40 protein-coding genes, 1 tRNA gene and 1 pseudogene (1 of these 42 cut by a window edge) are annotated in these 44,952 nt (G+C 37.1%); 25 read left to right on the top strand and 17 right to left on the bottom strand.

Annotation, left to right across the window (positions count from 1 at the left end):
- The 3 genes and pseudogenes from ASG21_RS20150 to ASG21_RS02715 form a co-directional block, all read left to right on the top strand.
- Positions 1–519 (top strand): annotated as a pseudogene (locus tag ASG21_RS20150) (hypothetical protein); the annotation flags it as partial.
- Between the two features lie 244 nt (positions 520–763).
- Positions 764–1,177 (top strand): hypothetical protein, encoded by a 414-nt coding sequence (locus ASG21_RS02720; protein ID WP_056075523.1) that lies wholly within the window; start codon positions 764–766, stop codon positions 1,175–1,177.
- 61 nt (positions 1,178–1,238) lie between these two features.
- A complete protein-coding gene (locus tag ASG21_RS02715; RefSeq protein ID WP_056075520.1) occupies positions 1,239–1,520 on the top strand; it encodes a hypothetical protein in 282 nt (93 codons plus the stop codon).
- Between the two features lie 252 nt (positions 1,521–1,772).
- Here the strand turns inward: ASG21_RS02715 and ASG21_RS02710 are convergent, their stop codons facing one another.
- Both ASG21_RS02710 and ASG21_RS02705 read right to left on the bottom strand, forming a co-directional pair.
- Entirely contained in the window at positions 1,773–3,008 is a 1,236-nt protein-coding gene (locus tag ASG21_RS02710) for a phage integrase SAM-like domain-containing protein (protein ID WP_056075516.1), read from the bottom strand.
- A gap of 258 nt (positions 3,009–3,266) precedes the next feature.
- Positions 3,267–3,905, bottom strand: a complete 639-nt coding sequence (locus ASG21_RS02705; RefSeq protein ID WP_056075513.1) for an MBL fold metallo-hydrolase — start codon at positions 3,903–3,905, stop codon at positions 3,267–3,269.
- A gap of 61 nt (positions 3,906–3,966) precedes the next feature.
- Between ASG21_RS02705 and ASG21_RS02700 the strand changes: the two genes are divergently transcribed.
- Positions 3,967–5,178 (top strand): type IX secretion system plug protein domain-containing protein, encoded by a 1,212-nt coding sequence (locus ASG21_RS02700; RefSeq protein ID WP_056075510.1) that lies wholly within the window; start codon positions 3,967–3,969, stop codon positions 5,176–5,178.
- A gap of 118 nt (positions 5,179–5,296) precedes the next feature.
- Here ASG21_RS02700 and ASG21_RS02695 read toward each other — a convergent pair whose 3' ends face one another.
- The 4 genes from ASG21_RS02695 to ASG21_RS02680 form a co-directional block, all read right to left on the bottom strand.
- Positions 5,297–5,557: a hypothetical protein gene (locus tag ASG21_RS02695; protein ID WP_056075506.1), complete on the bottom strand. Its 261-nt coding sequence runs from the start codon at positions 5,555–5,557 to the stop codon at positions 5,297–5,299.
- Positions 5,558–5,560: 3 nt separating this feature from the next.
- Positions 5,561–5,788 (bottom strand): hypothetical protein, encoded by a 228-nt coding sequence (locus ASG21_RS02690; protein WP_056075503.1) that lies wholly within the window; start codon positions 5,786–5,788, stop codon positions 5,561–5,563.
- 178 nt (positions 5,789–5,966) lie between these two features.
- The gene (gene hemH, locus ASG21_RS02685) at positions 5,967–6,995 is read right to left on the bottom strand and encodes a ferrochelatase (protein ID WP_128414201.1); all 1,029 of its coding nucleotides are present in this window, start codon (positions 6,993–6,995) and stop codon (positions 5,967–5,969) included.
- 68 nt (positions 6,996–7,063) lie between these two features.
- Positions 7,064–7,942, bottom strand: a complete 879-nt coding sequence (locus ASG21_RS02680; RefSeq protein WP_056075498.1) for a NifU family protein — start codon at positions 7,940–7,942, stop codon at positions 7,064–7,066.
- Between the two features lie 151 nt (positions 7,943–8,093).
- On the opposite strand from ASG21_RS02680, the gene ASG21_RS02675 reads away from it, so the two are divergent.
- Positions 8,094–8,612, top strand: a complete 519-nt coding sequence (locus tag ASG21_RS02675) for a gamma carbonic anhydrase family protein (protein ID WP_056075495.1) — start codon at positions 8,094–8,096, stop codon at positions 8,610–8,612.
- A gap of 369 nt (positions 8,613–8,981) precedes the next feature.
- Here ASG21_RS02675 and ASG21_RS02670 read toward each other — a convergent pair whose 3' ends face one another.
- Positions 8,982–9,422 carry a hypothetical protein gene (locus tag ASG21_RS02670; protein WP_056075492.1) on the bottom strand — a complete coding sequence of 147 codons (441 nt, stop codon included), beginning with the start codon at positions 9,420–9,422 and terminating at the stop codon, positions 8,982–8,984.
- Positions 9,423–9,487: 65 nt separating this feature from the next.
- On the opposite strand from ASG21_RS02670, the gene ASG21_RS02665 reads away from it, so the two are divergent.
- Positions 9,488–11,608, top strand: a complete 2,121-nt coding sequence (locus tag ASG21_RS02665) for a helix-turn-helix domain-containing protein (protein WP_056075489.1) — start codon at positions 9,488–9,490, stop codon at positions 11,606–11,608.
- Positions 11,609–11,756: 148 nt separating this feature from the next.
- Here the strand turns inward: ASG21_RS02665 and ASG21_RS02660 are convergent, their stop codons facing one another.
- The 3 genes from ASG21_RS02660 to ASG21_RS02650 form a co-directional block, all read right to left on the bottom strand.
- A complete protein-coding gene (locus ASG21_RS02660) occupies positions 11,757–12,674 on the bottom strand; it encodes a helix-turn-helix domain-containing protein (protein WP_056075486.1) in 918 nt (305 codons plus the stop codon).
- 63 nt (positions 12,675–12,737) lie between these two features.
- Positions 12,738–13,496 (bottom strand): SDR family NAD(P)-dependent oxidoreductase, encoded by a 759-nt coding sequence (locus ASG21_RS02655; protein ID WP_056075483.1) that lies wholly within the window; start codon positions 13,494–13,496, stop codon positions 12,738–12,740.
- A gap of 289 nt (positions 13,497–13,785) precedes the next feature.
- Positions 13,786–14,340, bottom strand: coding sequence for a thioredoxin family protein (locus ASG21_RS02650; RefSeq protein ID WP_056075480.1), 555 nt, complete (start codon positions 14,338–14,340; stop codon positions 13,786–13,788).
- 252 nt (positions 14,341–14,592) lie between these two features.
- Here ASG21_RS02650 and ASG21_RS02645 point away from each other — a divergent pair, with 252 nt between their 5' ends.
- The 4 genes from ASG21_RS02645 (at position 14,593) to ASG21_RS02630 (ending at position 21,646) form a co-directional block, all read left to right on the top strand.
- A complete protein-coding gene (locus ASG21_RS02645; protein ID WP_056075478.1) occupies positions 14,593–15,189 on the top strand; it encodes a TetR/AcrR family transcriptional regulator in 597 nt (198 codons plus the stop codon).
- Between the two features lie 345 nt (positions 15,190–15,534).
- Complete coding sequence (locus ASG21_RS02640; protein WP_056075475.1) at positions 15,535–16,695, top strand: efflux RND transporter periplasmic adaptor subunit; 1,161 nt, start codon at positions 15,535–15,537, stop codon at positions 16,693–16,695.
- Positions 16,696–16,813: 118 nt separating this feature from the next.
- Positions 16,814–19,996 (top strand): efflux RND transporter permease subunit, encoded by a 3,183-nt coding sequence (locus tag ASG21_RS02635; protein ID WP_056075472.1) that lies wholly within the window; start codon positions 16,814–16,816, stop codon positions 19,994–19,996.
- 237 nt (positions 19,997–20,233) lie between these two features.
- Complete coding sequence (locus ASG21_RS02630; RefSeq protein WP_056075470.1) at positions 20,234–21,646, top strand: efflux transporter outer membrane subunit; 1,413 nt, start codon at positions 20,234–20,236, stop codon at positions 21,644–21,646.
- Between the two features lie 215 nt (positions 21,647–21,861).
- Here the strand turns inward: ASG21_RS02630 and miaA are convergent, their stop codons facing one another.
- Positions 21,862–22,794: a tRNA (adenosine(37)-N6)-dimethylallyltransferase MiaA gene (gene miaA / locus ASG21_RS02625; RefSeq protein ID WP_056075467.1), complete on the bottom strand. Its 933-nt coding sequence runs from the start codon at positions 22,792–22,794 to the stop codon at positions 21,862–21,864.
- A gap of 153 nt (positions 22,795–22,947) precedes the next feature.
- Here miaA and ASG21_RS02620 point away from each other — a divergent pair, with 153 nt between their 5' ends.
- The 12 genes from ASG21_RS02620 (at position 22,948) to ASG21_RS02565 (ending at position 31,349) form a co-directional block, all read left to right on the top strand.
- Positions 22,948–23,793: a DUF1732 domain-containing protein gene (locus ASG21_RS02620; RefSeq protein ID WP_241773440.1), complete on the top strand. Its 846-nt coding sequence runs from the start codon at positions 22,948–22,950 to the stop codon at positions 23,791–23,793.
- 82 nt (positions 23,794–23,875) lie between these two features.
- Positions 23,876–24,439 carry a guanylate kinase gene (gene gmk / locus ASG21_RS02615; protein ID WP_056075461.1) on the top strand — a complete coding sequence of 188 codons (564 nt, stop codon included), beginning with the start codon at positions 23,876–23,878 and terminating at the stop codon, positions 24,437–24,439.
- A 112-nt stretch (positions 24,440–24,551) separates the two neighbouring features.
- Entirely contained in the window at positions 24,552–25,571 is a 1,020-nt protein-coding gene (gene nadA / locus ASG21_RS02610) for a quinolinate synthase NadA (RefSeq protein ID WP_056075458.1), read from the top strand.
- 51 nt (positions 25,572–25,622) lie between these two features.
- Positions 25,623–26,279, top strand: coding sequence for a hypothetical protein (locus ASG21_RS02605; RefSeq protein WP_056075455.1), 657 nt, complete (start codon positions 25,623–25,625; stop codon positions 26,277–26,279).
- Complete coding sequence (folB, locus tag ASG21_RS02600) at positions 26,276–26,659, top strand: dihydroneopterin aldolase (RefSeq protein WP_056075453.1); 384 nt, start codon at positions 26,276–26,278, stop codon at positions 26,657–26,659. Before ASG21_RS02605 ends, folB begins: the two co-directional genes overlap by 4 nt.
- Positions 26,660–26,674: 15 nt before the next feature.
- A complete protein-coding gene (locus ASG21_RS02595) occupies positions 26,675–28,030 on the top strand; it encodes a DUF4403 family protein (RefSeq protein ID WP_056075450.1) in 1,356 nt (451 codons plus the stop codon).
- 9 nt (positions 28,031–28,039) lie between these two features.
- Positions 28,040–28,537, top strand: coding sequence for an RDD family protein (locus ASG21_RS02590; protein ID WP_056075446.1), 498 nt, complete (start codon positions 28,040–28,042; stop codon positions 28,535–28,537).
- Positions 28,538–28,594: 57 nt separating this feature from the next.
- Positions 28,595–28,665 (top strand) — tRNA-Cys (locus tag ASG21_RS02585).
- A gap of 138 nt (positions 28,666–28,803) precedes the next feature.
- Positions 28,804–29,385: a YdeI/OmpD-associated family protein gene (locus ASG21_RS02580; RefSeq protein ID WP_056075444.1), complete on the top strand. Its 582-nt coding sequence runs from the start codon at positions 28,804–28,806 to the stop codon at positions 29,383–29,385.
- Positions 29,386–29,494: 109 nt separating this feature from the next.
- Complete coding sequence (locus ASG21_RS02575) at positions 29,495–30,004, top strand: nicotinamide-nucleotide amidohydrolase family protein (protein WP_056075441.1); 510 nt, start codon at positions 29,495–29,497, stop codon at positions 30,002–30,004.
- 36 nt (positions 30,005–30,040) lie between these two features.
- Positions 30,041–30,295, top strand: a complete 255-nt coding sequence (locus ASG21_RS02570; protein ID WP_056075438.1) for a SemiSWEET transporter — start codon at positions 30,041–30,043, stop codon at positions 30,293–30,295.
- A 67-nt stretch (positions 30,296–30,362) separates the two neighbouring features.
- On the top strand, positions 30,363–31,349 hold the full coding sequence (locus ASG21_RS02565) for an SDR family oxidoreductase (protein WP_056075435.1): 987 nt from the start codon (positions 30,363–30,365) through the stop codon (positions 31,347–31,349).
- 191 nt (positions 31,350–31,540) lie between these two features.
- Here ASG21_RS02565 and ASG21_RS02560 read toward each other — a convergent pair whose 3' ends face one another.
- Positions 31,541–33,280, bottom strand: a complete 1,740-nt coding sequence (locus tag ASG21_RS02560; protein WP_056075432.1) for a RagB/SusD family nutrient uptake outer membrane protein — start codon at positions 33,278–33,280, stop codon at positions 31,541–31,543.
- Positions 33,281–33,301: 21 nt separating this feature from the next.
- Entirely contained in the window at positions 33,302–36,067 is a 2,766-nt protein-coding gene (locus tag ASG21_RS02555) for a SusC/RagA family TonB-linked outer membrane protein (RefSeq protein ID WP_056075429.1), read from the bottom strand.
- A 281-nt stretch (positions 36,068–36,348) separates the two neighbouring features.
- Between ASG21_RS02555 and ASG21_RS02550 the strand changes: the two genes are divergently transcribed.
- The 3 genes from ASG21_RS02550 to ASG21_RS02540 all read left to right on the top strand — a co-directional run bounded on the left by ASG21_RS02550 (position 36,349) and on the right by ASG21_RS02540 (position 41,451).
- Positions 36,349–37,476, top strand: a complete 1,128-nt coding sequence (locus ASG21_RS02550; RefSeq protein WP_056075426.1) for an alkaline phosphatase — start codon at positions 36,349–36,351, stop codon at positions 37,474–37,476.
- Between the two features lie 283 nt (positions 37,477–37,759).
- Complete coding sequence (locus tag ASG21_RS02545; RefSeq protein ID WP_056075423.1) at positions 37,760–39,541, top strand: alkaline phosphatase; 1,782 nt, start codon at positions 37,760–37,762, stop codon at positions 39,539–39,541.
- Between the two features lie 101 nt (positions 39,542–39,642).
- Complete coding sequence (locus ASG21_RS02540) at positions 39,643–41,451, top strand: metallophosphoesterase (protein WP_241773439.1); 1,809 nt, start codon at positions 39,643–39,645, stop codon at positions 41,449–41,451.
- A 42-nt stretch (positions 41,452–41,493) separates the two neighbouring features.
- Here the strand turns inward: ASG21_RS02540 and ASG21_RS02535 are convergent, their stop codons facing one another.
- The 4 genes from ASG21_RS02535 to ASG21_RS02520 all read right to left on the bottom strand — a co-directional run.
- Positions 41,494–41,811: a hypothetical protein gene (locus tag ASG21_RS02535; RefSeq protein WP_128414200.1), complete on the bottom strand. Its 318-nt coding sequence runs from the start codon at positions 41,809–41,811 to the stop codon at positions 41,494–41,496.
- 265 nt (positions 41,812–42,076) lie between these two features.
- Entirely contained in the window at positions 42,077–42,502 is a 426-nt protein-coding gene (locus ASG21_RS02530; protein WP_056075417.1) for a hypothetical protein, read from the bottom strand.
- A 6-nt stretch (positions 42,503–42,508) separates the two neighbouring features.
- On the bottom strand, positions 42,509–43,222 hold the full coding sequence (locus ASG21_RS02525; protein WP_056075414.1) for a tetratricopeptide repeat protein: 714 nt from the start codon (positions 43,220–43,222) through the stop codon (positions 42,509–42,511).
- Between the two features lie 68 nt (positions 43,223–43,290).
- Positions 43,291–44,952: the 3' end of a DUF3320 domain-containing protein gene (locus ASG21_RS02520; protein ID WP_056075412.1), read on the bottom strand. Its footprint extends 4,032 nt past the window's final position; only the last 1,662 of its 5,694 coding nucleotides appear in the window; its start codon lies off the right edge, out of view; its stop codon occupies positions 43,291–43,293.

The raw sequence follows: 44,952 nt of genomic DNA, 5'->3' as shown, positions 1-44,952 counted from the left end.
GACAAGCTGATTAAAGAACCTATTACAATTGATATGTTCGGAGATCCAAATGCTAAAATCAGAAGTGAAGAGATGGCACAGACATTATTAAGTTTTCAGCAAAACCTTTTTAAATATTCAACTGGAGGAACTGTTCCACAAAACCTGATTGATACCGTTGAGAATTCTACTCAGACTGCTTATTATCAATTACCTCAGTCTTTAGTGGATAAATCATCTTCAATTAGAGACTTACGCTCTAAAATCAGAACAGCATTGAAAACTGAGAAAAATGCTAATCTGATTGAATTTTATGTAGGTTGGGAATATCAACTTCAAATTGTAGAAAACTCAGGTCTAAACTATCAATCTGCACGATTTGGATGGGGTTGCATTAGTTCTATTTTGGGAGGTGTTGCTGTCGGAGCTGGTATTGGAGCTGGTGTCGGAACCGTTATACCTGCTATTGGTACAACTGCAGGTGCTGTTGCCGGAGGTATAATCGGAGGAACTATTGCTGGAATTAAAAACTGTAAATAATCAAAAGGAATGCATTCTATAATTTTTTTACAACTGTATATAAACGAATTTTTTCATTAACCATATAAAACTAATTATCATGAAATTATTATTTATTCTGTTAGCAGCACAAACCTCTGCTGTTGTCTTTACTGATAACTATCAGGAAATTTGGAACCTCAAAACTATTCTAAGCTTAAGCGGCCTCGTCGGATTCTCTGGAACCTTAATTAGCCTAATGCTTAACTATAAAAACTAGATAAGTATGAAAACTAAAAATATCGCTGTTGCGTTTCTACTCGCAGGTTCATCAATGACTTCTGCACAAGGTTTATCAAGCTTAGATAAAGGTTTAGTGATTGGAAACTTGTTAATCCAAGGATACCAGGCTATTAAAGGAAGCTCGACTAAAAAAGCTCCTGATCCTAATTCTAAAACAGTAGACAGCTTCTGTTTTAAAAATAAAATGGAGGAAAAGATTTTCATAAAACTCTCTGCTAAAGTTGAAGATGAGTCGATTGCTAAAGATTTAGTGATACAAAAGGATGGTAAAGAATGTACTTATAATCTTCCTAAAGCTGTATATCAGTATGAAATCCAGCTATCAAGCAAGGATGTCTATAAAAAAGGTGAATATAATGTAATGGAGGAAACTCTGATGACTATCAACCATGACTAAATAAATGTTTCTCCACTTTCCTGTGGAGAAATATTTTATTAATTTTAACAAAACTTTGACTATGAGAGAATTTACAGAAAAAGATCATATTGAGCTGGCTCAGAAGATAGAAGAATTTAAAGCCCAGAATTTTCAAACAATTAAACAGCCTCATATCACCATAGGTTATCAGGGAGATATTGAATCTACTAACTATGCAAATCAAATAGCAAACAGGCTTACTGAAAATGGAAATAATATCGAAAGCATTATACTTTTTAGTTCGGGAAATGCTGATGATCATTATTCAATATCAGCGGCTCCAGATAACTCTATATTAGTTGAGATATTTGCGGAAAAATAAGTGTCAGACCTAACAAATTGTTAGGTCTTTTATTGTCAGAATCATCTATTTTGAACATATTACCATTATTATGCTAAAGATTAATTATGTGAATAAATTATTTTAAAAATTTTTAGTTATCCTTACTCCAAAATTGGATACAAGCTTCATAAGCAGTTTGTATCGTAAATTTTGTGTAAATTATAATTAATTAAAGTGGTGAAGGTATGATTGCAGTTCAATATTTTTTTCTCAAACATTTTTTATTATTTTTTAAATAAGATTGTCCCAGGCTGATAGTGCTTTTTGTTTGTGAATTTCTGAAATGTTTACATATTTTCTGAAATTCTTTTCATCTTTATGGTTAGATATAGATCGTACAACTCTTTCGGGAATTCCTAAAATTAAACTATTAGTGATGAATGTTTTACGTCCGCAGTGTGAGCTGATAAGTTCATGCTTTTTAAATGTTTGGCTGATTCTTTTTGCTCCAATGAATCTTGTCAGTTCAATTTCCTGTGTAAGTCCAATCTTTTCACAGCAAATCTGTATTTTTTCATTTAGCTTTTGCGAAGTCAGCCGGGGGATAGGGTAGTAAATAGTATTTCTGTATTTTTCAATAAGTTCTTTTGCATGTTTAATTAAATAGACGTGATGATTAACTGTTTTTGTTTTCTTTACTGTGAAATTTAGATAATCATCTTCAATATTTGCATGCTGCAGAGAATAAACATCGCTATGGCGCTGTCCGGTAAATGCCAGCAGACACCACATGTCTCGTGCTCTATCTAGCGCAAGATTATCAAATTTATGATGGTATAATTTCATTAATTCTTCTGAAGTAAGATAAATTACCTCAACATCCTCTTCTTTACTTTTCAATTTTTTGAAATTTAATGAGCTGTGATAGCCTCTTTCATATGCCCAATTTAAAAATGCTTTCAGACTTTTAACAATCTTAGCATAATAATTATTTAAAGTTTTTCGAGTATTAAAACAATAGTCCATAAAACTTTCTTCAAATCTGAAATCACAAGTATCTAGCCTCAAGGTATAATTAGCATGAAGCTCAAAAGCAGTTAAGAAATTTTTCACCGAATTATACTTAGTTATAGTAGAGCTGGTTTTTGTTAACTTAGATACTTTAACAAATTCATCGTAGGCATCAAAAAAGCTAATGGTGACCTTAACGTCGCCCTCGTCGAATTTTTCGTTAAAAATTGATGCTTGAAATGGAATTCCGTTGTATTCAAAATAGGTGAATATTTTCTCAACTTTCTGAATGATGTCGGCAATATTTTTATTTGATTTCTGATATTCTTTGTAATTGGTATTAAACTTTGAATTAGGGTTGTTGATTTTATTATTTTCACTATCCCAGTCTTCAAGTTTTGTTTTTGCTTCAACACTTTTCCTGATTCTAGTTTTGGCATTCATCACTACCAGACGGATCGGAACCATTCCATCTTTATTAATTTTTTCTTTTCTGAGTTCGAAATAATACTTCATCTTAATATGCTTTAATTGGGGGGGGCAAAATAGGGGGCAGAAATCAAATTAAAACATATTAAAGTACATTAAAGTGAATTAATATATATAGTAATAATTTGATTATCAGTTGATAAAAGTATATTAAATCTTATTAAAATCCAAATTTTGCCCAGGTGGGACCACAATAAAACCCTTGAATATTAGTATATTCAAGGGTCTTTAATTTTATAACAAAAAGCTGTCGGACTATCTTCGGGTATTAAAATTTTAAAAAAATCATTTTAAAAACGGATTATACTGTTTCTCAAATCCAATCGTAGTAGGATTTCCGTGACCAGAAAAAACCTGCGTTTCTTTGTCCAGAATTAAGAGTTTGGTTTTGATTCCTTCAATTAACTGTTCGTAATTTCCCTTGTATAGATCAGTTCTACCAATACTTCCTTCAAACAAAACATCCCCTGAAATCATAAATTTTTGTGTTTCATTATGATAAACAACACTGCCTGGCGAATGTCCCGGAACGTGATAGATTTTAAATTTTTCTCCGTCAAAATCCAATTCGTCTCCTTCGTTGATGTATTCTAAATCAACATTAATGTGATCTAGCTCAAACCCGAATCTCATTCCGCTGATTTGGAACATATCTAAAACTTCTTTGTCGTCCTGATGCATGGTTACCGGAGCTTTATAGGTGTCAAATGCCCACTGCAGATCTAAAATATGATCAATATGAGCATGGGTCAGAATTATTTTTTCAATTGTCAGTTCATTCTGATTGATGAAATCTTTAATAGCCTGGGTTTCCTGCTCATTCATATTTCCCGGATCGATGAGCCAGGCATTTTTGTTTTTATTGTAAAGTATGTAGGTGTTTTCACTCGCAAAGTTGCATACGAAGGCCTGTATTTGAAACATATTCTGAATATTTTTTTATCAAAAATACGATATTCTGCAGAGATTCGTTATCTTCGTCATAATGAAAACGTTGCAGATATTTTTATTCAGTTTAGGTTCTCTGGCTTTCGGACAGAACATTCAAAGTATTCAGTTGTTTAATCCTCAGACCAATGACGAAACACCGGTTATCAATATGGATCAGCAGTTGGTTTTAACTTTTGATGACCTGACCAACTCCAGCACTATTTTCCGATACACGCTGAAACATTATGACAGAAACTGGCAGGATGATAATTTATTCTTTACCGAAATTGCCACAGGAACGATGAATGCTTTGCTCGATCAATTCGAGTATTCTTTCAATACACTTCAGCCTTATACCCATTATAAACTTACATTTCCAAACGATAAAATCAGGCCTAAAATTTCCGGTAATTTTGAAATTATCGTGTACAAAGATTCTGCAGATAAGCCTTTATTTAAAAGGAGATTCAGTATTTCTGAAAATGGTGTAAACCTGGCTTTAAATATCACCAGAGTTTCTGATGCGAGAAAACCCAATATCAACCAGAGAGTAGAAGTGCAGGCAACTTCCAAGGGTGGAGATATTTCCTCCAATGTCAATTCGATGACTATGAATGTTGTTCAGAACAACAATCCGCATATGGTGGTATACAATCAGAAACCGAGTTCAACGATGGGAAATCAGCTTTTGTTTCAGCAGATGAATCTAACTTTTCCGGGGAATAATGAATTCTATTATTTTGACAATAAAAATATCAGAATGCCGGCAGATATGGTGCGTGCCACGGAAATTATCGACAATGTGAATCAGTCTTATCTACATCCGGTGTGGGCATATCCATTGGATTATCAGTATCAGCCGGACGTGAACGGTGCGTGGTATTTCAGGAGAAATGACATGGGGATTGAGCGGAATGCTGAGCGTGAAGCGGACTACGCAGTTGTTCATTTTTCTCTGGATTCTGAACCTATGGACAAAGAACTTTATATTTTAGGAGGTTTTAATAATTTTAAACCTTCAAAAGAAAATATGATGACTTACGATACCGAAAAGAAAAAATACATTGCTAAAATTTTCCTGAAACAGGGATTCTATAATTATATTCTTGCAACGAAAGAGGCAGATGGAAGCATGAATTTTGGTGAAATCAACGGGAATTTCTGGCAGACCGAAAATCTTTATCAGGCATTTCTTTACTACAGACCCTTTGGAAGAAACTATGACGGACTTATTGGTTACGGAGAATTCAGAACACCGGTAAAATGAAAAAACCAAAACCCTACAGTTCGAGTGTAAGGTTTTGGCGATCAACTGTCTTATGAAGACTCACAGAAAAATAAAATATAATATGTCAAATAAACAAAGTTTCTTTTTTTTAGGGTCTTTACTCTTTAAAGACCGCTGTTATCAGTAGGCTGTCATTATCTTCAATAATGTAATGAATATTGACCGGAAGGCTGTCGGTTTTAAAAACCTGCATCTCCATGTTTTTAATATCAATATGCTCTGAATTTTCTACAATCTGCTGTACAGAATCTTTCAGTACATCCAGAAAAAATTTATCATTATTTTCCTTTTCAGCATTAAACACACGCATCAGCATCCGGATGTCATTTTTTGCGATTGATGACAGAAGTATTTTCATGGCTTAAGCGCAAATCTGCTCCAGTTCGGCAACATTATCAAAGAAATCAAGTTTGGTAGCAGGATTTTCAGAATGAAACTGAATTCTGTACGAAACTTCGTCCATCTGAAACTGCGGAATATCTGCCAGCACCTGTGTTTCTACCTTGTCAAGAATTTTTGAAAGAGCTTCCAGAAGATCCGGACTCAAAACCTCGATTTTCTTTTTTAAAATTTCAATAGTAGCCTCCATCATTTCTAATTTTTAAAGTGTCATTTTGTCTTTGATGAGGTAAAGGTATGAAAAATATCCAATAAACAAAACAATACCCCTAATTTTTTATGGGTATTGTTAAAATATTTTAATTTTTATATTGATTCAGTGTTTAATTTATGGGGGGGGGAATGATTTTTTTTCGATTATTTTGGGGTTATACCTTGTAAAATTCATTTAATCTCTCTTCACAAAGTGTTTTTACAACATTTACCCATCGGTCTTCATCATTAAGGCACGGAATGTAATGGAAATTCTCACCACCACCATGTTCAAACTGATGTTTACCTTCTACAGAAATCTCTTCCAGAGTTTCAAGACAATCCGCAACAAAGGCCGGACAGACGATAGCTAAATTTTTCACACCCTTTTTTCCTACCGTTTCAAGCGTTTCATCAGTATAGGGCTCCATCCATTTATCTTTCCCCAGGCGGGATTGGAAAGTTACCATCACCTTGTCTTTTGGTAGTCCCAATTTTTTGATCACCGAATTGGTTACATCAAAACACTGATGACGGTAGCAAAACTGATGACTCGGGTTGCTTTCACGCGAGCAGCAGTCGTTGAGATTACAGGTATTGGTGGGATCTGTCTTATATATATGTCTCTCCGGAACTCCGTGATAGGAGAACTGCAGCGCATCAAAATTTTCAGGAAGTTTTTCTTTAATGCTCTCTGCAAGACAGTCGATGTAAATATCTCTGTTGTAAAATGGCTGAATATAATTGATTCTCACCTGCGGAAAAGATTTTTTTCTCACTTCCTCAGCTTTCTCGATAACCGTTTCTGTTGTACTCATCGCATATTGCGGATACAGTGGAAAAAGCACAATATCCGTTACACCCTGATCTACGAGTTTCTGAATTCCTGCTTCAATACTAGGTTGGGCATATCTCATCCCGATCTCTACCGGAACATCCACTAATTTCTGAAGTTTTTTCTGAAGCTGCTGTGTGATGACGATCAAAGGCGAACCTTGGTCTGTCCAGACTGTTTTGTAAGCCTCGGCAGATTTTGCAGGTCTAGTATTGAGAATAATTCCTTTTACCAGAAGTGCACGGAAAAACCAGCGGTAGTCGATCACGCGTTCATCCATTAAAAATTCATCAAGATATTCTTTTACATCCGGAACAGATGTTGACCTTGGCGAACCGAGGTTGACTAATAAAATTCCCTTCATAATTATGAGTAATGGGTAATAAGTAACGAGTAATTTACATTTTGCTTATTACTCATTGCTCATTACTTATCTGTTTATCCGTTTACGGCTTCTACTCTTTCTACCAGTTCAGGTACGAATTGTTTTAAAATATTTTCGATTCCTCCTTTTAAAGTTGCAGTGGAACTTGGACAGCCCGAGCACGCACCCTGTAACAACATTCTGGCTGTTTTTGTAGATCCGTCGTATTCCATTAAAGAAATTTTCCCACCATCATTTTCTACTGCCGGGGCAACATATTCATTTAAAATATCAGAAATCTTCTGCTCGTCATCGGTGTAATCTCTGTTGATAATTTTCTCAACAGGATTTTCATGCTTCTGTGCTTCAATTGTTGAAATTTCACCACCACTCTGAAGGTATTCTGCAATATAGCCGCGAACCGCCATCATCACCTGATGCCATTCAACGGAATTATCTCTTGTCACCGCTACGAAATTGTCAGAAATGAAAACTTCATTTGCAAAATCAAATTCAGTGAAAATTGCCTGAGCCAAAGGTACGCCCTGAGCCTGATCCCTGGATTTTACTTCCACGAAACCATCCATCAAAAGCTGGCTTGAAACAAATTTCATCACGTTAGGATTAGGCGTCATTTCAGCGTAGATCTGATACATTTCCTTTTTCTTCTGCAGGTAAATTCTCGGGTTGGCCAACAATTCATCTTCTATTACATTTTTCAGGCTTTCAGCTACGTGTTCCCATTCTACGGTATCCTGTTTTGCAACTGCTATAAAATTGGCTGTAATAAAAATTCTTTCCACAAAAGGATAATTGAAAAGTTCCTGCGCCAAAGGAATTTCTGAAACATCAGAATCTCTGTCCAGCTCCAGAGAACCCGGAATTAAGTTGTAGTCGGCTACAAATTTCATCACTTTCGGGTTTTCGGTTGGTTCTATAAGTATGGTATGCATTTTTTAATTAAATTTGAATGTACAAAAATACGGATTTTAGAATGGAGACAAGGATAACCGGAGTTAGATTTTTGCTATCACTGTAATTTACCACTGTAGTTTTTAAATCTAATTTTCAAATTAACTCATTTTCAAATTTTCACATTAAATTATGGCTTTAATAAAAGAACTTTTAGGTAAAACACCGCAAATCGGGGCGAATACTTTTTTAGCAGAAACCGCAACCATCATCGGAGATGTTACCATGGGAACAGATTGCAGCATCTGGTACAATGCAGTGATTCGTGGGGATGTACATTATATTAAAATGGGCAACAAAGTCAACATTCAGGATAATGTAATGCTGCACTGCACTTACGAGAAGCATCCTCTAAATATCGGCAACAACGTATCCATCGGTCACAATGCAATTGTTCATGGCTGCACCATCCAGGACAACGTTCTTATAGGAATGGGTTCGATTGTAATGGATAATTGTCTGGTAGAAGAAAACTCAATTGTGGGAGCAGGATCTGTGGTAACGCAGGGAACTCACATTAAATCCGGAGAAGTGTGGGGCGGCGTTCCGGCAAGAAAATTAAAGGACATTAATTCCCAGCTTCTGGAAGGTGAAGTAAACAGAATAGCAGATAATTATGTGAAATATTCTTCGTGGTATAAGGAGGAGTGATGAGTTGAAGGGTTGGAGAGTCTGAGGATTGTAGGGCTTCAGAGTCTGAGGGCTTCATTTATTTCTGATAATTTGACTTAAAAACAAAAACGACTTTTGAAAACATTTTCAAAGTCGTTTTTTTTGTAAAAATTCAGTTAGTGAACCACTTCGTGGTAATTGTGAATATTGTTTGTTATTTTCCGTAGGTTTCACCCACGGCTATGGATATTAAACCACTTCGAGGTTTTTGAGTATTGAAAAGTTGTATTTGATGAAAACTAATTTAAAATTCAAACTTATTCTTTACACTTATCTTTTCTTTTTGTTTTTTCCTGGTCTCTTTAAATAAACCTGGGTTCTTTTTACTTTTTCCTTGTTTCTTTTCCCCTAAGGATACACAAGCATTGCTTTCCCACCTTCGCATCTGATGGAAACCGGTTCTGCCGGAAGCATACAGTCTGAGGTAAGGTTATACTTTTTGTTGTGATCAATCATTCTGTTTTTGAAATTTTCAATTTTTGCAAGAATAGATTCCTCATTTTTTTTCGGATAAGCGATATACGAATACGGTCCTCCGCAAGCTTTTGCGCCAATTGGAGAGAATGCCCACTTTTTAGGATCTGTACATTTTTCTTTGGCAATTTCTGCGTCTATCGCTGATTTTAAAATATCAAGCTGTGCCTGATCATATTTTCTGCTATCGGCATCAGCAGGTCTTTCGGCGATATCTTTTGGCAGTGTTTCCGGATCCGGAGCGGCAGTTTTGCATGCTGTGATCATCAGAGAAAATATGCAGACAGAAATTATTTTTACTAAACTCATTTTCATTATATCATTTTTTTAAACGAAATCAAAGTGTATGCCTTCGCAACATTTTTGTAATTTTGAACACGATGAAAGATCATTTTTTTGAATTAATTGAGCATACCAACCGAAGTGTATTTTTAACCGGTAAAGCAGGAACCGGAAAGACCACCTTCCTGAACGATTTTGTAAAACGCACCCGCAAAAAACACATCGTTGTGGCACCCACAGGCATCGCCGCTATCAACGCCGGCGGAGTTACCGTGCATTCTATGTTCGGACTTCCGCTCAGAACTTTTCTGCCGACCACCGACAGAATCGATACCAATCTTGCCAATAATATTTTTGATCTTCAACAACATTTCAAATATAGAAAAGATAAATTAAAACTCCTGCGTGAAGTAGAAGTAATCATTATTGATGAGGTTTCAATGCTCAGAGCCGATGTTCTGGATATGATGGACCATTCACTGCGTTTTATAAGAAGAAATGTGCAGCCTTTCGGAGGTGTACAAATGCTTTTCATCGGAGATTTATACCAGCTTCCACCTGTGGTGAGAGATGAATATGTCTTAAAAATGTTTTACAGTTCACCGTTTTTCTTCGACAGTTTAGCCATCAAACAGATTCCGTTACTTACAATTGAACTGACAAAGGTTTACAGACAGACCGACGAAGATTTTCTTGAAATTTTAAATGCGATCCGCGACGGCGATGTTGCCAGTATTAATTTTGAAGAGCTCAACAAAAGATACGATCCGCTTTTTGATTCCGGAGATCAGCCTTATGTTTACCTGTGTTCGCACAACAAAATGGCCGATGACATCAATCAGGAAAAACTCCAGGAATTAAAACACGACGGCACAACCTATGAAGCCAAACTTTTTGGTGAATTTAAAGAAAATCAGTTTCCGAATGAGCAGTTTTTAGATTTAAAAATTGGCGCTCAGGTCATGTTTATCCGAAACGATATTTCTGGTGAGAAAAAATATTACAACGGAAAATTAGGTGAAATTTCTTCTCTGGATGAAAAGGAAATCAAGGTTGTTTTAGAAGGTTCTGAACGTGAAATTACTGTAAAAAGAGAAGTCTGGGAACAGAAAAAATATTTTCTCGACAGCGAAAAAAATATCAAGGAAGAAGTTTTGGGAAGTTTTGAGCAGTTTCCGATCAAGCTGGCGTGGGCGGTTACCATTCATAAAAGTCAGGGTTTAACTTTTGATAAAGTAATTATTGATGCAGGAAAAAGTTTTACGGCAGGACAGGTGTATGTTGCACTTTCACGTTGCCGTACTTTGGAGGGAATTGTTTTAAAATCAAAAATTACTCCTGAAGTTATTTTTAAAGATAACCGGATTTTAAAATTCCAGGGAGATACGCACGCAAATGATCAGGTGGAAACCATAATTAACAGGGAAAAATACGATTACAGCATCAGAAAAGTGCTCAGAACACTCGACTGCCATTGGTTTCTGAAAGAAGTGGAAGACTGGAACAACCGCTCGATTGTTACCAAAAGTATTGATCATTTAAAAGCAAAAAAACTGTATCAGGAACTGAAACACGATACCCTGAATCTCGTCAGAATTTTTGATAAACTCGACCGTATTTTAAATCAGAAAATCAACAGCTTCATCGCCGGAGAAGAAGAATGGGCTGAAATTGAAAGTAAAACCAAAGGCGCCGTCAATTTCTTTTTTACAGAAACAAGGAATAAAATTTTTGATCCGATGAAGGATTTTTATTCTGAAATTAAAGGAGCGAAAGGCCTGAAACAATACAATGACGACCTAAGGAACTGGCTTGAAGATACTGAAGAGTACCTCAATAGTTTAAGGGAAATTCATCTTTTGGAAACTAAACTTTTAGATGAAAAAAATAACAAAGAAGTGACAATGCAGATTGCGAAAGTTCCTTCTCAGGTTTTAACTTTCCAATTATTTGAACAGGGAAAAACCATCTCCCAGATTGCCATGGAGAGAGGTTTGGTAAAGGAAACCGTCATCGGACATCTCGCCAAATATGCAGAACAGGGTCTGTTAGATATCTCCAGAGTCATCACTTCAGACAAAATCAAAATTTTTGAAGACGAGTTTTATAAAAAACCTCACGAAACCCTCAATGAGTGGAAGAATGCGCTGCCGTCGGATTTTGAATTTAATGAAATCAGAATTTTAATCAATCATTTTAATTTTAAAAAAGGAGTCTGAACAAACATTAAATGAAATACGACTTTTTTTTATATTATTGGATAATTCAAATAAAAAAATGAGCAGTTGATTTAGGGTAACTGCTCATTGAGTATAAAAAAGTAATACTCAAGGAAACCGATTTTTAAAATATATCGTTACAACAAAATCAATTGAAAGACTGTCTGAATTCCAGTGGACTCTTTAAAGTTTTGTTTTTAAATAATTTACTGAAGGATTGAGAATGCTCGAATCCCAGTTCGTAAGCGATTTCACTCACAGAGAGATCGGTAGAAGACAGTTTTTCCTTTGCCCTTTCAATCAGTTTGTAATGAATATATTGTTTCGCATTTTTCCCGATCAGGGCACGGAGAAGATCACTTAAATAACCTGCAGAAATATTGAGTTTTTCTGAAATATACTGTACGGTTGGTACACCCAGTTCGAGTGCTCTGCTGTTTTCAAAATATTCTTCAAGAATTTCTTCTGTTTTTTCGAGGACATCATTATTGACGGTCTTTCTGGTGATAAACTGTCGCTTATAAAAACGGTTCGCATACTGCAGAAGCAATTCAATCTGTGCAAGAATAACATCCTGACTGAATTCATCAATTCTGTCATTGAGTTCATTACTTATAAATTTGAAAACCGAGATCACCGTTTCTTTTTCAGTTTCAGACAAATGCAGAGCTTCATTTACCGAGTAAGAGAAATAGGCATACTGCTTTATTTTTTTTGCCATAGGCGAACCCAGCAGATAATCAGGGTGAATCAGGAAGACATAATACTCAGCATTACCGCTGTATTCGGTACTTCCCACAAGTTGATTGGGTGCGAGAAACATCATGCTGCCTTCATCAAAATCATAGTAATCCTGTCCGTAGCGCATTCTTCCTTTATTTTTCATGACAAGGGTAATCTTGTAAAAGTTCAGCACATCATACACCGGAAATTGTGACACATCGAAACAGCTTTCTTTTTCGATATGCGTAAGGCTGATGAGCGGATGCTTTGGTTTCGGAATACCACAGGCATCGTGAATTTCGTTGATCGACTGAAACCGGATGAGATTCTTCTCTTTTTTCATAATTTAAATTTAGCAAAAAAACCTGCAAAACCATGAGGCAATGCAGGTCATAGATTTATACTATTACCAAGGGAATACTTCCTGTCCTGGACCGGTGAATAATCCTGAGATGCCGTCTTTTTCCAGAGCCACACGCACAGGTTCTTTTGAGCCTTCTTCCACAGTATCTGTTCCCTCAAAATTGTTGAGTGCCGTTGCAGTAAAGCCCGGACTCACTGCACTGATTTTGATATTGGTATTTTCAAGTTCAAGTGCAAAAGCTACCGTAATCGCGTTCATTGCTGCTTTTGAAGCCCCGTACACTACGTCGTAAGCTGATCTGTAAGGATTTTCAGGATTCATATTTAAAGTGAGCGAACCCAAACCGCTGGAAACATTCACGATTCTTGCATTGTCAGCATTTTTTAATAATGGCAGGAACGCCTGAGTAACTGATACTACACCGAAAACATTGGTATCCCAAACGGTTCGCATTTCTTCCATCGGTGCTATGCTCGGTTTGTTAGCAGCCAACACTTCCTGCATTGTACGGCCCGGTTTTCCGGCGTGTGAAATTCCCGCGTTGTTCACCAGAAGATCCAGTTTGCCATGCTCTTCAAGAATCTTTGTCGCGGCGTCATCGATGGTTTGTTGCTTTGTAACATCGAGTTCTATGGCCACGGCATTTTCGCCTAAACTTTCAGCAGCGGACTTTGCTCTGTCAATATTTCTTGATGCAATGTAAACAAGATAATGATCTTCAACCAATGCTTTGGCAATTTGAAATCCAACCCCTGTATTGGCACCGGTAACGAGTGCAATTAATTTTTGATCTGAGTGCATATTTTTAAATTTTTAATTATTGAATGATGCAAAGGTCATTATTCGTACAGTTTACCATGTATCCTAAGCAGGAAATTATGTAGCCAAATTGAGGACGGAAATTTTTTTTAATTAAAATGAAAGCTTGAAGTTGTTTCAATTTAAATTTAAAAATGATGTACATGCAAAATATTCCCTAAAACCAGTCCAGTATCGAAGATTTAAAATGATTCACAGGTCATTATAATTTTATTTAATTCCATGAAAAAAGCCGTCGTGTGGACGGCTCTCTATTTTTAAAAGAAAATTTTTACTTCCATTTAATATTACATCCCATACTTGGTCTTTGAATTTCTTCCTGAGGCTCGCCTGAAAGAAGATTTTCGAAAGCAATAATTAAATCTTCGCCTGTAATATCTTTATTGTTTCCAGGTCTCGAGTCGTCCATTTGACCTCTGTAAATTAAATCTAATTTATCATCAAAGAAAAAGAAATCCGGTGTGCAGGCTGCATTGTATGCTTTTGCAACGGCCTGACTTTCGTCAAAAAGATATGGAAAATCAAATTTTCTGTCGATCTGAAATTCAATCATATTTTCGGGAGAATCAGCAGGATATTTTTCTACGTTGTTTGAATTGATGGCTATAAATTCGATCCCTTTATCATTATAATCTTCATAGAGTTCATTCAGCTTATCGATGATGTGAAGCACGAAAGGGCAGTGGTTACACATAAAAATGACCAAAGTTCCTTTTTCACCTTTCAAATCTTCAAGATTTTCTGTTTCGTTGAGTTTGGAAGGATTTGGGAGCTCGAAATAAGGTGCTTTTGTACCTAATGCCAACATATTTGAAGGAGTATCCATTTCTTTATATTTTCAAGCAAAGATAGAGAATTCTTTCAGTTATTGTTAAAAGATAATCTAATTGAGTCAGACTATTTAAACTATCTGTTTTTACAATAATAAAAAAATAACGTCTTCCAATGTCCAATCCACAAGCATTTTACGAATTTAATATATTGTAAAAGTTTCGGTAAAAGTTAAATTAAACAAAATAGTTTGGTTGGTATAGTTAAATGTTTGTAGTTTTGCTAACACTGTTAGTAAAATAAAATCATGGGTTTACATGAACGTCGTCAAAGAGAAAAGGAATCTATCCGTGCAAATATTTTGCAGGCTGCTTTCACTTTGGCTAAAACTGACGGTTGGGCTTCACTTTCGATCCGTAAAATTGCGGATGCTATTGAGTACAGTGCGCCAGTTGTGTATGATCACTTTGAAAACAAAGAAGCTATTCTTTATGAAATTTCTATCAACGGTTTTCATTGCCTGCAAATAGAACTATTAAAAGCGAAGGAAAAGCATGAAACTCCGGAAGATCAGTTGACGGCAATCGTTGACGCGTACTGGAATTTTGCATTTAAAAATAAAGAATATTATCAATTGATGTTTGGTTTGGGAATGCAGTGCAGCGGGAAAGGGATGATGAAAGAAGAATTTTCATCGTTTCAGGACATGTTGTATGACTGTACTTTTGAGATCATTCAAAAGAAAGGTTCAAATCCTGATAATGCGTGTCACTCATCGCACGCTTTGTTTTCCGCAGTACACGGATTGATCTCAATTATGATGATGAGAAATGATGATATTCCTTCTACAATGAATAAAACAACTTTAGACGAAACCGTTTCGGCTTTTATTAAATCTTTATAAAATTTTTTTGAACCATAGGTTAACACTGTTAGGAAAATTAACGAGAGATTTTAAATAATTTAAATTAAAATAAACTAAAACTTTAAAAAAATGAAATACGATTTTTTTACATTATTTCTAGCCATTTTCTTCCCTTATCATTAACAGCGTTAATAAAAATAACAATGTTAATATTCTCAATCTAAAAATTAAAATTAAATACGTAATCATGAACGCAACAAAATAATCCCACCATAAATTCTGTTATTTTTTTACTCTGTACTTAACACTGTTAGAAATAATAACACTATTTGATACAAAAACTACATACTTAATCTTACACATCATTAAAAAATAAAACTTACAATGAAAACAACTGCAAAAGCAAAATTGATTGTACTTATATCAAGTATCATTCTTTTACAGAGTTGCACCAAAGCAGCAGAAGGCAACAATGCTGCTCCACCCGCTCCGGCATTGCCGGTATTTACCGTAACATCAGCTCCAGCCACAATTTATCAGGAATTCCCGACCGCCTTGGAAGGAAAAAACAATGTTGAAATCAGATCACAGGTTGACGGATATTTAGATAAAATCTACGTAGAAGAAGGTGCTTACGTAAGAGCCGGACAGCCTTTATTTAAAATAGATTCAAGAGCTTACGGTGAGCAGATGAATATGGCCAATGCCAATCTACAGGTTGCCAATGCCAACATTCAAAAAGCGAAAGTGGAAGTAGACAGACTTCAGCCGTTAGTTGCTGCAAAAGTAGTTTCTGATGTACAGCTGAGAACTGCAAAAGCCAATTACGCAGCAGCCGTTGCTGCTGGATCACAGGCAAAAGCCTCAGTTGGTGGCGCCAGAATCAACGTTGGATTTACCACAGTTACAGCACCTGTCAGCGGTTACATCGGGAGAATTCCTCACAAAAAAGGAAGCTTAATTTCACGAACAGATGCTGATCCGTTGACCATGTTATCAGACATCAGTGAAATCTACGCATACTTTTCGTTAAGTGAATTGGATTTCATAGGTTTCCAGAAGAAATATGCCGGAGCAACGTTAAGCGAAAAACTGAAAAATATGCCTATGGTAGATTTGGTCATCGCCGACAACAGCACCTATCCCGAAAAAGGAAAAATGAGTATTGTGGATGGACAGTTTGACAAAACCACAGGAGCCATCAGCGTTCGCGCAGTTTTCCCAAATCCGAACGGAACCTTGAGAACAGGAAATACAGGAAGAGTCCGGATGCCACAGTTATTTGCCAATACGCTTGTGATTCCGCAGGAAGCTACTTTTGAAATACAGGATAAAATCTACGTTTACGTTGTTGGAAAAGATAAAAAAGTAACCGGAAAACCAATCACCATCTCAGGAAAAACAGACAGCTACTATTTTATTTCTGAAGGACTGGTTGCAGGCGACCAAATTGTGTTCACAGGAATCGGTGCGTTGAAAGATGGTGTGACCATTCACCCGAAAGCGATTTCTTCTGATAGTTTACTTAAAGCAAAACCATTGTAAAACAGCTTTTTGCTTCTGGCTTTCAATTCAATATTTAATAATATTATTTCTGAAGCAGTATTTTTTTAGCCAGTGGCCAAAAGCTAATCGCTATTAGCAACCTAAAATTAAACTTCTTATGTTAAAAAAATTCATAGATAGACCGGTACTTTCTACGGTTATCTCCATTATACTATTGCTTTTGGGAGCGATGTCGGTTTTTAACCTGCCGATAACGCTGTTTCCCGATATTGCACCGCCGAGCGTTCAGGTGACGGCATTTTATCCGGGAGCGAATGCAGAAGTTGTAGCCCGCTCCGTGGCTGTTCCCATTGAGGAAGCGGTGAACGGTGTTGAGAACATGACGTACATGACCTCAAATTCTAGTAACGACGGATCCATGACTTTGAGTGTGTTTTTCAAACAGGGTTCAGATCCCGATAACGCAGCGGTGAATGTTCAGAACCGTGTTTCCAAAGCGATGAGTCAGCTTCCACAAGAGGTTGTACAGGCGGGAATTTCCACGCAGAAAGTTCAGAACAGTATGATTATGTTTATGGGATTATCAAGTGACGATCCTAAACAATATGACGAACTTTTCTTACAGAATTATCTGAAAATCAACGTAATTCCGCAGATACAACGTATTCCGGGAGTTGCTCAGGCTCAGGTTTTCGGAACGAGAGATTATTCCATGAGACTTTGGCTGAAGCCAGACCGTTTGGCAGCCAACAATCTTTCTCCACAGGAAGTTTTGGCAGCAGTAAAAGATCATAACTTAGAAGCTGCTCCTGGTCGTTTGGGACAGGGAAGCAAGGAAACTTACGAATATATCTTAAAGTATAAAGGTAAATTAAACAAAAATGCAGACTATGAAAACATCGCCATCAAGTCGAATAGTGACGGTTCGTTTTTAAGATTAAAAGATGTTGCGAGAGTAGAATTTGGTTCTTACACGTACACGGCAGCCAACAGAATGGACGGTAAACCTGTCGCAGGTTTTGCCATTTTACAGACAGCAGGTTCCAACGCAAATGAAATTTTAACTGCAATTGAAAAGCAGATTGAAGAAATGAAAACTACCTTACCTAAAGGAGTTGAGCCTATCATCATGTACAATTCAAAAGACTTTTTGGATGCATCAATTCATCAGGTTGTGGAAACCCTGTTCATCGCATTTATACTTGTTTTTATTGTAGTGTATATTTTCCTTCAGGATTTCAGATCTACTTTAATTCCTGCGATCGCTGTTCCGGTGGCGATTGTAGGTACATTTTTCTTCCTGCAGATGTTTGGTTTCAGTATCAATATGTTGACTTTGTTTGCATTGGTTTTAGCCATCGGGATTGTAGTGGATGATGCAATTGTCGTCGTGGAAGCCGTCCATTCAAAAATGGAACAGACAGGAATGCCGGTCGAACAGGCAACCACAAACTCAATGAGTGAAATTTCGGGAGCGATTATTTCGATTACGCTGGTAATGTGTGCGGTGTTTATTCCGGTTGGTTTTATGCAGGGTCCGGCGGGAGTTTTTTACAGACAGTTTGCCTTTACTTTGGTAATCGCGATTCTGATTTCAGCGGTTAATGCATTGACATTGAGTCCGGCGTTATGTGCTTTATTATTAAATGATCCTCAGGGAGAACACGGTGAACATGGTCAGAAAAAAGGTTTTGGAGCGAAGTTTTTCAACGCTTTCAACAAAAGCTTTAATAACATGACCAGAAAATACATTTACAGCCTTAAATTTTTAATTAAAAATAAATGGGTTGCCGTTACAGGTCTGGCTTTGATCACAGCGGCAAGTGTTTTCTTAATCAATAAAGCTCCGACAGGATTTATTCCAACAGAAGATCAGGGATTTGTTCTGTATGCCGTAAATACGCCTCCCGGAAGTTCACTGGACAGAACCCACAGAGCGACTGAACAGATTGATAAAATCATCAATGGTGAGAAATCCAAAAACCACCTTTGGGTAGCCGACGGAATGAACTTTATCAGTAATTCTAATGCTTCTCCTTATGCTGCAGGTTTTATTAAGCTTAAAGATTTTGAAGACCGTGGCGAAGTGAAAGATCCCGATCAGATAGCAGCAGCCTTGACAGGAAAAGTAGCTCAGGTAAAAGATGCCAACGCATTCTTTTTCAACTTCCCGACAGTACAGGGTTTTGGTAACGTTTCAGGGTTTGAATTTATGCTACAGGATAAAACGAACGGTTCTTTTGAACAGCTGGGAACCACCACTCAGACTTTTATCGGAGAATTAATGAAACGTCCGGAAATTGCTTTTGCGTTCACGACGTACGCAGCAGGAAATCCTCAGTACACGATTGATGTGGATACCGATAAAGCCAATCAATTAGGCGTTTCCGTAACAGAATTGATGCAGACGATGCAGATTTATTATGGAAGCAGCTTCGTTTCAGATTTCAACAGATTCGGGAAATACTATAGAGTAATGGCTCAGGCAGATATTGCTTACCGTAACGATGCAGATTCAATGGAAGGAATTTATGTTAAAAATAAAACCGGAGAAATGGTTCCTGTAAAGACTTTGGTGACTTTAAAAAGAACTTTCGGGCCGGAAACGGTGTCAAGAAACAACTTATTCAACGCCGTGACGATTAACGGAACTCCGAAACCTGGTTACAGTACCGGTGACGCGATCAAAGCAGTAGAAGAAGTTGCCCAAAAATCACTTCCTCGTGGATACGGTTATGAATGGACAGGAATTACCCGTGAAGAAATCAAAACCGGCGGACAGACTGCTTTTGTATTTATGCTAAGTATCTTGTTTGTGTATTTCTTGCTGGCTGCTCAGTATGAAAGTTATATCCTTCCTTTTGCGGTTATTTTAACCATTCCTACAGGGATTTTCGGAGTATTTGCTTTCACAGGATTGGCTGGAATTGATAATAACATTTACGTTCAGGTCGGTTTGATTATGCTCGTCGGATTGTTAGCGAAAAATGCAATTCTGATTGTCGAGTTTGCCGTTCAAAGAAGAAAAGCAGGAAAATCACTGATTGAATCTGCTCTACAGGCTTCAAGATTACGTTTAAGACCAATTCTGATGACTTCATTTGCTTTCATCATCGGTATGCTTCCATTGGTTTGGACGCAAGGTGCCGCAGCAAAAGGAAATCACTCCATTGGAATCAGTACCGTTGGCGGAATGTTTACAGGAGTTGTTTTCGGGATTTTTATTATTCCGGTGATGTATGTGATCTTCCAGTATTTACATGAAAAAATGCCGAGCAGAAAGACTAAAAGACTTCAAAGACAAAAACTGGAAGAAGAACTTTTAGCATCAGCACATTAATAATAAATGATTAACAAAACTTTGAGATTTTTTTACCACAAAAGTCACAAAAGATTTACACACCTTTTATTTAAGTTAAAATGTTTGAAAATAAAAGAACATATAAGTTTTCTTAAAACATAAACATCTGTGAAAATCTGTGAAATCTGTGGGAAAGTAAAAGCAAAATAATTTCTCCTACTAAAGACAGTTTTGCTTACCACTCAAAGTTTTGTGATCAATTTAAATATCCTATTTATGAAACGAGTAAAAAATATAATCATCGCTTTTGGGATTGCATTAGGTGCAGTTTCCTGCGTGCCGAAACTGGCCTATCAGGAAACCAAACCCGAACTTCCCGAAACTTTCAAATATACCGCAACCGCCGACACAGCAAGTGTTGCCAACCTTCAGTGGAAACAGTTTTTCAATGATCCGATTTTACAGGATTTGATTGAAAAAGGAATTAAAAATAATTACGATTTACAGATTGCCTTGAAACAGGTCGCTTCCTCACAGGAAAGGCTGAAGCAGGCAAAATATCTTCAGTATCCTGATATTGGTTTCGGAGTTTCTGCGCAGATTTCAAAACCTTCTAAGAACAGCATGAACGGGCAGAGTTTAAATTTATTTTTAGGTCAGAGTCATGTTGAAGATTATAATGCAGCATTTAATTTATCCTGGGAAGCAGATATTTGGGGTAAAATTAAAAATCAGCAGGAAGTTTCAAAAATGCAGTATCTGCAGACTTATGAAGCGACAAAAGCAATTCAGACACAGGTTGTTGCAGCAATTGCTCAGGGTTATTACAATCTGTTGATGCTCGACAAACAACTGCAGATTGCGAAATCAAATTTAGAGTTAAGCACCAACACGCTTTCTCTCACAGAAAAATTATGGCAGAGCGGTGATACGACTTCATTGGGAGTTCAGCAGGCAACCGCTCAGAAGCAGTCGACAGAACTTTTGATCACTCAACTGGAACAGAATATTGCGATTCAGGAAAATGCGCTGAGTATTTTGGTGGGTGAAAATCCAGATAAAGTAGACAGAACCATTGAAATGTCTGATACGTCTTTACCACAGGATATTTCCGCGGGACTTCCTGCAGCAATGGTGAGCCGCCGTCCGGATGTCCGTCAGCAGGAATTGGTTTTATTGGAATCCAATTCAATCGTAGGAATTGCTCAGGCAAATATGTATCCTTCATTGAAAATCACGGCTGCCGGTGGTGTAAATTCTTTTAAAATTGACAACTGGTTTTCAATTCCGGCTTCACTGTTCGGTTCTGTTTTAGGTGGATTGACTCAGCCGATTTTCCAGAAAAGACAGTTAAAAACAGATTTAAATGTTGCTAAAATTCAGAGAGAGAAAAATGTTTTGGCGTTCCGTCAGTCTGTTCTGAATGCAGTAGGCGAAGTTTCTGATGCATTGGTTTCCAACGAAAGTTTAAAAGTTCAGGAACAGAAAGCCAGCGAACAGGTGACAACGTTGAAAAATGGAATCAAAAGTGCCGAAATGTTGTACAAAGGCGGAATGGCCAATTACCTGGAAGTGATTACCGCTCAGGGAAATTCTCTGCAGGCTGAACTGAATCTCGCGTCGGTAAAAAGACAGAGATTGAGCAGCATTGTAGATTTATACCGGGCTCTAGGTGGCGGATGGAAGTAGTAAATTAATTATATTGTTTGAAGTGCGGTCTTTAGGGATCGCATTTTTTTGTTTTATTAATTTTAAAAATTCCTTTTTTCATTCAGAGCATAGACTGAAGGTCTACGAACGGAGTTCTGAAGTGAAGCGTAGAATCTAAACTGTATTTGAAGAAATTTATTTTACAAAATCTCTGGTGAGATTCCTGCGGAATGACAAAGTGTATGTGCTTTTTATTATTTCAAAGTTTCCTTATTAATATATTCAGTCAAATCCTCAAAATCTTTTTCTGAATAACCTACTTGTATATAATGAATATTCTCTTCCTTTCTATACCAGGTCAACTGGCGTTTCGCAAATCTTCTCGAGTTTTTCTTAATTTCAGAAACTGCAAAATCAAAATCCCATTCTCCGTCAAAGTATTTAAAAAGCTCCGAATAACCAACCGTATTCAGTGACGCCAGATTTCTTCCTTCCTGCGATTTTCTTAATTCATCAAGATTTTTTGCCTCATCGAGCAAGCCATTTTCCATCATTTTATCAACACGCAGATTAATTCTTTCGTAAACCGTTTCCCGGGGCGCTTCAATACCGATTCTTATCGTTTGGAAATTTCTTGGATTTTTGTCATGAGAAATATTTTCAGAATATGTTTTTCCGGTTTGCCAAATAACATCAATCGCCCGCAGCAGCCTTCTCTGATTGTGAATATCTACATTTTCGTAATATTCAGGATCTAAATCTTTCAGCATTTCCTGAAGTTTTTCAATTCCTTGAGTTTTCCAGATGGCTTCCAGTTTTTCCTGATTTTCTTCGTTAGCTTCAGGCAAATCATTTAAGCCTTCAATGACCGCTTTTTCATACATCATGCTTCCGCCAACCATAATAATGATGTCGTATTTTTCAAAAAGCCGATCCAATAATTCCAGAGAATCATGCTCAAACTGACCGATAGAATAATAATCTTTTACCGAAAGCTGACCGATGAAATGATGTTTTGCCTGCAAAAGTTCATCTTCCGAAGGTGCAGCCGTTCCGATTTTCATTTCACTGAAAAACTGTCGGGAATCACAGGAAATAATTTCTGTATTAAAATGCTTTGCAAGCTCAATAGCAAGTTTGGTTTTGCCAATTCCGGTGGTGCCTACAACTGAAATCAGGGTTTTCATGGAATGATGGATGTTTGATGATAGATGTCTGAGTATGATGAATAATTTGCAGCATGAATCTCAAATTTCAAACCTCAAATTTCGAATCAATTTTTAAATGTGCTAAATTAAATGTTTATCTTTGTACGACAATAAAAAACTATGATTTTATCAATGACCGGCTTCGGTAGAGCCGAAGGTGTTTTTGAAGGAAAAAAAATTTCGATCGATATTAAATCACTGAACAGCAAGAGCTTTGATTTAAACATCAAAATTCCTTTGCGTTACAAAGAAAAAGAATTTGAAGTAAGAAAAATTCTGAACGATAGAATCATCCGCGGAAAGGTAGATTGCTATATCAATATTGAGAATCTTGAAGAAACGAATGATGTAAAAATCAACAGAAGTCTGATCGATTCTTATATGAATGAACTTAAGAATATCGCTTCAGACGGACCGGATTTTGAGTACCTGAAAATGGCAGTAAGACTTCCTGATGCCATCACTTCAAGACCGGATGAATTGACTGAAGGTGAATGGGAAGCTTTAGCAAAAATTGTATATAATGCCGTAGATAAATTCCAGGATTTCAGAAAAACTGAAGGGAAAATTCTTCATGAAGAGCTGGAAAGAAACATCAAAAATATTGATAAATCTCTGGCAGAAGTTGTTCCTTACGAGCAGGTAAGAATTGATGCTGTGAAAGAACGTTACATGAAAACTTTAAAAGAGTTTGAGAACGTTGACGAAACAAGATTCTATCAGGAAATGGCTTATTTTACTGAAAAATTAGACATTCAGGAAGAAAAGGTTAGACTTTCCCAGCATTTGAAATACTATTCTGAAGTAATGGAAAATGAAGATTTTAACGGAAAAAAATTAGGTTTTATTTCACAGGAAATCGGAAGAGAAATCAACACTTTAGGTTCAAAAGCCAATCACGCTGAAATTCAGAAATTAGTCGTGATGATGAAAGATGATTTGGAAAAAATTAAAGAGCAAACGCTTAATGTATTATAAATGATAGTTGATAAATGATCATTGATTAAATAGCAATTAAGTTTTTAATCAATCATCATGCATCAATTATCAATCATTATTTATGGATAGAGTTATCATATTTTCAGCGCCGTCGGGAAGCGGGAAAACAACATTGGTAAAGCATTCTCTGGAAGCGATTCCGGAACTGGAGTTTTCCATTTCTTGTACGACGAGACAGCCGAGAGGAAGTGAAATTCACGCTGTTGATTATCACTTTATTTCGCCGGATGAATTCAGACAGAAAATTGCTGAAGAAGCTTTTGTGGAATTTGAAGAAGTGTACACCGATAAATATTACGGAACTCTGAAATCTGAGGTCGAAAAAATCTGGAATCAGGGAAAAGTTGTTATTTTTGATGTAGACGTAAAGGGCGGAATTTCATTAAAAAAATATTTTGGTGACAATGCATTATCCATTTTCATTGAACCACCTTCGATTGCCGAGTTGGAACGGAGATTGATTTCAAGAAACACCGATGATGCCGAAACCATAAAAACCCGCGTAGAAAAAGCCGAAGAAGAGCTTACCTACGCAATAGAATTTGACCAGATCGTCATCAACAGCGATTTGAGTGAAGCAAAAAGAGAAATAGAAAGTTTAATAAAAAGTTTTATCGGAAAGTAAAGGCTGGAAGTTGGAAGCGGGATGATTGAAGTAAGGTTTTATTTAAAAGCCATTCATTTCAAACGATTTCAATTCTAAATTTATTTTCGATAAAATAAAAACACAGGTCGACATGAGTACCGAAACATTAGAAAGAGCTAAATCAGCCATTCCTGTAAGAGGATTTTTAGATATTAAAGACCTTATTATTCCGGAAGGAGAGGAGTTGGTAAAGGCGATTTTACAACTGAAAGAAGAAAAAAACGCCGTTATTCTGGCGCATTATTACCAACCGGGACCTATTCAGGATATTGCTGATTTCCTTGGAGATTCTCTTCAGCTGGCAAGACAGGCAAAAGATACCGATGCCGACATGATTGTATTCTGCGGAGTACATTTTATGGCTGAAGCTGCAAAAATTCTGAATCCAACGAAGAAAGTTGTTCTTCCAGATACAATGGCGGGATGCTCTTTGGCAGACGGATGTTCAGGAGAAGGATTGAGAAAAATGCGTGAGCAGCATCCAAACGCTTTGATTGCAACGTACATCAACTGTAACGCCGAAACAAAAGCAGAAAGCGACATCATTGTAACGAGTTCAAACGCTGAAACAATTATTGAAAATCTTCCGACTGACAGACCAATTATTTTCGCACCGGATAAAAATTTAGGAAGATATTTATCTCAAAAAACGGGTCGTGATATGATTCTTTGGGACGGAAGCTGCATCGTACACGAAGCTTTCTCGATGGAAAGAATTGCGCAGCAGTTGGCAGATAATCCAGATGCAAAACTAATTGCGCACCCTGAAAGTGAAGAAGCTGTTTTAAAGCTGGCTCACTTCATCGGTTCGACGTCTGCTTTGTTGAATTTTGTTGAAAAAGATGACTGTCAGAAATTCATTATTGCGACTGAAGAAGGAATTCTTCACGAAATGAGAAAACGTGCTCCACACAAAGAACTGATTCCTGCTTTGGTTTTTGACGAAAGCTGTAACTGCTCAGAATGTTTTTACATGAAGAGAAACACAATGGAAAAACTGTACCTGTGCATGAAATATGAACTTCCGGAAATCATCATCGAAGAAGAGCTTCGGTTGAGAGCACTGAAGCCAATTGAGGCAATGCTCGATCTTTCGAAAAGCATTAAATAAATTTCAAAGCGGGTTTTTTTACCCGCTTTTTTACTTTAATTAACTTCCACAATGAAAAAAGCTATGAAAGCTATTGATATCACTAAAGAAATCTTACCTATAGAATTAGATTCTCTCTTTGATACAGTGAAGTACGAAAACTATGGGATTTTTAAAATTGACAAAGTTGTATTTGAAAATAACTTAATTGAGTTTTACTTCACAATAAAAATTTTAGAGGAATTATTAGATGAAGGAGAAGAAAATTATCAGTGGAAATTAAAAATAACAGACTGTAAAGATTATCATATTGAAGACTCGACTAATGTTGAGGCTTCTATATCTGTTTTTTCAGAACACGTTCTTTTATCTCATTATCAAAAGTCTTGGAAAGAACTTTTTTTCAAACAGGAAGGTACAAATTTGAATCAATTATTTGTAGATTTATATAATCTTCATCATTTCGATTTTGAGTATTTTATTGTTCCTGAAAAATATTTAGCTAATGATAAATTATCTTTCTTAGTAAACAGTGAAAGCGGATTATTTGCTCGCGGTCCCGAAGATATTTTAGATTTATATTTTAATCTCCTTTTAAAATATGGTAAAGAGCCTTACTATTTTCAAAACAATATAAAAATGGATGATAAAAAAAAGGATGAATTGAAAATTGTATTTCTGGGAAATAATTATTTTATTGGTAAACAATTAGAATTTCAAAAACTATGAGCAAAATATTCTTAGAAGACGTTAAAATCTACGCTTACCACGGCGTTCTTCCCGAAGAAAACATTATCGGGACATACTATATTTTAAATGCAGAAATCCACACCGATTTGTGGGATGCCGCAGTTTCTGATGATTTGAATGACACGATCAGCTATGCGGACATTAATCAGATTATTCATGATGAAATGAAGGTTAAATCTAAATTACTTGAGCATGTTGCCGGAAGAATTATCATGAAAATCAGCGAAAGATTCAATCAGATTTCTTACATTAAACTGAGAATTACCAAAACCAGTCCGCCAATGAAGGGTGAAATGAAAGGCGCGAGCATTGAGCTGGAGAAAAGCTTTTTATTAGGTGGTTCTGCGGAGAAAGTTTAATTTAAATTTACAAAGTTGAAACGGATTTTTGCTATAATTTTAATACTGATTTTCGTATTTTCATACAGTCAGGAAAATCAGCAGATTTACACATTTCCAAAAGTGAAATCGAGCATCACGATGCCTGTGAGAATACCGCTGGCTGAGGTAAGTAAGATGGTGAATGCTTCGGTCAAAGATTTGATTTTCGAAGACAATTCCTATACAGACAACAATGATGATCAGTTTAAAATTAAAGTCTGGAAAACAAGGCCCATCCGTTTGGTAGGTGATGTCAACAAAAAGATATTCATTGAAGTTCCGTTAAAAATCTGGGCTGAGAAGGGAATTGGAACGCTTGGTGTTTACACCTATCAGCAGACGACTTTTGAAACCGTAATGTACTTTGTAGCTTCAATGGATTTTAAAACCAACTGGACGGTCGCCACAAATACCAAACCCAACGGTTTTAAATGGGTGGTAAAACCCGTTCTGGATTTCGGAAAAATTAAAATCCCGATTACAGGTCTCGTGGAAAAAAGTCTGGTAAAGCAGCAGGCAGAATTCTGCAAAACAATTGATGCGCAGATGGCTTCACAGCTCAATTTTCAGCAATATGCAGTGTTAGCGTGGAACTCATTTTCGCAACCGTTTAAAATTTCTGATGAATATGATACGTGGCTGAAAATAACGCCCGTGAATGTGAACATCAATCCACTGAAATTTTACGGCGACGCCATTGACACCACGATAGGAATTGATATTTTTTCTGAAACATACACCGGCGTAAAACCTGAATCCTCCCAACCTGTACGCACTGCGATGAACTTCAGTTTTGTACCACTTCTGAATGAAAGTTTTGTACTTCAGACCACAGCCAATATCCCTTTTTCTGAAGCTGCGGAAATCGCTGAAAAAACTTTTCTGAATAAGGAGTTCGATGTTCGTGGGTCTAAAGTGAAAATTAATGATATCAATGTTTATGGTGAAGGAAACAGAATTGTGATTGAAGTGCAGACGGAAGGTTATGTAAACGGAAAATCCTTCATTTCGGGAATTCCTGTCTATGACAAAACGAAAAAGAAAATTGTACTTTCCCAGACGAAATTTAAACTTAAAACAACCAATATCATCCAAAAAACAGCTTCAGTAATGTTTCAGGGGAAGATTGTGAAAATGATTGAAGATGAATACGGTATTCCAACTTCAGAAATGGAAGTTTCCTCTCAGAAAAGCATTGAAGAAGCCTTTAATAAAGAATACTACAAAGGTTTGAAAATGAATGGAAAAGTTTTTAAATTAGAACCGTCAGACATACTGGTTAATAATTCGGGATTGACTGCCGTAATCGATATTCAGGCAGGTTTGAGGCTGATGCTCAATGCTTTTTAAAAACAAACTATGAGAAAACATTTAAAAATAATAGAAATAAACCGCGCAACCGGCGGGCAGAGATTTGCTAATTACCTGATTGATCTTCTGGCACTCTTTGCCGTAAATTTCGTCATTTCTATGGCATCTATGTTTCTGTACGAAATGACCAGTGCCTACTTCTTTTATTTTTATAACAATGGAGGGATGGTTTGGGAATTTCTCAGCGGCTACGTTATTTCAACGGTGTACTATTTCATATGGGAATATTTCAGCAATGGCAGAACTTTGGGTAAAATCGTTACAGGAACACGTGCTGTAAGTATTGATGGCGAAGATGCTTCAACCACGCAGATATTGTACAGGAGTTTGTGCAGGCTGATCCCGTTCAATGCCTTTTCTTTTCTGGGAGAAAACGGATGGCACGATACTTTAAGCCAGACAAGAGTAATCGACATTAAAAAATATCTTGCTGATAGACAGATAAAAGAAGAAATTGAAGCCATCGGAACAAAAGAAATTGCATGAAAATTTTGGCAGACAATCTAATTTTTCTATATTTGCACACCTGAAAATGGTAAAAACGGTGCTTTGGCCGAGCGGCTAGGCAGTGGTCTGCAACACCATCTACAGCGGTTCGAATCCGCTAGGCACCTCGCAACAAAACCCTGATTCATATAATGTTTCAGGGTTTTTTATTTTTAAAAGGAGTGAATTCAGATAGAATTATTTTTGTAATTTAAAATACTTTAATTTTAAAACTGAATTCAGATTTAATTTAAAACCTAAAAACAATGTCAGAAAATAAACCACAGGTCTTTTACGCCGAAACGGTTTCCGAATGGCGGAAATGGTTAGAAAAAAATCATGTTTCGGAAGATTCTGTATGGCTGGTTTTTCATAAAAAAGGCTCTGATAAAAAGTCAATTTCGTGGAGTGAATCTGTGGATGTCGCCTTGTGTTTTGGGTGGATAGACAGTAAGAAAATTAAAGTTGACGATACTACTTCCCACCAGTTTTTCAGCAAAAGAAAGGCAAAAAGTACATGGTCGAAAATTAATAAACAGAAGATAGAAAAGCTCATTGAAAATAATCTGATGACTCCTGCAGGATTTAAATCGATAGAAATTGCAAAAGAGAACGGCTCGTGGACGAGTTTGGATGAGGTGGAAGAACTCATTGTTCCTGATGATCTTGCTGTAGCTCTGAACAGTTTCGGCGGTGCCAGAGAATATTTTGAAAGTTTAAGCAAATCAGTCAGAAAAATGATGCTGTACTGGGTGATCAGTGCCAAACGGCCGGAAACCAGACAGGGCAGAATCGGGCAGATTGCAGAAGCTTCTTCGCTTAGAGTTAAACCAAAACAATTTCTATAGTTACAAAATTAAACTTAAAAACCCAGTTTTAAATACCACATTTACTGTATTCCATAATTTAGGGCATTCTTTTTGTCTTTGTGATTTTACCAATCAAAAAATCAATTATATGGAACTTCAGAAAAGCCTTCTACAGAATATAGGGCAGTGTCTCGCATCAGCTGGTGAGACGGTGGCCGTTGCAGAAAGTGTTACCGCCGGTTTTTTACAGTTTTCGTTTTCACAGATTGATGATTCGTCTAGTATTTTTAAAGGCGGATTGACTGTTTATGATAAAACGCAGAAAGAAAAGGTAATGAAATTAGGTCAGGACCGGATTACCGGCGAAGAGCTTGTTTCAGGTGAAATTGCCGAAGAAATGGCATTAAAAATCTCAGAAATTTTCGATACAGACTGGGGAATAGGAATTACAGGATATTCCCAACCTTCAGAATTTTCAGACTTTAAAACATTTGCCTACTTCAGTTTCGCTTACAAAGGTGAGATTATTCTCACAAAAATTTTAGAGCTTCATCCACGTACGGAAGCAGTAAACGCCCAGCTTTACTATACAGAATTTCTTTTAGGATGTCTGAAATGCGAGCTCAATAAAATTGCACTGCAGACGCACGTTGGATAATGAAGTGATTTTTAAATCACAAGGATTTTATTTATAATGGATGAAAATATATTAGGTCTTATCGCAGGAGCGCTTACAAGCATAGCTGCGCTTCCACAACTTTTAAAAGTTCTGAAAACAAAAAATACCAAAGATCTTTCTGCAATGATGCTGGTTATTTTGATTTCAGGACTTTCACTTTGGGTATGGTATGGTTTCATCAATGATGAGCTGCCAATCATTTTATCTAACGCTTTCGCTGTTCTTCTCAATATGATATTGCTTTTCTGTAAACTTACTTTTAAAAAGTAAATTTTTTAAAGTCTCCTTTTGCATGCTATTTGTTTAAACATAATAAGAATATCACAATCAAATTATTATGAAAAATCAAATAGAAGATAGAAGTCTCGAAGGAAAAACGGTAGTAATTACCGGAGGAACCAGCGGAGTAGGACGGGCGACCGCGGAGGCATTTGCACTCGAAGGCTGCAATGTTGTAATCGCTGCCAGAGGAGAGAAAGGTCTGGAAGATACCACTGCCTTACTCCGTGATCTGGGTGCTGTAACCTTGGCTGTAAAAACCGATGTTTCGGTAGCGGATGACGTTAAAAATCTTGCCGAACAGGCACTTCAGTTTAACGGCAGAATCGACATCTGGATCAACAATGCAGGTGTAATGGCAACCGGTAAGTTTGAAGATATGTCTGCAGAAGCCGTTGACCAGGTTATAAAAACCAACCTCCTTGGTTATCTTCACGGAGCTCATACTATTTTACCCATTTTCAAAAAACAGACTGACGGAATTTTAATCAATAATATTTCAATAGGCGGATGGATTCCTACTCCTTACGGAACAGCGTATTCTGCCTCAAAATACGGAATCAGAGGTATGGCAGATGCTCTGCAGGGAGAAGTTTCAGATTTTCCGAATATTCATGTCTGCTCTTTATATCCTGGGATGCAGAAATCTACCGGAAATTCACATTCAGCAAAATTTTCCGGACTTGATTTTAAAGTTCCTCCCGGTGCATCAGATCCAAGAGATACAGCACAACTGATAGTGAAAACCGCCAAAAACCCGAAAAAATCTGTCATGCCCGATTTCTCAACGGTAATGATGAAAGGTTTTTATAAAATTTTGCCGGGTGTTTTTACAAATCTAAGTTCAGGAGTTTTAAGACTAATGATGCAACCGGACAAAAACAAAGAGTCCAACGGGAATATCTTTATACCATCTCCTGGTCCATCAAGAATTTACGGCGAAACAGTATTGCCGGAAATTACCAGAAAAACGAAAATGATAGCGGTGGGAGCTCTGGCTGCCGGAGCAATATACCTTCTTCTGAAAAGAAAAAAGAATTCTTAAGAATTAACAGTTAAGCGTTAAAAAGATCACAAGTTTTAAAGAATTGTCTGAAAACATCTGTAACACAAAATTTTGATTATCTCTTAACCTTAACTTTAACCTAACCTTAACCTTAACCTCAAAACAAAAACAAAACAGCCCGCAAAATATTTGCGGGCTGTTTCTGAAGTATAGAAATTAGTAAAATAAAGTTAGTAACCTTCGTTCTGAACCAGATATCCCGGTGAACTTGATGCGCCGTCAATTGCTGACTGCGGAATTGGGAATAACCTTTTTCTCGGATCTGTATTGGTTTTTGAAGTATAAGAATCTTCATAATGACCAAAACGGATCATGTCTGTTCTTCTTGAAAATTCCCAGTAAAATTCAAAACCTCTTTCTCTGTATAAAGTATTTAAATTGATGGAAGGCAACGGCTGAGGAGTCACGGAAGGTCTTGCCGTTCTTGATGCTCTTACTAAGTTTACGTCTGCCAAAGCCGCTCCTGCATTTCCTTTTCTCAACTGAGCTTCTGCTCTCATCAGATAAATATCGGCCAGACGTAAAAGAACGATGTCTGCATTTCCTCTGTTTCTTCCGGTATCTGAAGTTCTGCTAAACTGGTATTTGGCAACTCGGTATCCGTCTGCATAATCTTTATGAGTAGGATCTTCCAGATCTACTTCCAAAACATGGTTTACGTATTTGGTGAAGCCGTCTCTCTGCTCAATCATCGGATAGATTCTGTACTGTCCGCTCGCCCCCGTCTGGAATGGCTGTCCGTTAGCCGGATTTCTCAGTCCCCACTGAATCCCTCTCTGAATTCCTCTGTTGATTTCGTATGTAGAACCATTCACCAAAAAGTAATGATTGGCATCATTAGCAGGTGTAATTCCTGTTAAATCCTTTTTATCAGCAGGAACTGTAAAGTTTTCCTTATAAAATCTTGCATCAGCCTGTGCCGGATCTACACTTCCATTCGCCTGAACCCATGTCTGGTAAAATTCTGGAGTAATCGCCGGGCCGTCTGTTCCGTTTGCTTTAGGGAAAGCTGCCAGCGGGTACTGACTTCCGGAAAGTGACCAATATCCCAGTCTGTTGTGAGATGTAGTCAAGTCCTGACGCTGATCGATGGCAAAAATCAGTTCTTTGTTTGAATGGTTGTTATCATCGAAGATGGCAAAGTATTCCGGTGACAGAGTGAATGTACCGGTGTTAATTACTTTATTGGTGTATTCAATCACTTTGTCCATATCCGCTGATGCAAAAGCAGGAGTTCCGTAAGGATCTCTGTAAACGGCTGCGTTAAGATAAAGTTGAGCTAAGAATCCATTAACTGCCGCCTGAGAAACTCTTCCGGGACCTTTTGTGTTGTCAAGATCATTCACAACGGCAAGAAATTCACTTTCAATGTACGAAATAGCTTCCTGTTTTCTTAGGATTACAGATGGCTGGCTGGCAGCATCTTTTTTAAAGGCGATTCCCCAGTTATCAAGCATCAGCATATTGTAATATGCTCTTAAAGCTCTCATTTCAGATAAGCCTTTTGCAGCTTCAGGATTGGTGGATGCCAGTGGCTGTAATCTTTCGATTGCAGTGACAGTTCGGGAAAGCATTAGTGTGAAAGCATTCCATGTATCTCTAACCACTACGTTAGTGGTTGTCGTATTGTGTTGTTTGAGTTCGATGTATTTTCCGCCATCGTACCAGTCATTTCCACTTCCTCTTGGAGGCAGAATTCCCTGATCTGAACTGATTAACTGAAGACCGTAATTTTTAGTATGGGTAAATGCATCCGGAAGCGGCCCGTAAGCTGGTGCCATTACTCCCATAGTGAGATTTTCTGTGGTTGCATCCAGCGATTCGTCGATGATTTCTTCTGAAAGGTCTGTACATCCTGTTGCTACAAGCGCTCCAAGACTCAATATTGTGATTAAAAATTTATTTTTCATAAGTTTAATTTTAAATATGAATTAAAATGCTACGTTTACACCAAATACAAAACTTCTGGCTCTTGGATAAGTGGCGTAGTCAATTCCGAAAGACTGAATTCCTCCCTGTGAAATACCAGTGTTGATTTCAGGATCAAAACCTGAATATTTTGTGATGACAAACAAATTCTGAGCAGTTACCGTAAATCTGATATTTCTAATATGTTCTCCGATTCCGATGATTTTAGGATCTAAACTGTATCCCAAAGTGGCGTTGTTTAATCTGAAGAAATCTCCTTTTTCCAGATATCTTGTAGAGATTACGTTGGTGTTATTGGCACTTTCGTTCGGAAACTGGGTTGCTGCATCTGTTGTATTTTGTGAAAGGCCTAATCTTCCTCTTGTAAAAAGAGTAGAAGCTGTATTGTTGTAAATCATATTTCCTGCAACACCGTTAAAATTTAATCCTAAGTCAAAATTTCTGTAGGCTGCCTTGAGGCTGATGTTGTAAGTAAAGTCCGGCAAAGCACTTCCCGCTGCGATTCTGTCGTTGTCGGTTATCTGTCCGTCGCCGTCTACATCTCTGAAAATATTTGTTCCGCTGGCATTCAGTCCCTGGAAATCTCTTACATAGAAAGTTCCGATGGGCTGACCGTTGATGTATCCGTTGATCACTGCATTGGTCGTTCCCGGACCCTGTGCTTCTCCGGTTGAAATCACTTTGTAAGGTGAATCTCTCACCTCATTTTTAATGAAAGACATATTTCCTCCGATACTGTAAGTGAAATCTCTGTTACGGTTGCTGTCGTAGTTCAGCGCAAATTCAAGACCTGTGTTGTTGATGGTCATGTCCGGAATGTTTTTCCACATGGTCTCTGCCGGTTCAATTGGGTCTTCGGGACTGATCTCCAAAAGAATATTGTTTGAAACTTTTTTAAAGAAATCAACGCTTCCCGATAATCTGTTATTCAGAAATCCGAAATCTAAACCGATGTTGGTCTGCGTGGTAACTTCCCACTGAAGATCAGGATTATTGGCTCTCACAAGGTAGATTCCTACCGGATAATTTCCGCTGTCGTCCATGGGATACGTTGCCTGTCCGCTTCCGTCTGATGCAGATTTGTAGCTTCTCTGTGTGATTTTACTTGGGATTTCCTGATTTCCTGTCTTACCCCAACTCGCTCTCAGCTTTAAGTTACTGATGGCATCTATATCAGCAATAAAATTCTCTTTACCTATATTCCAACCGGCTGCTACAGAAGGGAAATATCCATAACGGTTATTTTCACCGAATTTTGATGATCCGTCTGCTCTTAAAGTCGCGGTTAAAAGATATTTGTCATCAAATCCATAATTTACCCTTCCAAACCATGACTGAAGTTCATTTCTGTTGGCCAGAGAAGAAGAAGTCGTGTTGTTTTTATTGGCTGCACCGATTTGATATTGTGGCTCAATTCCATTGTTTGGAAATACTGAGTAATCCCAGCTTCTCGCTACCAGAAATAATCTTTGATATGAATGTCCTGCTAAAAAATTAAAATCATGACGGTTAATTTTAAATTTATAAGTTAAAGTGTTTTCAATCAGTGTGTTGTTATTTGAAAAATAGTTTAAGTTTAATGTACCAACTTCTAAAGGAATCGCATGCGGTGTATTCTGTACAACACGGTCAGCGGAAGAGTAGTCAATCCCTAAATTCATTTTATAGGTTAAACCTTTTATAATTTCAACCGATGGCGATACGTTGGCTAAAATCCTGTTGTTGTTGGTAAAATCCTTGTAAATCTGCTGACGGATGAGTGGGTTGAAGGCTCCGTTATTGAAAACCGTTGTTGGAGAACCGTTTGTGAAAGCCGGATATGTCGGGTTTAAGGTAAGCATCGTTGAAACCATGCTCGTCACACTCGGTCTGTTATTTTCTGTTCGTGTTCCGTTGAGGTTAAAATCAATATTTACTCTTCCGTCGAATGCTTTTTGTGAAACATTTACACGTCCGGAATATCTTCTCAGGTTACTGTTGTACAGAATACCTTCCTGATTTTCATATCCTAAAGCAGCATAGTAATTTGAGTTATCGGTTGCTCCGGCGGCTGAGAAATTTACATTTTCGGAAATTGCAGTTCTCGTAAGTTCCTCCTGCCAATCGGTGTTTCCACCCATGTCATCTACTTTGGCACCCATTGCAGCAACTTGCCGTCTGAATTCATCAGCACCAAAAATATCCATCTTATTGGCAAGCTTTGAAACCGTAAGATTAGAAGAAAGATTCATCTGCGTTCTTCCTTTTTTACCTTTCTTGGTCGTGATTACGATAACTCCGTTGGCACCACGTGCTCCATAGATTGCTGCTGCAGAAGCATCTTTCAGCACATCCATTGATGCAATATCATCCGGATTGATGAAGTTCATCGGGTTGTTGGCAACGCCCGTATTGCTGTTATCAATCACAAAACCGTCGATTACGTAAAGTGGAGTAGTTCCTGAACGCAAACTTCCGACACCTCTTATGACGATATTCTGATTGGCACCAGGCTCGCCGCTCACGTTGGCAACATTTACACCGGCTACTTTTCCCTGAAGCAGCTGTCCTACATTGGCAACCATTCCTTTGTTGAAATCTTCTGCCTTCACAGAACCAACGGCTCCGGTAACATCAGACTTTTTCTGAGAACCGTAACCAATCATTACAATCTCTTCTATGTCTGTCTGCTTGCTGTCACTTTTAATTGTGTCAGACTCTTTTTTCTGTGCAAATGTTAGGCTTACACAGCTCATCAAAACAGTCGGCACAAGGTAAATACGCTTCATTCCTTTTTATTTTGGTGCAAAATTAGGGTCAATAAAACCCGATTTCCGTTAATTTACCGTTAAGAAACTGATTTTTAGAATTAATAAAATGTGAATTTTATTGCGAAAAATTAAATTTCAGTAAACTTAATGTTAAATCGTTTTGTTTAAAACATTGTGTGTGAGATAATAGCCTGTTAACATTGATATAATTGGATTTTACACCTGCGATTCCGTTGCTTATAATCTGTAATTTTGCCCGTTGTTTTTGAAAATAATTAATTATCAAAATTATAATCAATATGAATTATCATTGTAAAAACCTTAATTTAAAGGCGCTGACGGCTGTTTTTATGCTTCTAATTGAATCATTATTCACCGCTCAGACTCAAAAACCGATCAATGTCATTTTTATGATTGGTGAAGGAATGGGTGTATCGCAGGTGACTTCAGCATTTTATTTCGGAGAAGGAAAACCCAATTTTCAGAATTTCAAATTTGTCGGTCTGTCGGAGACATCAAGTACCAGTGACAGAATTACGGACTCTGCAGCGGGAGCAACCGCTTTGTCCACCGGTAAGAAAACATATAAAAGAGCGATTGGTGTAGATAAAGATTCTCTAGCAATACCGACAATATTGGAACAGCTTCAGGATAAAGGCTACAAAACAGGACTTGTAAGTTTAACGAGCCTTACCCATGCAACGCCGGCTGCCTATTACGCACACATCAAAGACCGCGACTGGCACGAGGATATTGCTTTGGATTTCATAAAATCTGATGTTGATTTCGCTGCTGGCGGAGGTTTGAAGTTTTTCAATAAAAGAAAAGATCAGAAAAATCTGTTGAACGATTTACTGAAGAAGCAGTACAGAATTGATACGGTTTCCCTTTCAAAGCCTGTTATCGGGAAGCGGAATTTATATCTTTTGGCAGAAGACGAATTGCCTAATAAAATTCAGGGACGGAAAGATTTTCTCCCGGAAGCTACGCAAACCGCTTTAGAATATTTTTCAGCCGAAAAGAAACCATTTTTTCTGATGGTGGAAGGATCGTTCATCGATTGGGGCGGTCATGCAACCAACGCTGAAATGATGGTGAAGGAAGTTCTGGATTTTGACAAAACCATCGGCGTTGTGATGGAATTCATTAAGAAAAATCCAAACACTTTATTGGTAGTAACAGCCGATCACGAAACGGGTGGCGCGAGTATCGGGAAATTTATGGAAAAAGATACTGCCACAGGAAAAAAGAAAGAAGTAAAAGATAAAGTACAGATCAATTTTATAGACAATCAGCACACTGCCGCTTTGGTTCCTGTTTTTGCGATGGGAAAAGGGGAAGAACTGTTTTCCGGAGTGTATCCAAACAATACCATTTACCACAAATTAGTGGAAGCTTTAAAAAAATCTGGCGTAGCTGTAAAATAATTTTTAATGACCACTTGAGAAAACCTTGTCAGGATTAATGATCAGTAAAAAAAACCTTAATAAGGTTTGATGGTGTAGCTGAAAAAGTACCCGATAAAAGATACTGTTTAATTTTTTTTAATCCAAAACAGAGATTTTACTTCGACAAAGCGATGACGAAGCGACGACGAAGGAACAGCAAACCGATTCCCGGCCAAAAAACCTTCAGTTTTTACAGCTGTTTAATTTTTTAAATAATCTCAGCCTTAACCTTAACCTTACTCTTAACCTCAACCTAACAAAAATGTTTCCAACCCTAAAAAAAATAAGTTTAGCAATAGCTGTTTCAGCAGCAAGTTTAGCTTTTTCCCAGAATTATTCAGCGCATTCTCACAACGATTACGAACAGAAAGTACCGTTCTGGTATGCTTTAGGATCGGGTGCAAAGTCGATTGAAGCCGATGTTTATCTTGTAAATAATGACTTGTTTGTTTCACATGAACAGAAAAATATTCAGAAAGAAAGAACTTTCGGTAATCTGTATTTAAAATCAATTGAAAAAGCCCTTGATTTAGGAATTATTAAAGATCAGCCGATTCAGATTTTAATTGATCTGAAAACCGATGCGGAACCGACTTTAGATAAAATCGTTGCTGAAATTTCAAAATATCCCAAAATTACGGCTCAGAAAAATATCAGCTTTGTGATTTCAGGAAATCAGCCGAAACCTGCTAAATTTAATTTATATCCTGACTTTATCAAATTCGATTATCAGTCTCTGGAAAATCTTACTCCTCACCAATGGGAAAAGGTTGGACTTTTAAGTTTAAATTTTAAAAAATACTCAGTCTGGAACGGGAAAGGTGGTTTGACTGAAGATGACCTGCCAAAAGTAAGTGAAGTCATCAAAAAAGCAAAATCATTTGGCAAGCCTTTCAGATTCTGGGCGATTCCGGATGGGAAAACGTCGTGGGAATTTTTCGCACACCACGGTGTTGATTTTATCAATACAGACCATCCGAAGGAGTGCGCAGAATATTTAAGTAAATTAGAGCAGCGGACTTTTAAAAATACAGTGTTCAGCGAAGTTTATCAGCCAAAATTTGGTTATGAAAATAAAAAGACTCCGGTAAAAAATGTCATTTTATTAATTGGTGACGGCAATGGTTTATCCCAGATTTCATCTTCTGTTTTAGCCAATAAAGGTCAGCTGACTTTAACCCAACTGAAAAATATCGGTTTAATTAAAACGACTGCAACCGACAATTTCACCACAGATTCCGCGGCGGGAGCAACCGCTTTTGCAACAGGGAAGAAGACAAAAAACAGATTTATCGGTGTAAATTCTGATGGCAAACCGATACCGAATATGACGGAAGTTCTGTCTGGAAAAGGCTTCAGCACAGGAATTATTACCACCGACGAAATTGTTGGTGCCACACCATCAGCCTTTTATGCCCATCAGAAAGACCGCGGCATGGAAAAAGAAATTGCGCAGGATTTAACAAAATCGAAACTTACATTTTTTGCAGCAGGTGGAAAATCAAAAGTTTCAGGTTTAAATCATTTTAAACTGGCAAATAATGCGGTAGAAGTGGGAGAAAGTAAGGCCGAAAGCCTAGCCTACTATTTTTCTGAAAACGGAGTTTCACAGGTTTTAAAAGGCCGTGGAAATCTCCTCGCAGAAACGGTGGAAAATGGTCTGAAGTTCTTAAAAAACAAGAAAAAACCATTTTTTATGATGGTGGAAGCAGCGCAGATTGACAGCGGCGGTCACAGCAATACGACAGGCACGATTGTGACAGAAGGAATTGACTTCGACAGAGCCATTACAAAAGCAATTCAGTTTGCAGATGAAAACCCGGGAACGCTGGTGGTAATTACCGCAGATCACGAAACGGGCGGTTTCAGCATTCCGCATGGTGATATGGAAAAAGGTACGGTGGAAGGAGATTTCACTACGGATGACCATTCTGCCACCTTGATTCCAGTGTTCTCGTACGGTGCTGGTTCTGAAAACTTCACGGGAGTTTATGAAAACAATGAGATTTTTCATAAAATTTTGAAGTCTTTGAAACTGCAGTAAATTACTCGCGCAGATTGAGCAAATTGAGACAGTTGTAAAAAATTGCTCAATCTGCTGAATCTGCGTGATATTTCTATTCGTTAAATTAAATAAATACCGGTTTGAAAATATTTTTTAAATTTCTGTTCTCCATCTTATTTCTAAGTCATTTTGTGATTTCGGCCCAACAAAAACCTGTGCAGATCGCTTTCCTGGCTGATGTGCATTTTCAGGATCTGTACGGTGAATTTTCGGATTCAGATTTTAAAGGAATTGAAAATCCGGGAACGGGAAAGAAAACCATTCTGAGAACGATGGATTCTCAGCTGCATTCGACAAGAATTTTTAATGAAAATCATTTCGCTTTTCTTGCGGCTTTAGATGATATTGCGAAAAGAAAGATCAAAATCATTGCACTTCCCGGAGATTTTACAGATGACGGACAAGCCTATAATCTCCGTGGTTTAAAGAAAATTTTAGACGGATATCAGGAGAAATATGGGATGAGGTTTTTTATTACCACCGGAAATCACGATCCGGTCGGTCCGTTTTTGAAACAGGGAGGGAAATCTGATTTTATGGATGAAAACGGAGGTGAACTTTCAATTGTAAGTGATGAAAATTTAATTAAAAATAAAAACTCAAAATCGATTGTGACCAAAGATATTGCGATGTCGGGATATCTGGAAATTTTGAACAGCATGAATGATTTCGGATTTGCACCTTCTGGAAAAGATATTTTTTGGCAAACGCCATTCAGCAAAGTTTTGTATGAACAGTTTAGTTTTAAAAATGCTTTAAAAGATTCGGAGTATCAAAACAGAATGTATGAAGTGAGTTCCGATTTTTCTGTTCCTGATCTTTCTTATATGGTCGAACCCACTGATGGAATTTGGTTGATGGCCATCGATGGAAATACTTATATTCCAAAAAATATTGAAGGTAATCCTGATGATGAAAATAATTACAGCGGAGCATCTATCGGCTACAATAACGTTTTAAGCAATAAAAAACATCTGTTTTCATGGGTTGAAAAGATGGTGAATGAAGCGAAAAAGCATAACAAAACATTGATTGCTTTCACCCATTATCCAATTCTGGATTTTAATGATGATGCCAATTCTGAAATCAAGCAACTTTTAGGAAATGAAAAGTGGCAAATCGACAGAGTTCCGAATGATGAGGTTGCAGAATTGTTTGCAAAAGCGGGTTTGAAGCTACATTTTGCAGGTCATATGCACATTAACGATACCGGAGTTAAAAAGTTTGAAAACGGGAAAATGCTGGTCAATATTCAGGTGCCTTCTCTGGCGGCGTATATTCCGGGATATAAAATTCTGACAGTGAAATCTGAGGATGAATGTGAAGTGGAAACCGTTTCCGTCAAAAATGTTCCGAGATTTGATGAACTGTTTCCGTTATATGAAAAGGAATCTGAAAATTTAAAAGCCAAAAATTCAAAAGAAATTTGGAATAAGGAGATTTTAAAAACAAAAAATTACAGGGATTTCACATTATTTCATCTGAAGGAATTGGTGCGGTTGCGTTTCGTGCCGTCCGATTGGCCGAAAGATTTCATTGAAAAAGCTTCAAAGCTTTCGGGAAAAGATTTATTAAAATTAAGTTTAGGAAACTCTAAAGACTTAAGTAAATTCAACATAAAATGTTTTGAAAAATGGAAGTTTGAAGATGCACTTTTAAACCTTTACCAATTTCAGTCTGCAGATGAACTGGCAAAAAAAGATATTCCGAAAAAAAGACTGTCTCAGTACAGAATTTTGGAAGAGAATTTTAAAATTCTGGAAACGGATGATGAATTTTTGAATCAGCTTAAATTGTTTTTCGCCATTTTAGAAAAGCTGTCTACGGGAGATGTTGCTGATCATTTTAAGATTGATTTTAAGAGAGGAGAGATCGTAAAATTAAAATAATTATTTCTTCGTATAATTTCTTTTTTCATAAGTTTCATAAAATCAAGCAAGTTGACCTTTATCAGATTCGGTTTCACAAATAAGACAAAAAAGGTCCTCCCTTAAAACACGGTTAAGTCTGTAATCGAGAATTGCTCTGATTTCAAGATCAAAATCATGTTCGGCAACAGATTTCATTGGCTCTGATTTTTTTTCAGGTAAAATCATTTTGCTTTTAATATTGTTTGATTCAGTTTTTGCAGTGTCTCTCTGCGAAGCCGTTGCGGCAGAATCTATTTTAAGCTGGTTTTCCAATGCCTGGTTTTGTGCAAACATAAAATGGCAGCTAACCAGAAATATAATTTGTAAAAATTGTTTCATCGATGACTATTTGTGAAACTAAGGTAAGAAAAATCTGGACTGATTTTCTCCTGTTTGTGATTTTTATGAAAAATAATTTATGATTAAGAGCCTGTTTAAATTTCATCAGAATTAATTTGCTCCGACCCTTCCTTCGACAAGCTCAGGATGACATAGGAGTTAATTTTGATGAAATTTTCAAGGCATTTTTCCACCCTTTAGGGTTGGGGGAAAAAAATGACTTGAAAATTTGTTTTTTAATCATTTTTAAATAGGCTCTGAGAATTTACAATTTTTTAAAACGATACGGAATCTTCACAATATCTATCACTTTCTGTCCCTGATTGTTTTTTCCGGCAGTCCATTTTATATCCTGAGTCGATTTTGTGGCGGCGGCTTTTACTTCTTTATTAAAAATTTCATTTTTTCCGTAGGTAGAAATATTAAGAACGTTACCCTCTTGGTCTATCTTTAAAATGATCTCAGTACTTAAATTACTACCTGCATTTTTCAGATTATTTTTGTTGATATTCTGGTCAATCTTCTTCAAAAATGCCTTGTTTCCATCCGGAAATTGTGCAGGAAAAGTTACCCTCGGCGGTGGCGGAACGGATTGATCCTGCGGTTGGGAAGATTGGTAGCGGTGTGATATTTTTTGTGAAAAACTGATGGAGAATATTGAGAGGGCTAAAAGTGATAATGCTTTTTTCATTTTTTATTATTTACAAAATTCTGCAATGCTGTTTTGCGTTGTAATTCCTAATTTTTCTGCCATTTTAAAGTCTTTACAAGCCTCATCATTCAAATTCAGTTGGTGCTCAAAAGTTGCTTTATAAAAATATGCCATTCCATATTTTGGATTGATTTCAATAGACTTTTTTAGCGAAGATATTGCATCCAATGGCTTATTTAAATAAGATTGACAAATTGCTTTTGAATAATATGTTGTAGAATTTTTTTTATCATAAATTAATGCCTTATCGAAGTATATTAGTGCCGATTCAAAATCTGCTTTCTGAGATTTTATATTCCCTAAGTATAGATAGCCCATTGAGAAATTGGGCATTAATTCTGTGACTTCTCTAAAATCCTTTTCGGAATTGTCGTAGTCTCCAACAACGTAATAGATAGAACCTCGACCAAAGAGTGCTAATTTGAATTTTGCATCTATTTCAATTGCTTTTGTGTAGTTTTCTATTGCCTTTTCATATTTTCCTTCGACACTGTAAGTATAACCAAGTCCATAAAATGCATTTGCGTTTTTTGAATCAGCTTTTATCGATTTTTCAAATTCCTTCTTAGCATTTTCAAAATCAGACGCTAAGACGTAATTATTAGCTCTGATAAAAGAATCATCGCAAGGTTGCTGTGTTTTTTGAGTACAGCTGATAATCGAAAAAATAATAATAAGAATTTTATAAGTTTTTGTCATTTTAGATATATTTTAAATTATTGGAAGCAGGAAAATTCTATTTTTAAATTATAATGTGAGCAAATCTATCACCCCAAAACAATTCTCCCGTCAACCTCCTTCAGCATCCCTTTCTCAATCAGATCTTCCACACAAAACTTCACCACCGCATCAATCTGTGAGCCCACTTTCGAAAAACCAAAAGTCTTGCAAACCGCACGCACTAATTCTTCTTTATTCAGACTCAAACTCGAATGCATCAGTTCCATCATCGCCACAGAAATTTCTTCAGGCGCGATCTCGTCGATCAGCCTTTTTTCCGTGGAATTATCTCTGTAAAAATCAAGTTTTTGAGGCTGTGAATTTTCACTCCAGTAAAATTTCTGATAACTTTCCGTAGTTTGAATGTTCGGAATGGTAGCTAAAGTTTCCAACAGATAGGTATTCAGTTTTCCGCCAGCTCTTGACGTATTCCAAAGCTTGAGAATCTTTCTGAACAAAGCATTCTGGCTGATTGGTGATTCCGTATCAATAATGGTTTTAATCTGACTTAAAAGAATTGGTCTGTTTTCAAAATAATAAATCGATTCCGAGTTGGCATTGACTGCAGGACTTAAATCCGCCGCAACGTACGGAATTATTTTAGTAGGCTTTTCCGCTTCCGAAACTTCGCTCAGATAGACTTTTTCAGAAGTTTTCAGTTCGGTGATTTCTTCCTTTTTTTCTTTAACCTGCGTTTTGATTTTTTCCAGTTCAGCCTCAATTCTTTCAATAATTTTCTCCTTATTCTTAATCCAGTCCAATGTCCAGATTCTGAAAACATTCCAGCCCAAACCTTTCAGTACATTCGGCACAAGCAATTCGCGGTCATTGGTGGTGTGGATATTAAAATAATTCTCACTGTCTAACAAAATCGCCAGAAGATATTCGCTTTCGTTTTCAGGATCGATTATTCCGATGTCGATTTTATATTCTGAAGTTCCGATGTTGGTTTTGATTTTCAAACCGTGCTCTTCAAGGGTTTTCGCAATAGAATTCACCATCAGTTTCTGTTGACTGACGGTTTGATTTGAATTTTGATACACTAAACCTTTTTCAGAAAAATTCAGGAAGTTTTTTAATCCCAAAACGCCTTCCGAACCCGTTCTGTTCATGTCGATCTGGTCGCCTTTTAACGAAGAAAAAACTTTCATTTCGTAGCGTGCTCTTGTCACAGCAACATTCAGTCTTCTCCAGCCACCATCGCGGTTGAGCGGGCCGAAATTCATAGAAACTTTTCCGTCTTCATCGGGACCGTAGCCAATCGAAAAGAGAATAATATCTCTTTCATCACCCTGTACATTTTCAAGATTTTTAATGAAAATAGGTTCTTCAGAATTGATGGTAAACTCTTCCAAATGCGGATTTTCCTGAAATAATTTCTGCAGCAAATCTTCTATTAAACCTTGCTGAGTCTGACTGAAAGTTACCACTCCAATCGATTTTTTATTTTTATTTTCGAGATGAATCCGGATGTATTCTATAATCGCTTCCGCCTCATTTTTGTTGGTTCTTGTTTTTCCTTTGTCGTAAAATCCGTCAATAAATTCAAACGTTACTTTTCGGTTTAAATCATCCGGAGACGGGAAGGTGAGGAGTTTATTGTCATAAAAATGAGCATTCGAGAACGAAATTAAACTTTCATGCTTACTTCGGTAATGTCGCAACAGATAATTCGAAGGAATTGAAAGTGCGAGACAGTCATCGAGAAT

The sequence above is a fragment of the Chryseobacterium sp. Leaf394 genome (assembly GCF_001424105.1).
Classification (GTDB): Bacteria; Bacteroidota; Bacteroidia; order Flavobacteriales; family Weeksellaceae; genus Chryseobacterium.
The sequence above is the reverse complement of the archived record's forward strand: the minus strand, read 5'-3'. Positions and strand labels throughout refer to the sequence as shown.

Coding starts and splice junctions, on each gene's coding strand:
- ASG21_RS02720 (WP_056075523.1), top strand. CDS start 764: ATGAAAACTAAAAATATCGCTGTTGCGTTTCTACTCGCAGGTTCATCA.
- ASG21_RS02715 (WP_056075520.1), top strand. CDS start 1,239: ATGAGAGAATTTACAGAAAAAGATCATATTGAGCTGGCTCAGAAGATA.
- ASG21_RS02710 (WP_056075516.1), bottom strand. CDS start 3,008: ATGAAGTATTATTTCGAACTCAGAAAAGAAAAAATTAATAAAGATGGA.
- ASG21_RS02705 (WP_056075513.1), bottom strand. CDS start 3,905: ATGTTTCAAATACAGGCCTTCGTATGCAACTTTGCGAGTGAAAACACC.
- ASG21_RS02700 (WP_056075510.1), top strand. CDS start 3,967: ATGAAAACGTTGCAGATATTTTTATTCAGTTTAGGTTCTCTGGCTTTC.
- ASG21_RS02695 (WP_056075506.1), bottom strand. CDS start 5,557: ATGAAAATACTTCTGTCATCAATCGCAAAAAATGACATCCGGATGCTG.
- ASG21_RS02690 (WP_056075503.1), bottom strand. CDS start 5,788: ATGGAGGCTACTATTGAAATTTTAAAAAAGAAAATCGAGGTTTTGAGT.
- ASG21_RS02680 (WP_056075498.1), bottom strand. CDS start 7,942: ATGCATACCATACTTATAGAACCAACCGAAAACCCGAAAGTGATGAAA.
- ASG21_RS02675 (WP_056075495.1), top strand. CDS start 8,094: ATGGCTTTAATAAAAGAACTTTTAGGTAAAACACCGCAAATCGGGGCG.
- ASG21_RS02670 (WP_056075492.1), bottom strand. CDS start 9,422: ATGAAAATGAGTTTAGTAAAAATAATTTCTGTCTGCATATTTTCTCTG.
- ASG21_RS02665 (WP_056075489.1), top strand. CDS start 9,488: ATGAAAGATCATTTTTTTGAATTAATTGAGCATACCAACCGAAGTGTA.
- ASG21_RS02660 (WP_056075486.1), bottom strand. CDS start 12,674: ATGAAAAAAGAGAAGAATCTCATCCGGTTTCAGTCGATCAACGAAATT.
- ASG21_RS02655 (WP_056075483.1), bottom strand. CDS start 13,496: ATGCACTCAGATCAAAAATTAATTGCACTCGTTACCGGTGCCAATACA.
- ASG21_RS02650 (WP_056075480.1), bottom strand. CDS start 14,340: ATGGATACTCCTTCAAATATGTTGGCATTAGGTACAAAAGCACCTTAT.
- ASG21_RS02645 (WP_056075478.1), top strand. CDS start 14,593: ATGGGTTTACATGAACGTCGTCAAAGAGAAAAGGAATCTATCCGTGCA.
- ASG21_RS02640 (WP_056075475.1), top strand. CDS start 15,535: ATGAAAACAACTGCAAAAGCAAAATTGATTGTACTTATATCAAGTATC.
- ASG21_RS02635 (WP_056075472.1), top strand. CDS start 16,814: ATGTTAAAAAAATTCATAGATAGACCGGTACTTTCTACGGTTATCTCC.
- ASG21_RS02630 (WP_056075470.1), top strand. CDS start 20,234: ATGAAACGAGTAAAAAATATAATCATCGCTTTTGGGATTGCATTAGGT.
- miaA (WP_056075467.1), bottom strand. CDS start 22,794: ATGAAAACCCTGATTTCAGTTGTAGGCACCACCGGAATTGGCAAAACC.
- ASG21_RS02620 (WP_241773440.1), top strand. CDS start 22,948: ATGACCGGCTTCGGTAGAGCCGAAGGTGTTTTTGAAGGAAAAAAAATT.
- gmk (WP_056075461.1), top strand. CDS start 23,876: ATGGATAGAGTTATCATATTTTCAGCGCCGTCGGGAAGCGGGAAAACA.
- nadA (WP_056075458.1), top strand. CDS start 24,552: ATGAGTACCGAAACATTAGAAAGAGCTAAATCAGCCATTCCTGTAAGA.
- ASG21_RS02605 (WP_056075455.1), top strand. CDS start 25,623: ATGAAAAAAGCTATGAAAGCTATTGATATCACTAAAGAAATCTTACCT.
- folB (WP_056075453.1), top strand. CDS start 26,276: ATGAGCAAAATATTCTTAGAAGACGTTAAAATCTACGCTTACCACGGC.
- ASG21_RS02590 (WP_056075446.1), top strand. CDS start 28,040: ATGAGAAAACATTTAAAAATAATAGAAATAAACCGCGCAACCGGCGGG.
- ASG21_RS02580 (WP_056075444.1), top strand. CDS start 28,804: ATGTCAGAAAATAAACCACAGGTCTTTTACGCCGAAACGGTTTCCGAA.
- ASG21_RS02575 (WP_056075441.1), top strand. CDS start 29,495: ATGGAACTTCAGAAAAGCCTTCTACAGAATATAGGGCAGTGTCTCGCA.
- ASG21_RS02570 (WP_056075438.1), top strand. CDS start 30,041: ATGGATGAAAATATATTAGGTCTTATCGCAGGAGCGCTTACAAGCATA.
- ASG21_RS02565 (WP_056075435.1), top strand. CDS start 30,363: ATGAAAAATCAAATAGAAGATAGAAGTCTCGAAGGAAAAACGGTAGTA.
- ASG21_RS02560 (WP_056075432.1), bottom strand. CDS start 33,280: ATGAAAAATAAATTTTTAATCACAATATTGAGTCTTGGAGCGCTTGTA.
- ASG21_RS02555 (WP_056075429.1), bottom strand. CDS start 36,067: ATGAAGCGTATTTACCTTGTGCCGACTGTTTTGATGAGCTGTGTAAGC.
- ASG21_RS02550 (WP_056075426.1), top strand. CDS start 36,349: ATGAATTATCATTGTAAAAACCTTAATTTAAAGGCGCTGACGGCTGTT.
- ASG21_RS02545 (WP_056075423.1), top strand. CDS start 37,760: ATGTTTCCAACCCTAAAAAAAATAAGTTTAGCAATAGCTGTTTCAGCA.
- ASG21_RS02535 (WP_128414200.1), bottom strand. CDS start 41,811: ATGAAACAATTTTTACAAATTATATTTCTGGTTAGCTGCCATTTTATG.
- ASG21_RS02530 (WP_056075417.1), bottom strand. CDS start 42,502: ATGAAAAAAGCATTATCACTTTTAGCCCTCTCAATATTCTCCATCAGT.
- ASG21_RS02525 (WP_056075414.1), bottom strand. CDS start 43,222: ATGACAAAAACTTATAAAATTCTTATTATTATTTTTTCGATTATCAGC.